This is a genomic window from Haloplanus sp. GCM10025708, from assembly GCF_042663985.1.
Classification (GTDB): Archaea; Halobacteriota; Halobacteria; order Halobacteriales; family Haloferacaceae; genus Salinirarus; species Salinirarus marinus.
The window spans coordinates 223748-278629 of record NZ_JBHSZA010000003.1 but is presented as its reverse complement, the minus strand read 5'-3'; the positions used below and the strand labels follow the sequence as shown (position 1 = coordinate 278629).

General features: G+C 59.0%; 54 protein-coding genes and 26 pseudogenes (2 of these 80 only partly in view). 39 read left to right on the top strand and 41 right to left on the bottom strand.

The genetic code is table 11. The annotated features are described in order from the left end of the window. The 9 genes and pseudogenes from ACFQJD_RS02070 to ACFQJD_RS02030 form a co-directional block, all read right to left on the bottom strand. Positions 1 to 294, bottom strand: the 5' portion of a protein-coding gene (locus ACFQJD_RS02070) for a plastocyanin/azurin family copper-binding protein (RefSeq protein ID WP_379795810.1). The gene continues 15 nt to the left of window position 1, outside the view; the window shows 294 of its 309 coding nt (coding positions 1-294); it begins with the start codon at positions 292 to 294; its stop codon lies beyond the left edge, outside the window. 162 nt (positions 295 to 456) lie between these two features. Beyond that, positions 457 to 1110, bottom strand: a complete 654-nt coding sequence (locus ACFQJD_RS02065) for a DUF1405 domain-containing protein (protein WP_379795808.1) — start codon at positions 1108 to 1110, stop codon at positions 457 to 459. Positions 1111 to 1123: 13 nt separating this feature from the next. Then, positions 1124 to 1582, bottom strand: a complete 459-nt coding sequence (locus ACFQJD_RS02060; protein WP_379795806.1) for a hypothetical protein — start codon at positions 1580 to 1582, stop codon at positions 1124 to 1126. A 2-nt stretch (positions 1583 to 1584) separates the two neighbouring features. Further along, positions 1585 to 1977, bottom strand: a complete 393-nt coding sequence (locus ACFQJD_RS02055; protein ID WP_379795804.1) for a DUF63 family protein — start codon at positions 1975 to 1977, stop codon at positions 1585 to 1587. An 85-nt stretch (positions 1978 to 2062) separates the two neighbouring features. Then, entirely contained in the window at positions 2063 to 2215 is a 153-nt protein-coding gene (locus ACFQJD_RS02050) for a DUF63 family protein (protein WP_379795802.1), read from the bottom strand. Then, the gene (locus ACFQJD_RS02045; RefSeq protein WP_379795800.1) at positions 2181 to 2534 is read right to left on the bottom strand and encodes a hypothetical protein; all 354 of its coding nucleotides are present in this window, start codon (positions 2532 to 2534) and stop codon (positions 2181 to 2183) included. Before ACFQJD_RS02045 ends, ACFQJD_RS02050 begins: the two co-directional genes overlap by 35 nt. Further along, entirely contained in the window at positions 2531 to 2734 is a 204-nt protein-coding gene (locus tag ACFQJD_RS02040; protein WP_379795798.1) for a DUF7123 family protein, read from the bottom strand. Before ACFQJD_RS02040 ends, ACFQJD_RS02045 begins: the two co-directional genes overlap by 4 nt. A gap of 40 nt (positions 2735 to 2774) precedes the next feature. After that, a complete protein-coding gene (locus ACFQJD_RS02035; protein WP_379795797.1) occupies positions 2775 to 5378 on the bottom strand; it encodes a heavy metal translocating P-type ATPase in 2604 nt (867 codons plus the stop codon). A 161-nt stretch (positions 5379 to 5539) separates the two neighbouring features. Further along, positions 5540 to 6129, bottom strand: a pseudogene (locus tag ACFQJD_RS02030) (AsnC family transcriptional regulator). Positions 6130 to 6262: 133 nt separating this feature from the next. Between ACFQJD_RS02030 and ACFQJD_RS02025 the strand changes: the two are divergent. The 5 genes and pseudogenes from ACFQJD_RS02025 to ACFQJD_RS02005 form a co-directional block, all read left to right on the top strand. Next, positions 6263 to 6460, top strand: a complete 198-nt coding sequence (locus tag ACFQJD_RS02025; protein ID WP_379795796.1) for a heavy-metal-associated domain-containing protein — start codon at positions 6263 to 6265, stop codon at positions 6458 to 6460. A 308-nt stretch (positions 6461 to 6768) separates the two neighbouring features. Further along, on the top strand, positions 6769 to 7227 hold the full coding sequence (locus ACFQJD_RS02020; protein WP_379795794.1) for a hypothetical protein: 459 nt from the start codon (positions 6769 to 6771) through the stop codon (positions 7225 to 7227). After that, complete coding sequence (locus ACFQJD_RS02015) at positions 7196 to 7903, top strand: class I SAM-dependent methyltransferase (protein WP_379795792.1); 708 nt, start codon at positions 7196 to 7198, stop codon at positions 7901 to 7903. Before ACFQJD_RS02020 ends, ACFQJD_RS02015 begins: the two co-directional genes overlap by 32 nt. Before the next feature lie 303 nt (positions 7904 to 8206). Next, positions 8207 to 9156: pseudogene (locus tag ACFQJD_RS02010) on the top strand (cation diffusion facilitator family transporter). Positions 9157 to 9168: 12 nt separating this feature from the next. Then, a pseudogene (locus ACFQJD_RS02005) lies at positions 9169 to 9335 on the top strand (zinc ribbon domain-containing protein); the annotation flags it as partial. Between the two features lie 47 nt (positions 9336 to 9382). Here the strand turns inward: ACFQJD_RS02005 and ACFQJD_RS02000 are convergent. From ACFQJD_RS02000 to ACFQJD_RS01950, 11 genes and pseudogenes are all read right to left on the bottom strand, one after another. Then, positions 9383 to 10408: an NAD(P)/FAD-dependent oxidoreductase gene (locus ACFQJD_RS02000; protein WP_379795790.1), complete on the bottom strand. Its 1026-nt coding sequence runs from the start codon at positions 10406 to 10408 to the stop codon at positions 9383 to 9385. Continuing rightward, positions 10409 to 10768 (bottom strand): thioredoxin, encoded by a 360-nt coding sequence (trxA, locus tag ACFQJD_RS01995; protein ID WP_379795788.1) that lies wholly within the window; start codon positions 10766 to 10768, stop codon positions 10409 to 10411. A 218-nt stretch (positions 10769 to 10986) separates the two neighbouring features. After that, on the bottom strand, positions 10987 to 12105 hold the full coding sequence (locus ACFQJD_RS01990) for an aminotransferase class V-fold PLP-dependent enzyme (protein WP_379795786.1): 1119 nt from the start codon (positions 12103 to 12105) through the stop codon (positions 10987 to 10989). 34 nt (positions 12106 to 12139) lie between these two features. Then, positions 12140 to 12463: pseudogene (locus tag ACFQJD_RS01985) on the bottom strand (aminotransferase class V-fold PLP-dependent enzyme); the annotation flags it as partial. 16 nt (positions 12464 to 12479) lie between these two features. Beyond that, positions 12480 to 12818: a thioredoxin family protein gene (locus ACFQJD_RS01980; protein ID WP_379795784.1), complete on the bottom strand. Its 339-nt coding sequence runs from the start codon at positions 12816 to 12818 to the stop codon at positions 12480 to 12482. A 148-nt stretch (positions 12819 to 12966) separates the two neighbouring features. After that, positions 12967 to 13561: pseudogene (locus ACFQJD_RS01975) on the bottom strand (class I SAM-dependent methyltransferase). A 2-nt stretch (positions 13562 to 13563) separates the two neighbouring features. Continuing rightward, entirely contained in the window at positions 13564 to 13788 is a 225-nt protein-coding gene (locus tag ACFQJD_RS01970) for a YgaP-like transmembrane domain (RefSeq protein WP_379795892.1), read from the bottom strand. An 88-nt stretch (positions 13789 to 13876) separates the two neighbouring features. Beyond that, positions 13877 to 15125, bottom strand: a pseudogene (locus tag ACFQJD_RS01965) (M20 family metallopeptidase). An 85-nt stretch (positions 15126 to 15210) separates the two neighbouring features. Beyond that, positions 15211 to 15633: a hypothetical protein gene (locus ACFQJD_RS01960; protein ID WP_379795782.1), complete on the bottom strand. Its 423-nt coding sequence runs from the start codon at positions 15631 to 15633 to the stop codon at positions 15211 to 15213. Positions 15634 to 15644: 11 nt separating this feature from the next. Beyond that, positions 15645 to 16058, bottom strand: coding sequence for a thioredoxin (trxA, locus tag ACFQJD_RS01955; RefSeq protein WP_379795780.1), 414 nt, complete (start codon positions 16056 to 16058; stop codon positions 15645 to 15647). Between the two features lie 83 nt (positions 16059 to 16141). After that, positions 16142 to 16561, bottom strand: coding sequence for a helix-turn-helix domain-containing protein (locus tag ACFQJD_RS01950; protein ID WP_379795778.1), 420 nt, complete (start codon positions 16559 to 16561; stop codon positions 16142 to 16144). 159 nt (positions 16562 to 16720) lie between these two features. Between ACFQJD_RS01950 and ACFQJD_RS01945 the strand changes: the two are divergent. Then, positions 16721 to 16852, top strand: a pseudogene (locus ACFQJD_RS01945) (IS6 family transposase); the annotation flags it as partial. 51 nt (positions 16853 to 16903) lie between these two features. On the opposite strand, the pseudogene ACFQJD_RS01940 reads toward ACFQJD_RS01945, so the two are convergent. Continuing rightward, positions 16904 to 18111, bottom strand: a pseudogene (locus tag ACFQJD_RS01940) (MFS transporter). Positions 18112 to 18296: 185 nt separating this feature from the next. Between ACFQJD_RS01940 and ACFQJD_RS01935 the strand changes: the two are divergent. Together ACFQJD_RS01935 and ACFQJD_RS01930 are read left to right on the top strand one after the other, a co-directional pair. Then, positions 18297 to 18860 carry a class I SAM-dependent methyltransferase gene (locus ACFQJD_RS01935; RefSeq protein ID WP_379795776.1) on the top strand — a complete coding sequence of 188 codons (564 nt, stop codon included), beginning with the start codon at positions 18297 to 18299 and terminating at the stop codon, positions 18858 to 18860. Between the two features lie 16 nt (positions 18861 to 18876). After that, a complete protein-coding gene (locus ACFQJD_RS01930) occupies positions 18877 to 19221 on the top strand; it encodes a rhodanese-like domain-containing protein (RefSeq protein WP_379795774.1) in 345 nt (114 codons plus the stop codon). Positions 19222 to 19315: 94 nt separating this feature from the next. Here the strand turns inward: ACFQJD_RS01930 and ACFQJD_RS01925 are convergent, their stop codons facing one another. The 6 genes and pseudogenes from ACFQJD_RS01925 to ACFQJD_RS01900 all read right to left on the bottom strand — a co-directional run bounded on the left by ACFQJD_RS01925 (position 19316) and on the right by ACFQJD_RS01900 (position 23152). Beyond that, positions 19316 to 19720, bottom strand: coding sequence for a helix-turn-helix domain-containing protein (locus ACFQJD_RS01925; protein ID WP_379795772.1), 405 nt, complete (start codon positions 19718 to 19720; stop codon positions 19316 to 19318). Between the two features lie 66 nt (positions 19721 to 19786). After that, positions 19787 to 20755, bottom strand: a complete 969-nt coding sequence (locus ACFQJD_RS01920) for a sulfite exporter TauE/SafE family protein (protein WP_379795770.1) — start codon at positions 20753 to 20755, stop codon at positions 19787 to 19789. Positions 20756 to 20784: 29 nt separating this feature from the next. Then, positions 20785 to 20934, bottom strand: coding sequence for a DUF7512 family protein (locus tag ACFQJD_RS01915; protein WP_379795768.1), 150 nt, complete (start codon positions 20932 to 20934; stop codon positions 20785 to 20787). Positions 20935 to 21024: 90 nt separating this feature from the next. Beyond that, positions 21025 to 21473: pseudogene (locus tag ACFQJD_RS01910) on the bottom strand (DUF6691 family protein). Continuing rightward, positions 21470 to 21969 (bottom strand): annotated as a pseudogene (locus ACFQJD_RS01905) (YeeE/YedE family protein). Before ACFQJD_RS01905 ends, ACFQJD_RS01910 begins: the two co-directional pseudogenes overlap by 4 nt. 2 nt (positions 21970 to 21971) lie before the next feature. Beyond that, a pseudogene (locus ACFQJD_RS01900) lies at positions 21972 to 23152 on the bottom strand (MBL fold metallo-hydrolase). A gap of 204 nt (positions 23153 to 23356) precedes the next feature. On the opposite strand from ACFQJD_RS01900, the gene ACFQJD_RS01895 reads away from it, so the two are divergent. The 5 genes and pseudogenes from ACFQJD_RS01895 (at position 23357) to ACFQJD_RS01875 (ending at position 25857) form a co-directional block, all read left to right on the top strand. Further along, complete coding sequence (locus ACFQJD_RS01895) at positions 23357 to 23599, top strand: sulfurtransferase TusA family protein (protein WP_379795767.1); 243 nt, start codon at positions 23357 to 23359, stop codon at positions 23597 to 23599. Positions 23600 to 23603: 4 nt separating this feature from the next. Next, complete coding sequence (locus tag ACFQJD_RS01890; protein ID WP_379795765.1) at positions 23604 to 23987, top strand: DsrE family protein; 384 nt, start codon at positions 23604 to 23606, stop codon at positions 23985 to 23987. A gap of 2 nt (positions 23988 to 23989) precedes the next feature. Beyond that, a complete protein-coding gene (locus ACFQJD_RS01885) occupies positions 23990 to 24562 on the top strand; it encodes a DsrE/DsrF/DrsH-like family protein (RefSeq protein WP_379795763.1) in 573 nt (190 codons plus the stop codon). A 142-nt stretch (positions 24563 to 24704) separates the two neighbouring features. Continuing rightward, positions 24705 to 25099, top strand: a pseudogene (locus tag ACFQJD_RS01880) (DUF302 domain-containing protein). Positions 25100 to 25146: 47 nt separating this feature from the next. Continuing rightward, positions 25147 to 25857 carry a DUF2270 domain-containing protein gene (locus ACFQJD_RS01875; RefSeq protein ID WP_379795761.1) on the top strand — a complete coding sequence of 237 codons (711 nt, stop codon included), beginning with the start codon at positions 25147 to 25149 and terminating at the stop codon, positions 25855 to 25857. 44 nt (positions 25858 to 25901) lie between these two features. Here the strand turns inward: ACFQJD_RS01875 and ACFQJD_RS01870 are convergent. Beyond that, a pseudogene (locus tag ACFQJD_RS01870) lies at positions 25902 to 26194 on the bottom strand (helix-turn-helix transcriptional regulator). Positions 26195 to 26901: 707 nt separating this feature from the next. After that, a complete protein-coding gene (locus tag ACFQJD_RS01865) occupies positions 26902 to 27273 on the bottom strand; it encodes an SHOCT domain-containing protein (protein ID WP_379795759.1) in 372 nt (123 codons plus the stop codon). Between the two features lie 333 nt (positions 27274 to 27606). On the opposite strand from ACFQJD_RS01865, the gene ACFQJD_RS01860 reads away from it, so the two are divergent. Continuing rightward, the gene (locus tag ACFQJD_RS01860; RefSeq protein WP_379795757.1) at positions 27607 to 27915 is read left to right on the top strand and encodes a hypothetical protein; all 309 of its coding nucleotides are present in this window, start codon (positions 27607 to 27609) and stop codon (positions 27913 to 27915) included. Beyond that, positions 27912 to 28598, top strand: a complete 687-nt coding sequence (locus ACFQJD_RS01855) for an NAD(P)-dependent oxidoreductase (RefSeq protein ID WP_379795755.1) — start codon at positions 27912 to 27914, stop codon at positions 28596 to 28598. Before ACFQJD_RS01860 ends, ACFQJD_RS01855 begins: the two co-directional genes overlap by 4 nt. Positions 28599 to 28971: 373 nt before the next feature. Here the strand turns inward: ACFQJD_RS01855 and ACFQJD_RS01850 are convergent. Then, positions 28972 to 30437 (bottom strand): annotated as a pseudogene (locus tag ACFQJD_RS01850) (amidohydrolase family protein). Between the two features lie 328 nt (positions 30438 to 30765). Here ACFQJD_RS01850 and ACFQJD_RS01845 point away from each other — a divergent pair. Next, positions 30766 to 32158 (top strand): annotated as a pseudogene (locus ACFQJD_RS01845) (permease). A gap of 131 nt (positions 32159 to 32289) precedes the next feature. After that, positions 32290 to 32882 (top strand): annotated as a pseudogene (locus ACFQJD_RS01840) (helix-turn-helix transcriptional regulator). 165 nt (positions 32883 to 33047) lie between these two features. On the opposite strand, the gene ACFQJD_RS01835 reads toward ACFQJD_RS01840, so the two are convergent. The 3 genes from ACFQJD_RS01835 to ACFQJD_RS01825 are packed head-to-tail and all read right to left on the bottom strand — an operon-like array spanning position 33048 to position 33818. Continuing rightward, complete coding sequence (locus ACFQJD_RS01835) at positions 33048 to 33323, bottom strand: DUF7521 family protein (protein WP_379795753.1); 276 nt, start codon at positions 33321 to 33323, stop codon at positions 33048 to 33050. Next, entirely contained in the window at positions 33320 to 33619 is a 300-nt protein-coding gene (locus ACFQJD_RS01830) for a DUF7521 family protein (RefSeq protein ID WP_379795751.1), read from the bottom strand. The genes ACFQJD_RS01835 and ACFQJD_RS01830 overlap by 4 nt, the downstream gene beginning before the upstream one ends. 7 nt (positions 33620 to 33626) lie before the next feature. Then, the gene (locus ACFQJD_RS01825; RefSeq protein WP_379795749.1) at positions 33627 to 33818 is read right to left on the bottom strand and encodes a hypothetical protein; all 192 of its coding nucleotides are present in this window, start codon (positions 33816 to 33818) and stop codon (positions 33627 to 33629) included. Between the two features lie 368 nt (positions 33819 to 34186). Between ACFQJD_RS01825 and ACFQJD_RS01820 the strand changes: the two genes are divergently transcribed. The 11 genes and pseudogenes from ACFQJD_RS01820 to ACFQJD_RS01770 all read left to right on the top strand — a co-directional run. Beyond that, positions 34187 to 34924, top strand: a complete 738-nt coding sequence (locus ACFQJD_RS01820; RefSeq protein ID WP_379795890.1) for a cupredoxin domain-containing protein — start codon at positions 34187 to 34189, stop codon at positions 34922 to 34924. Between the two features lie 78 nt (positions 34925 to 35002). Beyond that, positions 35003 to 35524: a DoxX family membrane protein gene (locus ACFQJD_RS01815; RefSeq protein WP_379795747.1), complete on the top strand. Its 522-nt coding sequence runs from the start codon at positions 35003 to 35005 to the stop codon at positions 35522 to 35524. A 7-nt stretch (positions 35525 to 35531) separates the two neighbouring features. Continuing rightward, positions 35532 to 35822: a hypothetical protein gene (locus ACFQJD_RS01810; protein WP_379795745.1), complete on the top strand. Its 291-nt coding sequence runs from the start codon at positions 35532 to 35534 to the stop codon at positions 35820 to 35822. A gap of 195 nt (positions 35823 to 36017) precedes the next feature. Further along, complete coding sequence (locus tag ACFQJD_RS01805; RefSeq protein WP_379795743.1) at positions 36018 to 36314, top strand: hypothetical protein; 297 nt, start codon at positions 36018 to 36020, stop codon at positions 36312 to 36314. A gap of 57 nt (positions 36315 to 36371) precedes the next feature. Further along, positions 36372 to 36728: an SHOCT domain-containing protein gene (locus ACFQJD_RS01800; RefSeq protein ID WP_379795741.1), complete on the top strand. Its 357-nt coding sequence runs from the start codon at positions 36372 to 36374 to the stop codon at positions 36726 to 36728. Positions 36729 to 36823: 95 nt separating this feature from the next. After that, positions 36824 to 37240, top strand: coding sequence for a DUF302 domain-containing protein (locus ACFQJD_RS01795; protein ID WP_379795739.1), 417 nt, complete (start codon positions 36824 to 36826; stop codon positions 37238 to 37240). Positions 37241 to 37246: 6 nt separating this feature from the next. After that, positions 37247 to 37600 (top strand): SHOCT domain-containing protein, encoded by a 354-nt coding sequence (locus ACFQJD_RS01790; RefSeq protein WP_379795737.1) that lies wholly within the window; start codon positions 37247 to 37249, stop codon positions 37598 to 37600. 140 nt (positions 37601 to 37740) lie between these two features. Continuing rightward, entirely contained in the window at positions 37741 to 38136 is a 396-nt protein-coding gene (locus tag ACFQJD_RS01785) for a hypothetical protein (protein WP_379795735.1), read from the top strand. A gap of 146 nt (positions 38137 to 38282) precedes the next feature. Continuing rightward, positions 38283 to 38480, top strand: a complete 198-nt coding sequence (locus ACFQJD_RS01780) for a heavy-metal-associated domain-containing protein (protein WP_379795733.1) — start codon at positions 38283 to 38285, stop codon at positions 38478 to 38480. A 146-nt stretch (positions 38481 to 38626) separates the two neighbouring features. Beyond that, positions 38627 to 40812, top strand: a pseudogene (locus ACFQJD_RS01775) (copper-translocating P-type ATPase). Positions 40813 to 40851: 39 nt separating this feature from the next. Then, a pseudogene (locus ACFQJD_RS01770) lies at positions 40852 to 41109 on the top strand (hypothetical protein); the annotation flags it as partial. Here the strand turns inward: ACFQJD_RS01770 and ACFQJD_RS01765 are convergent. Both ACFQJD_RS01765 and ACFQJD_RS01760 read right to left on the bottom strand, forming a co-directional pair. Beyond that, positions 41096 to 41338, bottom strand: a complete 243-nt coding sequence (locus tag ACFQJD_RS01765) for a hypothetical protein (protein WP_379795731.1) — start codon at positions 41336 to 41338, stop codon at positions 41096 to 41098. The pseudogene ACFQJD_RS01770 and the gene ACFQJD_RS01765 sit on opposite strands and share 14 nt — an antisense overlap. A 10-nt stretch (positions 41339 to 41348) precedes the next feature. Beyond that, positions 41349 to 41804 (bottom strand): ferritin-like domain-containing protein, encoded by a 456-nt coding sequence (locus ACFQJD_RS01760; protein WP_379795729.1) that lies wholly within the window; start codon positions 41802 to 41804, stop codon positions 41349 to 41351. A gap of 171 nt (positions 41805 to 41975) precedes the next feature. On the opposite strand from ACFQJD_RS01760, the gene ACFQJD_RS01755 reads away from it, so the two are divergent. Both ACFQJD_RS01755 and ACFQJD_RS01750 read left to right on the top strand, forming a co-directional pair. After that, on the top strand, positions 41976 to 42167 hold the full coding sequence (locus tag ACFQJD_RS01755) for a DUF1059 domain-containing protein (protein ID WP_379795727.1): 192 nt from the start codon (positions 41976 to 41978) through the stop codon (positions 42165 to 42167). A 179-nt stretch (positions 42168 to 42346) separates the two neighbouring features. Further along, positions 42347 to 42433: pseudogene (locus ACFQJD_RS01750) on the top strand (RNA-guided endonuclease TnpB family protein); the annotation flags it as partial. A 284-nt stretch (positions 42434 to 42717) separates the two neighbouring features. Here the strand turns inward: ACFQJD_RS01750 and ACFQJD_RS01745 are convergent. Beyond that, a complete protein-coding gene (locus ACFQJD_RS01745; RefSeq protein ID WP_379795725.1) occupies positions 42718 to 43137 on the bottom strand; it encodes a universal stress protein in 420 nt (139 codons plus the stop codon). 73 nt (positions 43138 to 43210) lie between these two features. Next, positions 43211 to 44077 carry a universal stress protein gene (locus ACFQJD_RS01740; RefSeq protein ID WP_379795723.1) on the bottom strand — a complete coding sequence of 289 codons (867 nt, stop codon included), beginning with the start codon at positions 44075 to 44077 and terminating at the stop codon, positions 43211 to 43213. A gap of 116 nt (positions 44078 to 44193) precedes the next feature. Between ACFQJD_RS01740 and ACFQJD_RS01735 the strand changes: the two are divergent. After that, positions 44194 to 44442 (top strand): annotated as a pseudogene (locus tag ACFQJD_RS01735) (site-specific integrase); the annotation flags it as partial. 60 nt (positions 44443 to 44502) lie between these two features. Here ACFQJD_RS01735 and ACFQJD_RS01730 read toward each other — a convergent pair. After that, entirely contained in the window at positions 44503 to 44676 is a 174-nt protein-coding gene (locus tag ACFQJD_RS01730) for a hypothetical protein (RefSeq protein ID WP_379795721.1), read from the bottom strand. 92 nt (positions 44677 to 44768) lie between these two features. Here ACFQJD_RS01730 and ACFQJD_RS01725 point away from each other — a divergent pair. Next, a pseudogene (locus ACFQJD_RS01725) lies at positions 44769 to 45644 on the top strand (formate/nitrite transporter family protein). A 190-nt stretch (positions 45645 to 45834) separates the two neighbouring features. On the opposite strand, the pseudogene ACFQJD_RS01720 reads toward ACFQJD_RS01725, so the two are convergent. Both ACFQJD_RS01720 and ACFQJD_RS01715 read right to left on the bottom strand, forming a co-directional pair. After that, a pseudogene (locus tag ACFQJD_RS01720) lies at positions 45835 to 46912 on the bottom strand (CNNM domain-containing protein). A gap of 266 nt (positions 46913 to 47178) precedes the next feature. Continuing rightward, a complete protein-coding gene (locus ACFQJD_RS01715) occupies positions 47179 to 47316 on the bottom strand; it encodes a hypothetical protein (RefSeq protein WP_379795719.1) in 138 nt (45 codons plus the stop codon). Positions 47317 to 47696: 380 nt separating this feature from the next. Between ACFQJD_RS01715 and ACFQJD_RS01710 the strand changes: the two genes are divergently transcribed. From ACFQJD_RS01710 to ACFQJD_RS01680, 7 genes and pseudogenes are all read left to right on the top strand, one after another. Continuing rightward, positions 47697 to 48371 (top strand): hypothetical protein, encoded by a 675-nt coding sequence (locus ACFQJD_RS01710; protein WP_379795717.1) that lies wholly within the window; start codon positions 47697 to 47699, stop codon positions 48369 to 48371. Positions 48372 to 48904: 533 nt separating this feature from the next. Then, positions 48905 to 48982, top strand: a pseudogene (locus tag ACFQJD_RS01705) (hypothetical protein); the annotation flags it as partial. Between the two features lies 1 nt (position 48983). Continuing rightward, the gene (locus ACFQJD_RS01700; protein WP_379795716.1) at positions 48984 to 49556 is read left to right on the top strand and encodes a helix-hairpin-helix domain-containing protein; all 573 of its coding nucleotides are present in this window, start codon (positions 48984 to 48986) and stop codon (positions 49554 to 49556) included. After that, positions 49526 to 49798 (top strand): annotated as a pseudogene (locus tag ACFQJD_RS01695) (DNA polymerase/3'-5' exonuclease PolX); the annotation flags it as partial. The gene ACFQJD_RS01700 and the pseudogene ACFQJD_RS01695, both read left to right, overlap by 31 nt. A gap of 50 nt (positions 49799 to 49848) precedes the next feature. Then, positions 49849 to 50577, top strand: coding sequence for a PHP domain-containing protein (locus ACFQJD_RS01690; RefSeq protein ID WP_379795714.1), 729 nt, complete (start codon positions 49849 to 49851; stop codon positions 50575 to 50577). A 305-nt stretch (positions 50578 to 50882) separates the two neighbouring features. After that, positions 50883 to 51611 (top strand): annotated as a pseudogene (locus tag ACFQJD_RS01685) (APC family permease); the annotation flags it as partial. After that, the gene (locus ACFQJD_RS01680; RefSeq protein ID WP_379795888.1) at positions 51605 to 52093 is read left to right on the top strand and encodes an APC family permease; all 489 of its coding nucleotides are present in this window, start codon (positions 51605 to 51607) and stop codon (positions 52091 to 52093) included. The pseudogene ACFQJD_RS01685 and the gene ACFQJD_RS01680, both read left to right, overlap by 7 nt. Before the next feature lie 797 nt (positions 52094 to 52890). Here ACFQJD_RS01680 and acnA read toward each other — a convergent pair. After that, positions 52891 to 54882, bottom strand: a pseudogene (gene acnA / locus ACFQJD_RS01675) (aconitate hydratase AcnA) (it continues 797 nt past the right edge of the window).

The window sequence follows — 54882 nt, the reverse complement described above, 5'->3', positions numbered from 1 at the left end:
ACGACCAATCATCCTGTTCTCCTCGTGGGGCAAGCAAAAATATCGGTACGTTCCTGTAATATCGAACGTGTGGCTATATGTCTCACCGCGTTCGAGAAATCCTCTCGACGACGTGCTCTGTCGGACAGCCCGTTCGGATTCGTAGCCACCGCTGGCGAAATACGCCGCCTCCTCTGGAAGCGACTCATCGTATGCTGATGCCGTATGGGGAGCAGGACTCTTGTTCTCCCAGGTAACTTGCTGGCCGGGTTCGATTGTGATCTCAACAGGATCGAACCGAAGGTCACTCGTCATCGTGACTATTGGCTCCGACGGGCCTCCCCTCCGAGGCAGCCAGCAATTCCGGATATCCCGGCGGTTAGTACACTCCCGCTCCGACGAAGCACCGTTCGTCGTGAGCAGCAATTCATTAGTCCAGCCCTCGTTTGGAGGGATCACCGCTTGGTTCGAGTTTCTTTATTCGCGTCGCAGTGCCAGAAACGTCGCGGCAAGCGTCAGCGTCACTGCCGCGGCCGCTGCGAAGTCGTGGGCTTGCCCCGAGTGATCAAGGATTCCGTTGACGAGTTCGGCCCGCAGGAACGTGTGATGGAACTCCCCAACGAGCGGCGCAAAGTAATCCACGATGTCGTTAAGCCCGTACCAGACGGTGGCGACGGCGACCGCACTGACTGAGAACTCGGCATAGCGATAGATCAGGAACGACTGCAGACTCATCGCGAGATAACTCACGACCAGGAACCAGTAGAGCCAGGGTGCGATGCCGCCCGGCCCGTTGAGAAACAGCTGGACGAACGGCGTCCAGAGCCCGAGTTTGATGTTCCCGAAAAAGGCAAGCATCTGGATCCACTCAATGTCATAGTCGAGTTTCCACGCCGCGAGACTGAGCGCGACGAACAGCGTCGCGGCGGGGCTGTCAGGGACAAACGGCCACATCACGAGCGAGGTTTGAGCAAGCTGGAAGCGGTAGTACCAGAACCCGAACGCGGTCCCCGCGAGGTTTATTATGACAATGAGCCACGCATATCGGAGTGCAAGATTCTCCAGCTGCCGGGGGAGTGGGGCAAGGTAGTTAGGCAGACGATCCGTGGTCGCTGTAGGTGTGGAAGGCATTCGTCTCGCTGAATTACATCCCAGAACTGTCGGTTCGCCGGTTCGTCATAATAACCCCACTGAGTAACATCAGGACTGCGAGCGCGACCATCCCGAGGTCCCAGCCCATTCCAGCGGTCATTGACGAACCCATGCCGCCGCTCATCCCGCCGTTCATACCGGATTCCATTCCACTGCCCATCTCCCAGTTCATACTCCCAGTAACGCCGACGAGTGCCTGATTGAGCAACATCACCAGCGAATACCCGATCATTAGCGGTCCACTCGCGTTCCCGAGCCGACTCGAGTAGGGCGTGAGCAGAGCAACTCCGTGGACGATCACGATGACGCCGAGGAGCGCCATAAGGAGCCCGCTGTTAGAGCTCATCATCCCGCTGCCGGTTGTCGCCGAGAGCAGCGAGTAAACTCCTGAGACAAGTGCGATTGCCGCGCCGTACTGCCGTGTCGTATCGCTCGTGTTCATCGTATCCATTGTTAGACCCCGAGCATCATTCGAAGCGATCCACGGACGCCCATCGGGAGTCCGATTGCTCCGATGAAGAACGTCATGAGCCACCACCAAGTGTGGTTCATCTCGTCTTTCGCGTCCGCGAGGTACCACACGATACCGCCGGTTACGAGGAGTTTGAGGACGAATGTCGATCCCGAGAATCCAGTCGCCTGATACACGAGATTCGTGATGACCAGCTTCGGGGAGTAGCCGAGGAACGTCACACCGATGAGATTCTGTGCCGCGTCCCACATCTGCCCGAAGACGGCCAACAGAAACAGCGGGTGGCGGAGGTGTGCGACGTCGACGAGGCTCGCCCCCAGTAGTAGAGCCCGGTCACGCCGATGGCAATCCCAGTCGTCGTGACTGGCACCCACAGTCGGAGTGGGCCCGATGTCGAGAGTCCGTGCCAGAGCGCCCATCCGACGGCACCGACAGCCCAGACCGATCCAACGAGACCGACTATTGACGGGATGGATCCGATATTCCGGTCGCGCGCGAGGCACCGACGCCGAGCGCGAGGACGGTGACGGCGGTGACGACGAAGTATATCGACGGCGTGATGAACCACACAGCGTAGTCACCGAGCAGTCCGATATCTTCGAGGGCGCGCATCGAACGTGACATCGAGGTAGTCGAGATATGCCCGGAGTCCTGGGAGACTGTACACGACGGCCGCGAGATAGGTCACCGTGTTCACGGTGTTGTATCCGCGGACGGCCTGTATTCCCTCGTGTGTGACTGGCTGGCCGGCAGCGTCGGCGACGACCGGACCCCAGAGATACTGCCAGACGAACCGGTCGTAGACAAGCGACGGGAACGCGAGGAGTGCGGCACCGACGAGGACGACCGGGACAAGCAGATACAGCGCCCACCATTCTTGGGTTCCGGTGTCGGGGAGGACGGTTTCGACCCGCCGCGCAACGGTACTCACGATTCGCTCACCTCGACTCGCCACGTGGTGCTTTTCGAGCGCCCCCACTGTTCGAGCGACACGTCGGTGAGGTCGTCTTGGAGCTGGCTCAGATACTGTGCGACGGCTTTCGGTGACCCATCGAGGTCGCTGGCGATATCCCGAGCCCGAAGGTACGTGGGCTCAGTATCGGCCTTCTCGACGAGATACGCGTGTACCATGCGGCGGGAAATAGATGACATGAGTCGAGGACAGTGGTGTTCAGCGGAGTTTCCCGAGCAGTTTGTAGTCGTGATCTGGGGTGTACCGCCGGAACAGCAGGCTGTTCGACAGTACCGACACGCTGGAGAACGCCATCGCGCCGGCTGCCAGCACGGGTTGCAGGAGACCGAGGGACGCGAGCGGGATCATCGCGGTGTTGTACCCGAGTGCCCACACGAGGTTCTGTTTGATCTTCTGGAGCGTCGCGTCAGAGATGCGGATCGCTTTCACAACGTCGACCGGGTCGTCGCGCATCAGCGTGACGTCCGCGGCCTCGATGGCGACGTCAGTTCCCGAGCCGATGGCCGTTCCAACATACGCGACGGCGAGCGCGGGCGCGTCGTTGACGCCGTCACCGACCATCATCGCCTGCCGCCCCTCGTCCTGGATGGACTCGACGGCGTCGGACTTGTCCTCCGGGAGGACCTCCGCGCGGACGTTCTCGGGGTCGATGCCGACCTGTTCGGCGACGGCGCGGGCGGTACGCTCGTTGTCGCCGGTGATCATCATCACGTCGACGCCGCGCTCCTGGAGCTGACTCACCGCGTCTTTCGCGCTCTCTTTGATCGTGTCGGCGTCCGCGACCACACCCACAAGTTCGCCCTCGTAGGCGACGAGCATGGCCGTCTTCCCCTCGTTCTCGAGGCGCTCCATCGTGTCCTGCGCGGGCGACGGGTCGATCCCGTTGTCACGGAGGAGCTTCCGATTCCCGACCAAGACCTCGCTGTCACCGACGGTCGCTTGAATGCCGTGGCCGGGGACGTTCTCGAAGTCGTCCGGGTCGGTCACGTCGATCCCCCGCTCTTCGGCGCCGTCGACGATGGCCCGGGCGAGCGGGTGTTCGCTCGCATGTTCGGCCGTGGCCGCGAGCCGCAAGACGTCCTCCTCACCGAGGCGTTCGCGAGCGCTCAGTCGGCCGCCATCGGCAGCGGTGTCGCCGCCATCCGTGAGAGGCTGTCCGTCACCGTCGAGAACGACGACGTCGGTCAGTTCCATCTCGCCTTTCGTGAGCGTCCCAGTCTTGTCGAAGACGACTGTGTCGACGTCCTTGGCGCGTTCGAGGATGTCACCGCCTTTGAACAGGACGCCGTTCTGCGCACCGATAGTTGTCCCAACCATCGTCGCGGCGGGCGTCGCCAGCCCCAGCGCGCAGGGACAGGCGATGAGGACGGCGGAGGCGAAGACGATAACTGCGAACTCGAAGACGGAGACGGCCCCACCGGCGACGGCTGGCCCGCCGGCGACGAGGCCCCACAGCGGGAGCCACTCGACGAAGCCAGCGAGCACCTCGGGGAACAGGAACCACACCAGCCCCCAGAAGACTGCGTTCCCGATGACCGCAGGCACGAAGTACGCGGAGATGCGGTCAGCGAGATTCTGGATGTCGGGCTGGCGGGACTGCGCCTCTTTGACCGTCTGCACGATCTGCTGGAGTGCCGTGTCCTCGCCGACCTTCGTCGCCTCGACGACGAGCACGCCGTTCTCGTTGATGGTCGAGCCGACGACCTCGTCGCCCTCGCTTTTTTCGACAGGGACGGATTCGCCGGTGACCATCGACTCGTCGACCGCCGACTGACCGTCGACAACGACACTATCGGTCGGAATCTTCTCGCCGGGTCGGACCTTCATCCGGTCGCCGACCTCGACGTCTTCCAGCGGAATCTCCTCCTCGTTGCCGTCCTCGTCGACGACGGTGGCCGTCTCGGCCTCCATCTCCAGCAGTTTGCGGAGTGCTTCGCCGGCCTGGCCCTTCGAGCGGGCTTCGAGGTAGTTCCCGAGCGTGATGAACACGAGGATGAGCGCGGCCGTGTCGAAGTACAGACCGCCCGCGATGAGCCCGGAGAGGACGGCGACGGAGTAGACGTACGCGGTGGTCGAGCCCAGCGCGATCAGCACGTCCATGTTGGCGCGCTTGTTGTTCACCAGCGCATTGTACGAGTTCTTGTAGAACGGCCAGCCGAGCACCAGCTGAACGGGCGTCGCCAGCAAGAACTCGACCCAGCCGAACTCGACACCGAAGACCGTCTCCGGGACGACCCCGCCGCCGAGGAGGTACTTCTCAAGCAAGAAGAAGAGAAGCGGAGCGGCGAGTACCGCACCAAACAGGGTCAGTCGAAGCTGTTTGCGGATCTCAGCCTGTCGCGCGGCGTCGCGCGCGTCCTCACCGGAGTCGCCGTCGTCGCCGTCCTCTCGGACGGGCGAGTAGCCTGCACTCTCGATGGCATCGTAGAGCGCATCCAGCGATGTGTCCGCGGGGTTGTACCGGACTTGGGCTTCGTCGGTGGCGAAGTTCGCCTCGGCCGCGATGACACCTGGTGTGTTTTGGGCAGTCTCATTGGTCTGTACACAGTTGGCACAGGTCATATCGGAGATGCCGATGGTCACGGTGTCAGACACCGCACCGTACCCGGCATCTTCGATGGCCTCGAATATCTCTTCGAGCGATACCTCGTCAGGGTCGTACTCGACGGAGCCCTCGTCAGTGGCGAAGTTCGCGTTCGCCTCGACGACGCCGTCGAGGGACTCGAGCGCGTCGCCAACTGTCGCCGAGCAGTTAGCACAGGTCATCCCTGTGATGTCGAGATGTGCAGTTCGCGTTCCCATTCTTGTCCTATACTACGTGGTCCTTCCTTAGTGCAGTTACTGTTCCGAGACTAGGGCTTTAGATTGGTGTAGAATTTAGATTCAAAGGTCTACTCCCCTTCCACCGCCGAAGCATGCCAATGTCGACCCCATCGACTCGGAGCGGAAACCACGACTACAGCTTAGGCCCCTTCTTCGAGACGCTGATACTGGTCTTCGAAGCGACTACGGCACGACGGACAACAGAAGTGATAGACATCATCGTCGATTCGAACGGATTCACCCTCGCTATCGACCGTATTCCCACACTCGGCACATGTGATTGCGAACTCAGTGCCGTCGAGTGAGGGCGTCCATTCGAGGTCATCGACGAGCGTCACCGAGTAGTCCGTCGACGGCGCATCTTCGAGGAGGCTATCAATCCACCGTCGAACGTTCTGCCCCTCCGCACGGCCGTAGAACCAGATTTTCCCCTCGGCAGTGACGAAGAGGTGTTCGATACCCTCCGCATCCTGGAGTCGGCTTCGAAGTGGCTCGATGGCAGATGTATCGTTTTCGAGCTGGACGAACACCGGGACACCAGCTCGCAGCTGTGCGCGGTTCACGTCGATGGTGAAGCCGTTGATAATGTCGGCTTCCTCAGCCGTTTCACGCGATCCGAGACGGCTGGCCCTGAGAGATCCACTTTCTCACCGATGCTACTGAACGAGCGCCGTGCGTCCGCTGCCAATAACGAGAGAATCTCCATGTCTGTCTCGTCTAACTCACGCATATCTACGCATAGAACCCCCGTATCACAATACTGTTTCCCAGCGTGAGATTTCGAGTGCCATTTTCTTCACCCAGGTAGACTTTGGATTCGAAGCAGAAACTGACAAAGATGTCCCTCTCGTATGTATTCGTGTATGTCGACGACCATCACCGTTGAGGGAATGACCTGCGGCCACTGTGAACAGACAGTTGAGGAAGCGCTTCGAGAGGTGAGCGGCGTGACTGATGTGACTGCCGATCGAGAAGCCGAACAGGCGAGCGTCGATGGCGCTGCTGACATCACAGCACTCGTTCAGGCCGTCGAAGACGCTGGCTACACCGCCTCCACCTGAGAACCGCCGGAACGCACGCCAACGAACACCCCGCCGTTCTCGTTCGATACTGGCCCTTCCGATGGCACCGCGCAGTATCAGGGTCTGAATATATAATGAGGGACAGCACCAATACTCACTCCATGAGCAACAATTCAGACCACGAGAACTCCGAGTACCCCTCTGCAGAAGTGCACCCCTCATATCAATCCGAAGGACCCGTCTACTGTTGTCGAATTTGCGGATTAAAAGCAGAGTCGGAACCGCGAGCATCAGCCCACGCGTCATCAGGACAGCATTCTCACTCCCCGGAGCACGAAGCACAAACGATGGTGGATGAGGTCTCCACGGAATCAGAACCCCCGGATGAACACGCCCATCTCGAGCACGAAACCGAGGACGGGTACCGCCAGGCTGAAACCGGCGGTATCGTCGAGGTGGAGTGGGGACCGAACCCGCTCATCAAGGACAGAGAGCCACTGTTCACGATTTCAGATCACTTCAAGAACGATGTCGAGAGGATTTGCGCGCCAACGACCGGCATCGTCGTCGGTGTCCACGAAAACGCGGTGGCGTGCCCGGGACACCCGCTGTGTCACTTCGCGCACGTCGACGAGGAAACCGTCGCTATCATTTGCGACGACACTGAACACGGCGTGGCCGGCGTCTACCGTGAAGGTGGGTTCCAATGGCCCGAACCTCGCTGGTACGCCCACCACGAACACGAAATCGATACAGCACACGCTGGAAACACTCATGACACCGAACGAGAGGATAGAGATGACTGATCCTGCCCATCCGATATTCGCGAAATTGTACGATCCGGTGATGAAACCGGCAGAGCGAACCGTGCTCACCGAACACCGCCGCTATCTCGTGGATAATCTCTCCGGGATGGTTCTGGACCTCGGCGCGGGGACAGGTGCGATGTTTCCGTACTTTAGAGAAGCAGCTGCTGACAGCGGAACTGTCACACTGTTCGCGATTGAGCCAGACCCACACATGCGCCGGAAAGCGCTTGAACGAGCACGCGACCTCGGCCTCGAGATCGAGATAGAAAACGCCGGTGCAGAAGCACTTCCATTCGCAGACGACTCCTTCGACATCGTCATCGCATCACTCGTGTTCTGTACCATCCCTGATTTTGACGTCGCACTCTCCGAGGTGGCCCGGGTACTGAAGCCAGGTGGCGAGTTCCGGTTTCTCGAGCACGTCCGCGGAGAGGGCGCCGTGGGTATCGCCCACGACGTACTCGCGCCCGCATGGCACACCCTTGCTGGCGGGTGTCATCTGAATCGCGAGACGGACGACATATTTCGAGATGACGATCGATTCGAACTCGTAGATTACACACGGCTGGAGGACATCCCGCGGATCGTTCCAATCGTCCGTGGGACGCTCGAACGCCGACGGGAAGATTCGGTTATTTCACGTCTCGTTGGTGCCGGGAAGACAGGGAAGTGATTACGAGGGGGCCTCTATAGATGATGGTGGGCTCTCACTATTAGTGATGGGTATACACAATTTACCTTTGTCGGTAGAGAAGATAGATTTTGACGATTGACTTAGCGTGTCACAGAACACGTTGCACGCACTGTCCATCCAATTCTTGTCAGGATTCGCGTATAAGATACAGCACGTACCTCTTATAATCCCATCAACTATATGATATTAAATCTATTCAAATATATTATTATAAATTCCATAAATAGATCCGATTAATAGCAGTGGCCTTGATAATCAAAGGACGGTTATCGCGACTCAAGAATGTCTGGAGACAGTGATGCGACTCAAGCTGACCCCACTCACGACGATCACTCTCACGATCATGGCCACGAGACATCGTCAAGTAGTCGGGAGTTAGCGCTGGTTGCCGGCCTCAACCTCTTGGGATTCTTCGGTGAACTCACTGGTGGGGTGCTGTTTGGCTCGGTGGCACTCATCAGCGATGCCGTGCATATGCTGTTCGACGCGCTAGCGTATGTGATGGCCTTTGCCGCCACCTATGTTGCCGACCGGTATGAGGGGTCGAACCAATGGTCGTACGGTCTGCACCGGCTGGAACCGATGGCTGCCTTTCTCAATGGAGTCTTACTCATCCCGATGGTCGGGTACATCCTCTGGGAGACCTACCAGCGATTCCTCAATCCGATTGCCATCGGGACCGTCCCAACACTCCTGATCGCAATTGGGGGTTAGCGATCAATGCAGGCAGTGTCTATATTCTACAAGGCGGGGAGATGAGCCTCAACGAGAAAGGAGCGTTCTATCACCTGATCGGAGACGCCGGCGGGTCGATCGCAGTTATCGTCTCCGTCCTCACGATTGAAGTCACCGGCATCCGGATAATTGACCCGGTCACGGCGGCACTTATCGCCGGCGTTGTCCTGTGGTCGGCTGGGAAAGTCCTCCGTGGCAGCGGGGCTATCTTCTTCCTGAAAACACCGTTCGAACCTGAGGGCGTCCGAACCGACATGGAGGCCGTTGATGGCGTTGACCAGGTTGAGGACTGGCATGCGTGGCAGATTTGCAGTCAAATCACTGTCGCCACCGCTCATGTCGAAACATCCGTTGAGACGATGACGGAGGCTGAAACCGTGACACAGCAGATCCATCACGTGTTGGCAGATCACGGCGTCGATCACGCGACGGTTGAACTCTGTCCTGCGTACGATGATCGGCATACCCATCTCAACTCCCATGCTCACGAAGTGTGAGAACCTTCTGCTGAATACAATTGCAAGCGCGAAGGCACGCACTTCGTGGAGATCCAACCAGGTGGCACGACCAAAGAATGCACTCAGTGTGGCGTCGCAACCGGGAAACCGCTCGGGTGCGTGAACACTCCTGTCCCGCCTGTGGTTTCGAGGCAGACAGAGACGCAAATGCGGCGTGGAAACAGGAAGCCTTTATTCAAGGAGGCGGCGAGTAGACAGGGATAGTTCACGCGGTCGCGGTAGTCGTCAACTCCGCTGCACTGCGTAGCGTCTCGAGAAACTCCTCGGCGTCGAGCGCGGCCATGCTTCCAGTTCCGGCAGACGTGATCGCCTGGCGGTACCGGGGATCAGCGACGTCACCGGCAGCGAACACGCCATCGACGGTCGTCCGGGCCGTAGGGCGGCCTGCGTCGTCCGCTTGCGTGAAGATGTAGCCATTTTCGTCTCGTTCTACGGCAGTCTCATCCAGGAACCGCGTGTTCGGCGTGTGGCCCACCGCGTAGAATACGCCGCCAACATCGACGGTCTCCCGCTCGACGTCGATCCCGGACTCGACCTTCTCCGTAGGGTAGCCATCGGGGTGGGAGACGAGCGTGGCACCGGTGACGCCCTCTTCCTGTGAGCCGTGAATGGCTTCGAGTTCCGTGTTCCAGCGGAACTGTACTTTTTCGTGATCGCGAGCACGGTCGGCCATGATCTCCGACGCTCGCAGCTCCTCGCGGCGGTGGACGACCGTCACGGAGTCGGCGAACTTCGCGAGGAACAACGCCTCCTCCATGGCGCTGTCGCCGCCGCCGACGACGAGGACGTCGTCGCCGCGGTGGAACGCGCCGTCACAGGTCGCACACGTCGACAGTCCCTGCCCCATCAGTTCGTCCTCGTTCTCGGCGCCGACCCAGCGTGCGCTCGCGCCAGTCGCGACAATCAGCGCCCGCGTGTAGAGCGTGTCGCCAGTCGACAGCGATAGCTCCAGCGGCTGGCCGTCCAGGTCCGCGTCCTCGATGCGACCGTGTTCGAACTGTGCGCCGAACTTCTCGGCCTGCTCTTTGCCGCGCTGGACGAGGTCCATGCCGCCGACGCCGTCGGGGAAGCCGAGATAGTTCTCGACGTCGGTTGTCAGCGTGAGCTGGCCGCCCGGCTCGTCACCCTCAAGCACCAGGGGGTCGAGATCGGCGCGAGCCGCATAGACCGCTGCCGAGAGGCCGGCGATTCCTGAGCCGGCGATGACGAGGCCGTGTACGTCTGTACTCATTTAGTTCGTGTAGGAGTCGACGAGCGTTCGAAGCTGCTCTTCGCTCTGGAGGCCAACGACTTCCTCGACCTGCTCACCATCGGCGAAGAGGACGAGTGTTGGGACGCCGCGGACGCCGTAGGCGCTCGCAAGTTGCTGGTTTGCGTCGACGTCGACCTTTGCGACCGTCGCGTCGGTCTCGGCGGCGATGGTCTCGACGATCGGTTCGAGCATCTGGCAGGGCCCACACCAGTCGGCGTAGAAGTCCGTCAGGACGACATCGTCTTGGCTGACAAGGGCATCAAGGTCGTCGGCACCGTCGACGTGGGTTGGTTCGTTCGCGGGATCAGTGCGACCGTCGTTTGCAGTATCAGTTGCCATCACCTGTCTCTAGGGACTGCCAGCCATTAAGACTTGTCCTATATCCACAATACTACACACTACCTATGCGACAGTCAGATGTGCTATGGAGAGGTTATGGCGGAAGTCCTCTCTAAAATCCTTTCAAACACTAGATGGCGTTCTAACTCAAGCATCTCTTGCGTTCACTATTGTGAGAATAGTACACTATAAGACGGGGGACATCTCCGACTTCGAGATCAGTTCCACTCTGGTTCGAGCGCGTCGAGTAATCTGTCGACCTCGCCTGTCGTGTTGACTGCATGGACGGACATACGGACAGCGTTCGGGCTCGGGAGTGAGCGCACGACGATGCCCTCTGTCGCCAGTCGTTCGACCGTCGATTTGGGGTCATCGACATCGATTGTGACGAGCCCCGACTCGGGCGGATCAGGACTGTAGAGCTGACCGTCTGGGATGCCGTCCACGAGCTGTCCGGTCAAGGTCTGGATTCGTTCCGCGATGCGATCGATTCCGATCTCGTCGATCGCGTCGATCGCCTCGGCCAGGGCGACGTGGGGTGCGGGGTTCGACGACCCGACCTCGAATCGTCGGGCACCGATCGCGAACTCGTAGGGATCTGCAGTTGGCGTTTCGACGCTTCGGTAGCCGACTGTGCTGGGCGTGAGAGAGTTGGCGATGTCATCGTCGACGTAGAGGAAGCCACCTCCCCAGAGTCCCAGGAGCCACTTGTGACCGGCTGCTGCGACCGCGTCAGCACCCCATTCGTCGACGTCCATCGGGAGCTGTCCGGGAACCTGGACCGCGTCGACGAGCGCAAACGCGCCGGCTTCGTGGGCGATGTCGACAAGGTCGGAAACGGGTAACCGGGTGCCATGTGTCCACGTCACTGCACTGAAGCACGCAAGCCGTGCATCCTCAACGGCTTCGGCGAAGACGTCGAGATCGACGCGACCGTTCTCCGTCTCGACGACGCGAACGTCGACGCCCTCCTGTTCCAGGCGTTGCCACGGGAGCGTTCCAGCGGGGTGTTCGAGGTCTGTTCGAACGACAGTATCACCGGGTTGCCAGTCGATCGCGTTCGCAATCGCGTTGATACCGGCAGTCGTACTCTCCGTGAGCGCGATCTCGGTGGCGTCCGCGTTGACGAAGTCCGCGACGCGATCCCGCGCTTGGTCGTAGGCATCGAACGCCACGTCGTAGGGATCGTTTTGAGTACTCGTCTTATACTCGTGTGACTGCACGAATTCGTTGGCGGCTTCAACGACGTACCGCGGGCTCGGGCCGTGCGCACCGAAGTTCAGGTAGATGTCCTCGTGCAGGGCGGGCGTGTCAGCGCGAAGTTCTGTGGGAGTCATCGGTCGTCTGTCGGGGTTAGTCACTGAATTGTGCGAGGTCTGTTCGAACGACAGTATCACCGGGTTGCCAGTCGATCGCGTTCGCAATCGCGTTGATACCGGCAGTCGTACTCTCCGTGAGCGCGATCTCGGTGGCGTCCGCGTTGACGAAGTCCGCGACGCGATCCCGCGCTTGGTCGTAGGCATCGAACGCCACGTCGTAGGGATCGTTTTGAGTACTCGTCTTATACTCGTGTGACTGCACGAATTCGTTGGCGGCTTCAACGACGTACCGCGGGCTCGGGCCGTGCGCACCGAAGTTCAGGTAGATGTCCTCGTGCAGGGCGGGCGTGTCAGCGCGAAGTTCTGTGGGAGTCATCGGTCGTCTGTCGGGGTTAGTCACTGAATTGTGCGAGCAGGTCGCGGAGTGACTGTTCGGTTTGGCCGCCGCGGAGCTGTTTCACGGGCTGGCCGTCGACGAACAGGACGAACGTAGGTGTGCTCTGGGCACCGAACTCGATTGCAGTTTCGAGATGCGATTCGATGTCAATTGTCAGAACCGTTGCATCGGTGTCTTCGGCGAGGGTATCGAGAACCGGCTTCATTCGCTGGCAGGTGCCACACCACTCCGTGTAGAATTCGACGAGAGTGGTTCCACTGTCCTCGAGGACTGTCTTGAGGTCGCCATCGCCGAGTGATCCCACGCTGTTCGTCTTTGTTGCTTGTGTTGCCATTACCAGCTTCTATGCACCGAGTGGTTAATAGTCTTGGGCTTTCTACACAATACTAATTGTGTCTACTCAGAACACTCCCGTTGAGAACGAACGGTGGAAAGCTACAGCCCAGAGATCACTCCGTTCGTGTGACTCACTGAGGGCATGTTCACGACCGTTCGAATACGAGCGCGTAATGGTACGGTGGCAGGTCGGCCTGTCGATCGAACGCAGCAGCTGACGCCGAGAGTACGGCATCTTTGGTTTCCTCTGGCGTCATCCGCAGCTCTGTCGGTGGGCCCCGGGGTTCGTTCGCCACAATCGTCGTCTCACGTGAGTAATCGTGCCAGTTGACGACGATCAGGCTCCCGTCGGCTTCGATCGCGTCCAACGCCTGCTCGACAAGTCCAGACTGGTTGTCGACCCCGTGGAACGTGTTCGCTACCACGAGTGTATCGACACGTTCGGGGAGCACTGCGGTCAGATTTCGGGCGTCACCGTGAACAGGGTTGACGTTCTCGATGTTTTGCTGGTCGGCGAGATACTCGAGTTCGTCGAGAAGCGCTTCGTTCAGGTCGATCGCGTACACTGGATAGGGCTCGACGATCTGCGCGGCCGGAAGCGCAAAGTAGCCACTCCCACAGCCAACCTCGGCGACCGACTCCCCACTCGAGACCGAGGTCTCGTAGTGTCGCTCCGGGTGTTGGCCAGAGCTTGCTCCACCAGTCCCAGTCCGGCTGGCCGGTGTTCTGGAACCGCTCCATCTCTATCTGGAACCCGACGTGTCGATGCCCAGCAGACGATACAGGAGACAGACCCGGACGAGTCCGGTTCCGACGAGGACCAGTCCCAGAAGCGTCAGGACTACGCCGACCGTTGTCCCCAGCCCCAGCAAGCCGCTGGCTGCCGACAGTCCGACGACTACGAGGCCCAACCCGACGACGATGCGAGTCCGCCTGTCTGTCGCACCAATATTGTTCTTTACACCCACAAATACACCATACACCCACCTAAGTCTTTCCGGCAACTGTCCCGGTTCCGGATCAGCCAATCCGATACAATCCCACGTCGACAGATTGTTACTGGGTTATCTGGGACTGCCACGCTGCTGGCAGCTGCGCGTAGACGACCGCGTTGTCGACGAGTACGTCGACGGGAACGTACTCATTGGGTGCGTGGACGGTGTCAGTCCCGAGCGCGAACTCGACAGTCGGGATACCCGCATTCCGGAGTGTCTTGGCGTCGCCGCCACCCGTGGCACTCCGCCGAAAGATACGCTCCCCTGTGACGGTCGCTGCCGTCGACGCGACAGCTTCGACGAGCGGACTGTCAGGGGCTTCAGCGGTGCCAATACTCCAAGAGACATCGGCTATCGTGATGCCTTCGCAGTCGGCGACACAGTCCCGAATTCCCGCGAGTACGTGGGGCGTGCGGACACCCGCTGCCAACCGCACGTCAATCTCGGCGCGAGCGGACTGCGGGACGCTGTTTATTGTGTCGCCCCCTCGATGACACCAAGATTGATCGAAGGATACTGGAACAGCTCACGAGCGACGTCTTCGCCCATCGACGGGCCATAGTATTCGACGGACTCCTCAATGATCGGCTCAACGTCGGGGTCGATCTCGAGTCGGCTGGAACCGAACCGATCGCGCAGGGTCTCGACGGCATCGTAGAGTCGGTCAATTGCGTTGACGCCGAGTACTGGCCGGGAACCATGGGCGCCCTCGCCGCTGGCTTCGAGCGTCAGCCAGATGCTGCCCCGGTCCGCGACTGTGACGGAGTGCCGTCTTTCCTCGCAGGTCGGTTCCCCGATGACGCAGGCATCCGCCTTGAGCTCTCCGTTCTCTAGTAGCGCGGGCAAGCCCGCGTCTCCGCCTACTTCCTCGTCGCTCACGAACGCAAACAGGAGGTCGACGGACGGCTCAGTGTCGGTGGCTGCGAACGCCTGAATCGTGAACAGCATTGACGCCATAGCTCCTTTCATGTCGGTTGCGCCGCGGCCGTAGACGCGTTCGTCGACGCGTTCGCCCAAAGGATCGTGTGTCCACGCTTCGGCGTCGAACGGTACCGTATCGAGGTGGCCGTTGTACAGGAGCGTGCGGTCCGACTCCCCGGAATTCGAACGATCAGGTTCGGCTTCGCCGGGTCGACTGCGAACTGCTCAACATCGACCGGAAGCGGGTCGAGGAATTGTTCGATCTCGGAGACGATTTCGCGAGTGTCTCCGGGTGGGTTGGAGGTGTCGACAGCAAGGAGATCCGTAGAGACCGTGACTAGTTCCTCACGGTGCGCTCGTATGTACTCGGAGAGTATACCCTCGCTCATACGTCGCTAATTTCCCATATATCGAAGATCACGATGCGTACACTGACGCTTCGAACCAGCCGGTGGTACGGGAACGAGAAGCCGTTCATCGCTCGGAAACCGCGTCTTCGACCGCCTGGATTACTTCGTACGGGTCGTGTACCTCGTCGTTCCGCAGTACGACGACGAGGCCTGAGGTTTCTGTGACTGGCACCACGACGGTAATGATCTCCTCGAAGACGCGAACAGTTGCGCGTAACGACTGTCCGTGGTACTCCTCGTACGCTCGAATGCCGATTCCCTCCAACTGAATGTTCTCCAGAATCGCGGTGATATCCGACGTCGTATACTGTGCGGACGCAGCGTCGTCCCGGTACTGAACACTGTACTCACCGCTCTCATAGGCGGCAATCCCAACCAGTGTCTCACCGACCGTGTCCATCAACGTCGATTCGAGTCCTCGCGCAACGGTGGCGAGTGACTGGTCACTAGCGGTCTGCCGGTCTGCTGACGAGGAGTTCTCAGCCATTGGTGGAGCGGTTACGTGTGGTTCTCGATGACGGTGCGAAGCCGGGATTCATCCTGCATCCCTACCAGCCGCTCGACTGGCTGCCCGTCTGCGAACAGGACGAGTGTGGGGACGCTTCGGACACCGTACTCGGCGGCGACCTGTTGGTTCGCATCGATATCGACCTTCGCAACGGATGCGTTCGTCTCGGCGGCGATGGTCTCGACAACCGGTTCGAGCATCTGACACGGCCCACACCAGTCCGCATAGAAATCGACGAGCACGACATCGTACCCACCGACAGTTTTGGATAGCTCAGTCTCGCCAGTAATGTGGAGTGGCTCAGACGGACTTCTTGAGACAGTGTCCTCAGAACCGCCAGTTTCAGTCCGATTTCGAAGCTCCGCTAATTTCTGTCGCCGGATCTCCTTGAGATCTTCAGCCATAGATATCCGTTCGACCCACGCCGCCTTATATTTTTGTATAATCAGCACAATACTGTGTCAGTAGCGGTCTGGGCTAACGAGAGTCAAGAACAGGACTGCAGCGGCTGCTTCTCTCGGTTGTCCGAGTCCCAACGATACCGATTTTCGAACTCCTGAATGAGCTGTCCAATGGTCGCATACCAGTCGTTGAGCAATCGTTGCATTTCGTGGGCGACCTCCTCGGGTTTCCGCGGACGATACACATAGTAGTACCCACCGTGATCGTAGTTTATCTGTTCCTGTACGATAATGTCAGCCTCGTAAAGCCTGGATACCGAGCGATATGCCGTAGATCGGTCACACTCCAGTCGGTCTGCTATGTCGTCAACGGTAAGTCCACCTTCCGTCTGTTGGAGCAGCTGAAAGGCCATCTGATCCCGCTCGTTGAGTCCGTAAACGCATCCTAGGAGGTCGAGACACCCCAAGTCGCGCTCAAGGTCCTCACGCACTGAGGTGGCCCTCATAGCGAAAAATAGGGTGACAGAGAAGATTAAAGCTGTTCCCGAACAGCACAATACCACTACTTTAGACGAGACGATACAGGTAATTCATTCTCGGATTTTCCGCCCTGGTTGCGGGCGACGCTTGACCGATACGGCCTCTGATTCCAGTATGAACCATAAAATCGGAATCACGTCGAACGCGTCTCCCGAGACGTAAAAACGCACCAATCATTCTCAAACTGTTTCAGTCACGCCGAAGCTTGGACTGTCGAAAATTGCGTGGAGGCGTTCGCCTCACGTGAAATCAGCTAGTCTAAACAGTACTCGGATTCGACGCGGTAGTCCGTGAAACGGCTGGACCGGTTACTCCGGAGCGGGCGGTTCGTGCGTCCCGAATTCGGGATGGGTTTCCTGCATCCAGATGTACACGATCGCTCCCGAGACGAACATCAGCAGCGCGATCACGTAGAATGCGGCCTCGATGTTCAGTAGTTCCATCGAGAGACCGATGAGAATCGCGCCGACGCCATAGCCGGTGTCGCGCCACATCCGGTAGACGCCCATGCCGGTCGCACGCCACGTCGGATGTGCGGCGTCCCCGGAACCGTCATCAGGTTCGGGTAGAGCAACGCCATCCCGAGACCCGACACCCCAGAGAGCACAACCCACGGGAAGTACCCGTCGACGAGAACCATCCCGAGGACGCCTGCGCCGGCGAGGAACATCCCGGCGAGGACCGGCGGTCGGCGTCCGATCCGGTCGGCGAGGCCGCCGGTCGCGATCTGGAGGAAGTACATCGCGCTGTGGACGGCGACGACGAACCCGACCGCCGCGATGCCGAGTCCCTGACTGGTGAGATACAGCGGGACGGCAAGCCAGAACAGCGTGTCGACGAACTTCTCGATGTGGCCCGCTTGGGCAGCGGCGAACAGCGTCTTGTCGCCGTAGGTCGCACGCTTCAGTACCTCGACGAACGGTAGGTTCGCGTCGAGATAGTAGGGCACGTCGAGTTCGCCGGCGAGACGGCGGGCGCCGGAGACGTGGTCGGCGTGCGCGTGCGTGTCAGCAATCCCGATGATGTCGAGGCCGTTGTCGTCCGCGACGTTCAGATACTGGTCGATGTACTGGATTGGGTCGACGACGACGGCTTCGTCGCCGTCGTGTGCGAGGTAGGACACACAGCCCGTTCCGGGGCGGACGATCTGTGTGATACCGTCGGCGCTATCCACGTCGTATTCGCGGTGGACGCGGCCCCAGGCGTTCATGCCGTCGGGGATGGATTTGGCGTCGAAGCCGTGTTCGCGGAGGAAGTCAGTAGCACGAGAGGACGTGACGCCAGCGACACAGACGACGGCGATCTCTTCATCTTCGGGAAGGTCATCGAGATTGTCTTCCAGTCCCGAATAGTCGTACTGGAGGAGTTCGTCGTAGATGGGGACGTTTGTGCTCCCCGGGATTTGCCACTCCTCGTAGTCCTCTTCGTTGCGCACGTCGAGGACGAATAGGTCCTCGGCGTCGTCTTCGGCGATGCGGCGTGCGACCTCGGACGCCTCGATATCAGTATTGCTCATTACAGACAATACTACACAGTCGGGCGGATATGAATGTGTTGGGAGCGGGTGATTGGAGGGTTCGCCTATTCCTACGATAATGCCGGTATATCGGCCCAAAATATAATTAGTGGCTTGAAACAGACCGGCTGTGGCTGATGTCTGGGTCGCCAACTATTTCATAATTCGCCCACAACTGTTTAGATATGGGTCATCACACATTCGACGCTGCCAAAGCGACGAAACTCGAGGACGCGGCGACACGGTATCGGTATCTCTCTCGAGAGGAGCTTCTCTGGGCCCTTGATCCGAATGAATCCGAGACAGTCGCTGATCTGGGTAGCGGAACCGGCTTCTACACAGATACAATCGCGCCGCACGTTGGTCAGGTCTATGCAATTGATATCCAAGAGGCGATGCACGAGTACTACCGCGACAAGGGTGTTCCGGAGAACACCGAGCTCGTGACGTCTGGTGTGGATAGTCTCCCGTTCGAGTCCGACGAACTAGATACGGCAGTCTCGACGATGACGTATCACGAGTTCGCAAGTGCACAGGCACGTTCCGAACTCGCACGCGTTCTCGCTCCTGGCGGTCGCCTCGTCATCGGCGATTGGTCAGCGGACGGCGCCGGCGAAGATGGCCCGCCGCTGGAAGAACGCTTTGCTGCCGGTGAAGTGACGTCAGCACTTCGCGATGCCGGCTTCGAGATCGAGTTCCACGCAACTCGGCCGGAGACGTTCCTTGTCGTGGGTGTCGTCGATGAGTAGTATTGGACCCTCGCGATTGGACGACCGTCGATCCGACGACGATGTTTTCGTTCTCGATATTCGCCCCGAACTGGAATACCGGGAGAACCACATTTCGGGAAGCATCAACGCACCGGTCTACCGCGACCTGCAACAAGGGCGTATCGAAGCGCTCGACTCGCATCTGGCCAGGATTCCAGACGACACGGAAGTCGTCACAGTGTGTAAGGCGGGTATCGTCGCTCGGAAAGCGACCGAGCACCTCGAAGACGCAGGCTACACAGCCACGACTCTTACCGGCGGATATACTGGGTGGCGACAGTACGAGCGAAATACAGTGCTGTATCGAATTATCTCAGTTCTCCGAAAAATCGTCCGATAGCCGGGAGAGTGAGACGCTCCGGTGGCGAGATCGGTTTGCACGCCGTCACGGACTGTTGCCGATTTATGGCGATACTCTGCTGAGGAACGCTGTGTTAACTCTCAGCGGGTGCTGCGGGTTGCGATTCGTTTCCGTACTTCTCTTCGAACTCACCGATGAGCTGCCCCATCTTCGCGTACCAGTCGTTGAGCGTCCGCTGCATCTCGTTCGTGATCTCGTCGGCGTCACGCGGATGGTAGACGTGGTAGTAGCCACCCTGCTCGTAGTTCACCTGTTCCTTCTGGATGAAGCCAGCCTGAAGCAGTCGCTGGACGCTCCGGTACGCGGTCGACCGCTCGCGGTCGACCTGTTCTGCGATTTCGTCGACGGTGAGTGGCTCCTGGCGGTCCTGAAGCAGCTGGAAGATGTCCTTGTCAATCGCCTTAAGGTCGTGGAAACACTCCAGCAGCCCCTCACACTGCATATCCCGTCGGAGCATCTCACTCATTGATTCAGCCATTACTAACAGAGTGTAGGTGATAGAGCCTCAAAAGTATTTGCATAGTCGGCACAATACTGTACCGACCTATGACGTGGTGAGACGGCACCACGTTCCGGTCCGGTCATTCCGGAGCCGGCAGACGGCGGCGAGGACGACGGCGCCACTGACGAGCAGCGCCGCCCCGAAGATGAGCACCGTGCTCAGCGTGTTGAGCAGGTCGATTCCGTAAACCGTCCCGAGTTTGTTCGACGCGACAGCGAGACTCCCCGCGAGCAGCATCGCCGCAAAGTAGCCCTTGATCTCGTCCTCGTCGACGAGGTTCGTCGCACCCGCACCGACGCGCGCGCCGAGCGCGCTCCCCACGAGCAGGAACGCGACGACGGGTAGCGCGACCGAGCCCGACTGGGCATAGGTGAACGCGCCGAACGCGCCCGAGATCGTGATCTGGAGGATGTCCGTTCCCACGGCGATTGCAGCAGGAACCCCGAGCCCGTACATCATCGCGGGCATGAGGAGGAACCCGCCGCCGACACCGAGGAAGCCCGAGAGGACGCCGATGACGAGCCCGACGGCGAAGATAATCGTCCCCGAGACACGAACGCCGCCGCGTAACGTCACCATCGGCGGGATGTGGACCGATTGGACGCGGTCCGCGAGATCGCTACTCGTCTCGGTATCGTCGTCGGACCACGCGTCTCGGAGCGTGAGCAGCCCCACAGCGGCGAGCAGGCCGACGTAGGCGACGTTGATGATGAGGTCGGCCATCCCGGTGGCTTCGAGGAAGAACACGACGCTCTTCCCGGCTTCGATGCCGATGGTCATCGCGACGGTCATGATCGCTGCGAGCTTGTAGTCGACCTGTCCGTGATCGTGGTGGCGGAGCGCGCCAATGACGCTCGTCCCGAAGACGAACGCGAGCCCGCTTCCGACGGCGACTGTCGATGGATAACCCATCACGAGTAGTGCAGGTGTGACGAGGAACGACCCGCCCATCCCGAAGAACCCGAACAGGGTTCCGATGAGTAGGCCGAATCCGACGAATACCGCGACCATCGTAAGGCTCAGACCGAGGATCGCCACGGTTAGTCACCTCCGAGGGCATCGATGACGGTCGCTCCAACCGTGTTACTGAGCAGGCCGTACGCCAAGTACAGCGCGAAGGCTTCCGCGAGGACGACCCCGACGGTGGCGACAGCCTGCGCGAAACCACTCAAGTTCTCGAGTCCGAACATCTCACGCGACCCCCATGTTCTTGTTTCTAAACCCAGTTACCGTACAATACTGTTGCCGGATGGCGGTGTCTGTGAGCTGTGATGGCATGATTAGGTTCCCTCCTCGCTGCCCGTCAGCGAGCGGACGTATCCCTGTGCGTACGCGCCGAGGAACATCCCGCCGATGGCCCAGAGGATCGGATAGTTCCCGACGCCGAAGCTCGCGTAGGCGGAGCCAGGACAGATGCCGGAGAGCCCCCAGCCGACGCCGAAGATCACGCCCCCGACGACGACGTTGCGGTCGAACTCCTTCACGCGGCGCGTGTACTCGCTCGCGGTGAGCGGCGCACGATCGAGGTAGCGCGTTGCGACGGCGAACGTGATCCCGGTGACGACGGCGGCCCCGCCCATCACGAAGACGAGTCCGAAGTCGTCGAACTGGAGGAAGTCCAGCACGACTTCGGGACGAGCCATGCCGCTGACGGCGAGGCCCAGGCCGAATATCAGCCCCCGACGTAGATGACGGGGAGGAACCACGGGCTTCGCGTCTCGTCGCTCATGGTGTCACCCCCAGTGCTTGGACGAGTTGGGCGGTGCCGATGGCGAATGCCATGAACGTCGCGACGTTGACGAGCGAGGTGTTCGAGAGGGAGCCGACGCCACAGACGCCGTGTCCGGACGTACACCCCTTCCCGAGCCGAGTGCCGACGCCGACGAGGACGCCGCCGGCGAGTAGCCGCCACCACTGGACGTCAGTCGTCCAGATTGTCGGGTCGGGCGCGAGGACGAGCCCCAGAGGGCTGCACCACTGACGATACCGAGTGTGAACACGACCCGCCAGCCGCGCGACTGGACGTATTTGAAGCGGTTGAACCGGTCGACGTCCGAGACGTACGACAGCGTGGATTCGAGGAACGTGCTCGCGCCCGCGATGATCCCGGTCGCGAGGTAGATGACTGCCGCGCCGAGGCCGACCAGCAGGCCGCCGACGAGGTACGGAAGTATCCCGCGGGGGAAGGGCGTCTCGAGCACGAGCGGTGCGAGGAGTGGGGCCATCGTTAGTTAGTCATCGCCTCTTCGCTCGCGGCGCAGTTGTTCGGGCCGAGCTCCAACTCGAAGGCTTCCTCGTCGTCGGGGGACTGCTGGCCGAGGTTCGTCGCGATAATGTCCTCATAGTTCGCCGGCTGCGGCGGTATATCCGAGACGATGAACTCGACGAACTCCGCTTCGTCCATCGTGAGCGCCTCCATCCGCTCGACCAGGTCGCCGAGTTCCGCGGTGTAGGTGCCGTCGTCGTTCGGCGTCGCCGCGTCGCTGAAGTGCGCCGGTGCGACGACCGTTTCATCTGGGAGGGATAGGATTTGTTTCTGGAGGCTCTCGTAGAGCGTGCGGGCCGCGTCCCTGGCCGCCTCGGGGTCTTCGAGGTCGGGGCGGGCGACGCTCTCTGTGAACAGGCCGTCGCCCGTGAACAGCACGTCGCCGACCTTGTATGCGGTCATCCCGGTCGTGTGTCCGGGCGTCGCGATGGTCTCGATCTCGACGTCGCCGACGGAGAGCGTGTCGCCATCCGTAACTGTCTCGTACGACAGGTCGTAGTCGACACCGCGCTCAGCGGCGGCCTCGGGGAGGACGGCCGTAGCGTCCGTCTCAGCGGCTGATCGCGGACCCCGGAGATGTGGTCAGCGTGGATGTGGGTATCGAGGGCGTACACGAGGTCTGCGCCCAGGGCTCGCGCGTCCTGTTTGTACTCGTCGGTGAATGCACGGAGCGGGTCGACGACCGCCGCTTCGCCGTCCGAGGCGACGAGGTAGGCGAGACAGCCGCTGGAGAGACGGCGGTACTGGGCGACCGTGGCGTCGACATCCACGTCGAGTTCCTGGTACTCGTAGATGCGCGCCCAGCCCTTCATGCCGCGTTCGAGGTGGTCGACGTCGTACCCGGCGTCTTCGAGGTTGTCCGCAACGAGCTCGCTCGACCCGCCTTTTCCACAGAGCGCGGTGATCCGGCGGTCATCGGGGAGTTGGTCGTGGAGATCCTCAGGAATCTCGTCGAGCAGCTCGAAGTACGGGTAGTTCACGACGTCGACGTTCTCGCCGTCGATGTGCCATTCCTCGAAGTCGCTTTCGGAGCGTGCGTCGAGGATGAACACGCTCTCGCCGGTATCGATGCGCTGTTTCAGTTCGGTGGGCGTGGTTGATGCGACCGTTTCGTCCGATTCGGGATCTTCCGCGTCGGTCATCGTCACTCCCCTCTATCTACTGCTCGCAAATAAGGCTTTGTATAGTAGTTCAACAATAGCACAACACTATATTGCTCAAAAACCACTATTAGAGGCGATTAGGGAAGATATACCTAGACTGAGAGTAGTGTATTGTGGATTGGTAGAATTACTACCGACAGTCTTTTTTAATCCCACCCAATATTGGGGAGTGAAGTCACTACCATGACACAGTACGAAGTCACTGAAACTCTCGACGTGAAAGGCGAAAACTGTCCGATGCCCGTCGTCAAGACGAAGCAAAACATCGACCAGCTCGCCGAAGGCGAGATTCTCGAAGTTCTCGCGACCGACCCCGGGAGCATGAGCGACCTCGGCGGCTGGGCGGACACGACCGACGGCGTCGAACTCGTTGACCAGCAGGAGGGCGACGACGTGTACACGCACTACGTGCGCAAGACCGAGTAACACAATGGAGAAAATCGGAATCATCGTCGACAACGACAGCCCGAAGAGCCTCGCGATGGCGATGAACCTCGGCCACACGGCGCTCGCCTCCGACACTGAGGTTCTCGTCTACTTCACCTTCGATGGACTCACCCATCTCCTCGAAGGTGAGACGGATCTCTCGGAGATTGAGCCACTGCTCGAGGAGGGGATGCCCAATCCGTACGACCTCCTCGACGCACTGGTGGCAGACGGTGGCGAGCTCGTCACTACGGTCGCGTGTACGACGACCCTCGACATGCTCGAATGGGACCAGGACGCCATCGACGAGACGGTCACGACCAAGTTCGCGGGCGCTGCCACGTTCCTCGATGAAGTCGAGAACGCCGATCAGGTGTTCACATTCTAACGATGAGTACGAATACGTCACAAGCACAAGGTGAGGACGTACCCTCCCGTGCGGAACTCGCCGCCCGCATCGACGAGTTGGAGACTGAACTCGCCGCGGCGACGGAGGACGATAGTAACCCGAAGATGTCCATCATCGCTACGAAGGGCACGCTGGACATGGCGTACCCGCCACTCATCCTCGCGAGTACGGCGGCCGCGTTCGGCTACGAGGTCACGGTCTTCCACACGTTCTGGGGACTCGACATCCTCCACGAGGAACGCTCCAAGAACCTGCAGCTGAGTTCGGTCGGCAACCCCAACATGCCGGTCCCGAATGCCGTCGCTGCGCTTCCCGGGATGGACCGCGTGACGACGAAGATGATGGAGAAGAAGATCGACGACAACGACACAGCCACCATCAAAGAACTCATTGACACGTCTCTCGACATGGGCGTAGAGTTCCAAGCCTGCCAAATGACCATCGACCTCATGGACTACGACGAGGACGACTTCTACGACGGCGTGACGACCGGCGTCGGTGCCGCCACCGCCATCCAGGACATGGCTGACGCGGACATCCAGCTTCTCATCTAATGCAAATCCGGCTCAACTGTTGGTGAACGTGGCTGGAACTCGTTTTTGGCCAGCTTCCGGTTGAGCCACCTCCCCGAGTACGGTCCGTTTCTGGTGAACCCCGGACACAATACCTAATAGCGAGGTGGCTAAATTGAGTAGTATGTCCTATACTCTGGACAAGCGTGTCGACGGTGAATTCGATGACGTCGTCGAGCGGACGACGAATGCACTGTCAGAGGAGGGGTTCGGGGTTCTCTGTGATATCGACGTCCAACAGACGCTCAAGAAGAAACTAGACGAAGACTTCCGCCAGTATCGAATTCTTGGCGCCTGCAATCCCCGCTTGCGCAGCAGGCCCTCGAAGAAGAACTCCAGTTAGGGACGCTTCTGCCCTGTAACGTCGTCGTGTACGAGACAGACGAGGGTGAAACCGGCGTGAGTGCAGTTGATCCCGAGGTTATGCTCTCCGTTGTCGACAATCCCGAGCTGGACTCGATCGCAGCAGAGGTCCGGGAGCGATTCGAACGCGTCCTCGACGAACTGCCGGACGCCTAATCGCACGACAGACGAACAGCCACTATGCACACTTTTAGCTGGTCCCAATGACTGGATCTACCGCGAAGGATGTCGACCCGACTGACCCCGAGTATCGGGATGTCGGGGAAGGATTACTGGACGAGGAGATGGGGCCCAGCTCCGCGATGGCGCACCTGTATCGCGGCGAGATTCATCGGATGAAGCACTGGCGCGAGCGCCTCGACCGGACGACAAACTGGGCGGTCATCGTCATGGCCGCGATCGTCACGTGGGCGTTTTCCAGCCCGAACAACCCGCATTACATTCTTCTCATCGGGGTGGCGACGCTCTCGGTTTTCCTTGTGATCGAGGCGCGTCGCTATCGTGGGTACGAAATCTGGCGAACTCGGGTTCGGATTCTCCAGGAGAACGTCTGGGCGTACGGACTCGACCCTTCAGCCGGCGTCGTGGATCCAGACTGGCGAGCAAAGCTCAGCGAAGATTATCGTACGCCGACCATCAAAATCAGCGCCGAAGAGGCAATCGCTCACCGCCTCCGACGCGTGTACCTGCCACTATTTGGAGTGCTGCTTGCTGCGTGGCTCGTCCGTATTACAGCATTCTCACCCGAGCCGTGGGTAGAGAGTGCAGCAATCGGCATGATTTCAGGTCCCGTGATCCTCGTGACTGTCGGACTTTTCTATCTCAGCTCGATTATCATCGCGTGTCGGCCGCGGACGTGGCATGCGAAAGGCGAACTTCGAGCCGAGAATCTCCGGGAACAGCGACGCAAGTAGTGAGTTCGTCTTGTTGACCGTTGCCTCGGACAGTCTGATGGGTACTACGCAGGAACTGATTCTTTGCTCTCCAAATACTGGTTTTCCCACTCACGTCGGGCCTCTATTTCACGCTGACCACGCTGTGTGACTGTGTATACGTTCGTCCGCTTGTCGTGTTCACCCTTCTCGAGCAGTCCTTTGTTGACGAGATCGTCGAGATTCGGATAAGGCGGCCGTGGTTGATCTCCTGCTCGTAATAGTCGTCGAGTTCGTCCTTGATTGCGAGCCCGTGAGGTTCCTCAAGCCCGACAGTTACGTACAAGATGTCCCGTTGGAACCCAGTTAGATCGTGCATCTGTCTGTTCCCTATTTTTGAGGGGTGGCATATGTTCTCTCTGGTATTCAGAGGCGAATTCGGCATGACTGGTTAGGAAGTCCACGTGCGAACTTCGAACATTTATATAGTGGACAACTCGGCTCTGCACGTTCATAAACTCCCGAAGTCCGTAATCGGCAGCATTGGCCATCAGTACCGTCTACATCGTTTTCCCACTTAAACGTTCAGAGCCGAGAGTATTAGCTAAAGACGAATGCAGACCGAGCTTTCCTTCACGAGTGCGCCTCACCAAGGATCTGAGCAAGTTCACATCCATGATTGCTGGTCTGATTGATTCTCTGACGGTCGAATCCGATTATATGATCCCGTAAGCGTATATGCGCCAACAAAGGCGTCCACGCACGCCTCGAAAAAACCCATTATTGGCTCCTTCATCATCGAGTCATAGCCCAGATACTCATCCGGTAACAGATCCTGCCACTCGTCGCCACATCCCCGTTGTGCTGTCTCCCCCAGAATCACGACAGCAATGGCCCAAAGCACACCCGTCACTATCCCAAGACCCCTCTCACAGCCATCCACTTGTCCAATATTCTGATTCGACATCGGTAGATGGTGCTCTACTACTTGTAGCTCATATTGAGCAGCGATTGATACGGAGCGGTGAGTGGTACAGATTTATAAAGTGTGGTCCGAAGCATGACTTTCTCCGTCAGCTGACGGTGTCAGGTATCGCGTTCGAGTGCTTCCCGTCGCTGTTCATATTCATCGTCAGTCAATTCGCCACGAGCGTACGCGAGTCGGAGTTCTTCGAGTGCCTGGTCTGGGTCGCTCTCACTTCCCGTAATTGCCTGGTAGAGGAGGTAGGAACCGCCGAGGAGGGCAGCTAAGAAGAGGAGCTGCATGATGATACCGGCGATAAACATCCAGGTTGGTATCGTCCCGTCTCCCCACATATGGCCGCCCCATGTGCCTCCCATCATCGGGCCAACTCCCATCATCCCGAAGCCCATGAAGAACATCGGGAAGAGGACGAACGCACCGATGATAATGAGAACAATCGTGATGAGTCGTGTATCGTCTGTTTTGTCAGGCATAGTTTTCCCTCCGTGAGATCCATCTCCAGTACCTAATACGGGTTCCCTATTCAATGCGATTGTGTCTTCCCTTCTTGTGGTCTACCTCGGAAATACTTTTGACATCCCAGCTTTGCACCGGTTCTGCGTTCGAATCCTATCTCATTCTGGGAGCCTTCGCGCTGTCACGCTGACTCATCGGGCTGGATCGTGCTAAGAGAAGGGTTCAGTAATGGGTCAAACCCCGTGCAGTGGTGCTTTTCTGTCATCATATTTTGGCGGGTAGCAGTTCGATGTAGCCGGTTTCGAATCGTATCCACAAACTCAGTGAATTACCCGCTCGTAGTATCTCATATGAGCACTCCACCCGAGCAAACCGACGTTGAGACCCTGGAATCCAGTCAGGAATCACCGCGTCTCGATCCGCTTCCATTTGCTGCGGCAGCAGCTACGGTCGCAGCTGTGATCATGCTTTTACTCGGTCTCTTCGGGGTGATCGGAGTCTACGAAGGCGGGGTTGAGATGATGGAGCAGTGGCATTTGTTCTTCACGCCGACACCCGCTGGGACTATCGCTGGAATCCTTGAAGCAGTGATCATTACAGGTGTATTCACCTACCTGTTTGCTGAGTTGTACAACCGCTTTACCGGTTCACTCTCATGAAACTCGCTGTGTTCGGGGCGACTGGTGGGACAGGACGACGGTTGATAACGCAGGCGCTCGCTGCCGATTATGACGTTCGGGCCCTCACCAGATCCCAAGCTAAACTCCCGCCAGGTGAGCAGGTCACAGCTATCGAGGGAAATGTCTTAGATCCAGAGGCAGTCTCTGAAACAGTCGAGCATACAGACGCCGTGGTTTGTCTCCTCGGGCGGACGCCGAACAACCCACCAGATGTCGTGTCGCGGGGGACTCAGAACATTATCGAGGCGATGGATGACCGGCCAGTCAGCCGATTACTCGTGCTAACGTCGATGGGTCTCGGCTCGAGCTCTGAAACCGTTCCGTGGTATGTCCGAATTGCAAACGCAACCGCTCTCCACGATCTGATAGCAGACAAGGCACGGCAAGAAGAACTGGTCATGCAAAGCGACCACGACTGGACGATCGTACGGCCCGGTGGATTGACGGACGGACCGCGAACCGGAGAATACGTCCACGGTGTCGATATTGATGCCAGTGCCCGGCCGATTTCACGGGCTGATGTCGCCGATTTTCTGCTTCAAATCGTTCAAGAGGACCTACACGTTCGAGAGACGCCGATAGTCACCAGCCAAGAGAACGCCGATCTCGGATTTTTCCTGGATCAGATTGCGACGATTGCGAAACGACTCAGAACTAACTGAGACAACAGCTGTGCGAGTCACGCGACTGATTGCGCAAAATCGAGTTGCTCCCCGGGCGAATTACCTAAAAAGGACATCACGATACTGCCACCCAGGACAATCACGACCAGAAGTGCCACTACACCCCCGATTAGGAAGCTAACGCCACGTCCATCATATCCGTAGGGAACCGGCAGGTCGGTGGTCTGATCCAACACCAGCAACACTACAGCGAGGCCGGCGACAACGAGACCAATCACCCGACCGAGTGGGGAATCACTCCGTTTACCGGGCATAGATGTACATAGCCGGCGTCTCCTTGAAGAGTGTACTGCGAGACCGGCTGCGCCGTCTATCGCGCTGAAGGGTGTGTGGACTGTTCTTTGCCACCCGCTTAGAAGGGGAACCGATCACGCGCCGATTGAATCGCAAGACGGGTCAGGAGTCGTGCAGGGCCACGCTTTGGAAGGTCCCGGACGGTCTCGATGTTGGTTGGCGGTTCGCTACCACCAACGTGTAACTCCCAGTCCGTCTCGTCCTCGAAGCGTTCGACAGCCTGATTTACTCGCTGTCGCACGTCGTCCGAGTCCATTGTCTCGGGCACACCATTCCGGAGAACGACGTCGCCGTCGACGATCACTGTCTCGACGTCGGCCGGCACCGCGTTGTTCACGACCTGTGCAGGAATATTGGTCCGTGGCGTGAACTTCGGTTTGTCGATGTCGAGGAGGATAATATCCGCGCGCTTTCCCGCTTCGATACTGCCGATCTCGTCGCCCATCCCCAGCGCGCGTGCGCCCTCGATCGTGAGCATTCGTATCAGTTCCATCGAGTCGAACTGTCCGGCCGAACGCTTGAGATTTGCCGCCAGACGGGCTTGCCGTGCTTCTCCGAACATGCTGTATGAGTCGTGCCAGTAGTGGTCGTCAATCCCTACCCCGATGTCGACGCCAGCGGCTCGAGCTCGGGAACGGGCGTCCACTGGGTCTCCCCGTCCGGATTCCAGTAACAGAAGACGGACGGGCAGTGAGCAACGGCTGCGTCCGCCTCGGCGGTTCGCTGGATGTCCTCTTCGTCGGCGAGGCGGAAGTGAACAGCGACCAGTCGGTCGTCCAGGAGTCCAACGTCGTCGAGCAGTCCCACCGAGTCCTCGCCGCCGTTCGCTCGTGCCATCGTGTTACTCGCTTCGAGTTCGAGCAAGTGCGTGTGGACGAGCAGGTCCGGATACTCTGCGGCGAGGGACGCGGTCCGTTCCCACAGCGGCCTGGTACACGACCAGTCGTCGTGCGGGCAGATCGTCGCCCTGATACGGCCGTCGTACGTGTCGTGGTGCGTTTCGACGAACTCGCGAGCACGGGCGAACTGCTGCTCGACTGGTTGGTCCCAGAAGAGGTCCGAGATCGCCGGGCCGAAAAATCCGCGGAGCCCTGCTTACCCGAATGCCTCCGCACCTGCGGCCGGCCGTGCGTCCATGGAGTTCACGGTCGTGACACCGCCCAGGAGGAAATTGAGCGCTGCGAGTTCGACGCCTGCCTCGACAAGGTACTCGAATTCGCCGTTCCCTAATCTGTTGAACAGGGCCGTCCCACTCCCAAGCATCTCCGTCAGATCGAGTTCGCTAAACGCACCGATGAGCGGTGTCATCTCCAGGTGCGTGTGGGCGTTCACCAACCCCGGCATCACCAGTTTCCCGTTCCCGTCGATAACGGTGAACGCTTCTAATTCTCCGTCTCCTGCACGTGACGGCCGGACTTCTTCGATACAGCCATCGGTGATGCATACTGTGCCGCGCTCGTACAGGCGGTTCCGCTCGTCGGCTGTGAGAACGAGTGCATCATGGATTGCCAGATCGACAGCCATCGTAAATTAGGAAGTGGATGTGACAGTTACCGTACTGGACAACCGAGCAGGCCGGCGAACACTGTTCCTCCAGGTGGTGTTCCCCTCATTTGGGATATCATCGGTCTCTACTGGTCCCATTAGCCTCTAATACGTCGGCGTGATTTAATCAGATTCCCCTTTTGAATCTGAAGTCCGATTCCGCGGAGCTTGTGGAGGTTTGCAAGGTTTTCCCCTCTTCACGATAGATCATCTATGGTCGACGGTTACGATACCATAGTACTGATACCCTCATAGGCAGCATATTCTAATCAAAATCGCAATAGATGATCCCTACAATGATACACCTATGCAGGCGACGATAATTGATGGTGTTCTCGAGTCTCTCCGTATCGGTGTCGGATTTCTCTGGACGGCAGCGTGGGCGATCATCATGGGCCTCACGATCACGAGTCTGGTCCAGGTCTACGTCTCGAAGGAGCGGATGGCACAGGTGCTGGGTGAGGGCGATCTAACTGGACTTACCAAGGCGACTGTGTTCGGAGCAGCAAGCAGTGGCTGTAGTTTCGGCGCCGTCGCCATCGGGAAGGGCCTGTTCAAGAAGGGGCGCACGCGGTGAACTTCCTCGCGTTCATGTTCGCGTCGACCAACCTCATCGTTGAACTCGGGTTGATGATCCTGATCCTGCTCGGGTGGGAATTCCTTCTCGCGGAGTTACTCGGCGGCCTCATCCTCATCGCCGTCATGGCGGTCATCGTTCACCTGACGCTCCCCGAGAACCTGTTTAACGAAGTCCGAGAAACGCTCAACGAACGTGATCACGCATCGGGCGTCACGGAAGATCCCACCTGCGGGATGGAGGGGAAAGACGAGTACACGCTCACGACCGACGGCGGTGAGACGCTCAAATTCTGCTCGGAGGGCTGTATGGAGACCTATCGCCAGGAGACGTCGAGTAGCGGCGGGTGGCGTGACGAGTTGCTGTCGTGGGGTGGCTGGTACAAGGTCGGGAATCAGTACCGCAAGGAGTGGTCGATGATCTGGAAAGACATCGTCGCCGGCTTCCTTATTTCTGGGTTCGTTATCGTCTTCGTCCCCCAGTGGGTGTGGAACACCCTGTTCATTCAGGGCGACGGCCTGCTCGTGACTGCCGAGAACGCCGTCATGGGCGTCATCATCGCCGTGCTCAGTTTCGTCGGCATATGGGCAACGTCCCGTTCGCCGTCGCGCTCTGGGGCGGTGGCGTCAGCTTCGCCGGGATCATCGCATTCGTCTACGCCGACCTCATCACGATTCCCGTGCTGAACGTCTACCGGAAGTACTACGGCTGGAAGATCATGCTGTACATCCTCGGCGTCTTTTTCGTGACGATGGCGTTCACCGGATTCCTCATGGAGTTGCTGTTCGACGCGCTGGGTATCGTTCCAGATCTGGCGGGCGGCGAGACGGCGACCGAGCAGACGTACTTCGAGCTCAATTACACGTTCTACCTCAACCTCATCGCCTTCGCGCTCTCCGGGTTCCTGCTGTACGTCTATCGGCGCGGACTCGGTGCACCCGGACAGTACCGCGACCCCGTCTGTGGGATGCGGACCGACGATAGCGAGCCATCGGCGACGCACGACGGCGAGACGTACTACTTCTGCTCGCAGACCTGCAAGGAGACGTTCGAAAAGGACCCAGATGAATTCGCCCATCAACACCCAGAGGCGGGAGCGTCTCAGGAACATGACCACCATTGAACACCGATTTGAGATATCGAATTTGTGGGGCTGCCTGCCCCGTGATTGCATTGGCCAATCAAAACTGGTACAGCAATGTCTCACGAACTCTCACGTATGAGCCAGGGTCTCGGAGGATCGAGGTGGAGAAGATGAACCGACGGCGAGCCGATACAGTAGCCGGTACCTTGGTCGCTGCCGTCCTCATCGTCGGCGGGGCACTCAGCTGGCAAGCGTACCAGCGGCAGCAGGCATTCGATCAGATGGGATCGATGATGGGCACGTCGATGGGGGCGGTTCACGGAACGAATCCGCTCTGGTACGTCTTCGGAACACTCCTCGTCTCGGCTGTCCTCGGTGGGGGTATCTCGCGGTGCGGGACGACCTCACGAGCACAGGCGCAAACGATCGCTCACTGGAGGAGATGACGGATCCGACCGACTCTGAAAGCGCAGAACCATCAGCAGTGGCTACCCAGCCAACGGGGGCCATCAATCCAGAGTCTCAGCCGCAGGCTCGCGTGTTGGACCTCTTGCCAGATGATGAACGTCGCATCCTCGAACCGATCCTTTCCTCGCCCGGCATCACACAAATCGAATTACGGGATCGCTCGGACTTTTCGAAGAGCAAGGTGAGCCAGACGGTTAGCGCCCTCGAGAAACGTGGGCTGTTGTACCGCGAGCGCCAAGGGCGAACGTATCGGATTTATCCGAGCGAGGACCTGCAACAGAATCAAGCGCACTAACCACAGGGATGGTAGTCAGGCCCGGTGGACGGTCGGAGTCGGAGTGAGATAGTTCAGCTATTCGACCAACTCGTCTTTCTCCACAGCCTTCTTGACGATGGTTGTCTCCACTTCTATCACACATTCGTCAGTTCTACACGGGCAAACCCGACTGCTGGCTGCCGACTAATCGAGAAACGAGCGGAGAAGCACACCGAGACCGATGACGAGCGCCACGGATTCAGCGATATGCACTTGCGTGAGCGTCAATCCAGTGAACTGGTAAAGGAATCCTTCGATGAGGACACCGAGCGTGATGAAGCCGAATCCGATTGTCGCGTCACGGAGGTATCGGGTTCTGTCTCGGCGGTAGGCGCGGAAGCTGATCGCTGTCGTCGCGAGACCCATCAGGAGCAAGAGGACACGAACGCCAACTAACGCGAGGTCCCAGTGAGTGGTCATGGGTCTTCCTCACCCTTCGCTTGCTGTGGGATTCGACCATACAGCGAGTAGAGAATGACAAGCATCCCGACTGCGACGATGGCTGTCTGGATCGTCCCCGACATAAAGATCGATAGGCCGATGACATCGAAGAGAACGCCCTCGATGACGGATCCGATACTGATGAACAGGAAACCGATGGCGACGTAGAGCATCGGTTCACTGCCGTACGTTCGATACCCCTTGTACGCCTGGTACGTTATCAGCAGTCCCAGGCCGACCGTGATGAGCTTCGCGATGACGAGTTCGATGTGCATGGTTTGTTCAACTCTCCCGGATGTCGCTCCAGATGCGCGAGAACCGCTGGGCGGCGTCCTCACGAACGTGGACGCTGACGTCGATGGTTCCGTCCTCGATATCGACGTCGAGGTGGTCGATGTTCGCCTCGTAGACGCTGTGATGACTCCCATCTGATTCGATCCGTGTCCGCTCGACGAGCAGGTCGCTGGCGACCATGTCCTCGACCCGGCGATAGATGGTCGAAAGGGCGACGTCACACTCCTCGCTGAGTTCTTTTGCCGACCTGGGTCGCGGCTCGTCGCCGCCAGAATTTGTCGGACGCGCTCCTGACCAAGTAGTTCCAAAAGCTCGTCGGAGCGGTCGTCAGTGGACACAGCTGTTCCTCGCAATACCAAGTACTTACTCGGAGGTGCTTAAATGAGGAACAGTTTTGCGTCGCGTGCAAAACAGGAACCTCCCCTATGTCCCCAGTCCTCCTATCTCGAACTGTAAGGTGACCGGTGCTATGAGCCATCAACGACTCACTCGACGGCGACTGCTCGAAGGAACCGCCGGTTTAGCTGTTGCTGGGCTAGCCGGCTGTACTGGCGCTCCGAGCGGGTCGGGGGAACAAGCAGCGGGGGAACCCCCACAGGGGAAGGAGAATCCGGAGGAGACGATCAACCTGGCCACGGACAAGAGGCCCACGGTCACGACACGGTGAGCGAACCCAAGGCATCCCGCGAGGTGGCGGTGAACACGGCGCGAACCGGGGGTCGACCGAGTATCACTTCGACCCCCACGTTACCTGGGTCGAGCCCGGCGGAACGGTCACGTGGCGACTCGAGAGCGGCACGCACACCGCGACCGCGTACCACCCTGGCAACGACCAACCGCGACTCGTTCCCGAGGGGACGGACGCCTGGGACAGCGGAACGATGTCAGAGGAAGGTGAGACGTTCGAACACACCTTCGAGACCGCGGGCGTCTACCACTACCTCTGTACGCCCCACGAGCAGTTCGGAATGATGGCCACCGTCATCGTCGGGGAGCCGCACCTCGAAGATCAGCGGGCACTCCAGACGATGCCGGAGAACAAACCCGAAGAAGTGCATGGGAAACTCGAGGAACTCAACACCATGGTTCGGGAGATCATGGGTGAGGGGCACGAGGAGGAAGAGGCCCACACTGAGGACGGGCACGGGCACGAGGAGGAGACCCACACCGAAGAGGAGACCCATACCGAAGACGGCCACGGGCACGAAGAAGAGACGCACACTGAAGAGGAGACTCATACCGACGACGGCCACGGGCACGAAGAAGAGACGCACACCGAAGCGTAGGAACGACGGAACTCGCGGAGGCTCGGAGCGAGACCACCCACCTACTCGGGGTGCGCTTCCACAGCAACCCTCTCACCTGTGATACAACAGCTTCAGACGACGATTCTTGGTCGAGAGTACACGCTCGAGCTCTCGGGGACGCTGACGGGCTACTGGCTCGTCTTTCTCCGGTTGCTCGTAGGCTGGTGGTTCCTCCACGAGGGGTTGAACAAGTACGTCGGTCCGGGTCGGTTCCGGGCTGGCTGGTTTCTGGAGAAGACGGGCACGGTGGTTTCGCCCGTTCTCAACGCATTCGCAGGCGGCGCGACGGAAGCGGCTATCGAACTCGTCGTCCCAGCTGGAGAGGTGTTGATCGGTCTTGGGCTGATTCTCGGTGTCCTGACCCGAACGGCCGCGTTCTTCGGCGCGTTCATGCTCTTCTTCTTCTACTTCGGGTCCGAACATTGGCGCCGCGGGCTCGTCAACGGCGAGTTGATGGGGCTCGTCCTGTTCGTGACGATCATCGTCTTCGGTGCCGGACGTGTCTGGGGCGTCGACTCGTACCTAGAGACGACCGATCTCGTGCGAAACAGGCCGTGGCTACGGTACCTGCTCGGCTGAGGGGATAATGGACACGACACCACCACACTCGGACTACGGCTGGCTCGACGACGCAGCGCTCGCCACCGGTCTCGGTCTCGTCCTCCTCGGGCTGGTGGTGATGGGCGTTTTCGAGACGCTTCTCGGAAGCGCTCACTTCACCGAACGCGTCCCCGGGCTCGGCGTCGTTGTCGTCCACACGTCCTTCACTCCTCGCCTCCGAGCGCACGTCATCGCGCTCGGCTTCCTCGTCCTCCTCGCGTGGGGACTCTCCCGCCTGAGTCGTGCGATCTTCGTATCGCTGGGAGCTCGTCCGTGAGGGGACAGGCGCACGGCTACAGCGGCCCCGTTGGGTCGCTCCACTCGGCCCAGCCGAATTCGACCTTCGTGAACGGTTGTGTTTCTGAGAAACGATTAAAACCCCCTATACACATTCTCGAACGTTCTCCTGCGTGCGTTCACACCCATCGTGATAACTCCCGAGCGGTCCTACGAGTAACCGAGGAGAAAGACAATGACCAACTTCAAACTTGGCGGCTGGCTGCTCGTGGCGCTCGCGATCGTCGGACTCGCGTTCGCCGCTCCCGTGGTCAGCGCACACGGCAACGACACAACTGCAGACGACGCGCCCGCTGACAACGCTACCGCTGATGACTGGGCGGCCTGGATGGAAGCGCAGATGACCGAACACATGGGACCTGGTAGCGTCGAATGGATGGAGTCGCACATGGGTGTGACCGTCGACGAGATGGGCCAAGACATGGCTGACAACGACTACAACGGTGGAATGTACGGGCAGGGCCACTGCTGACTGCCCTGACCGTTTCGATCGCTTCAACCGAACACCACGGTTTACCACCACAAGATAATGACGCAACTCACCATTCATCTCGGACGCACTGCTCGTCGCCTCGCGATCCTCGCTATCCCGCTGCTGGTCGCGGTGACTGGAACGGCTGCCGCCCACGGCGGCGGGAGCTATGGCGGCGGGATGATGGGCGGGAGCGGCTGGGGCCTTTTCGGCGGAGCGATGGGGCTCTGGGGACTCCTCTGGATGGGGCTCCTCATCGCCGTTCCGCTCTACCTCGTCTATGCGCTCCTCAACCGAGGATCCGGCGGGAACGAAGAGCAGTCGTTGTCGGTTCTCCGGGAGCGATACGCTCGCGGTGAGCTCTCGGACGATGAATTCGAACGGCGGCGCAAACAGCTCGAACGTACCGGATGATCGAAACGGCTACTGTTCCAGCAGAGACACCGCACTCCCTAACGATCGCTGTTGGGCACCCAACCGTTAACCCCGCGGAGGGGGTATGATATTCCATGGAATACACAATACAGACCACAGTTACTGGCGAATTCGACGACATCGTTGAGGCAACGAACGCTGCACTCACGGACGAGGGATTCGGTGTCCTCTGTGATATTGACATTCAGGCGACACTCAAGGAGAAGCTTGGCGAAGAGTTCCGTCAGTATCGCATCCTCGGTGCGTGTAATCCTCCGCTAGCATACGAAGGGTTGACCGAGGAAATCGAGCTTGGTGCGCTCTTGCCCTGTAACGTCATCGTCTATGAGACTGATGACGGCGACATCGTGGTAAGTGCGGTCGATCCGGAGCAGTTGGTCGGGATTGCTGATAACGACGCGCTTGATTCCATCGCAACCGAGGTTACGGAGCGATTTGATCGTGTTCTGGCAGCCGTTAGAGACGAGTTCGACCCCGCGTCGGAGGCCTGATCGTCGATGGCTTCATCGAATCAACTGGACACAACGACGATACTGATCCTGATCCTCGGGGCGTTCATCCTCCTTCCGTTGCTCACCATGGGGATGGGGTTCGGCGGGATGATGGGATACGGAGGAATGATGGGCCAGTACGGTAGTACCGGCGGCTGGTGGCCCGTCATCGGAATGCTTGTGCCACTCGTTTTCTTCGTTGCGCTTCTCGGCGGTGGCTATCTCCTCTTCAGACGGGTGAGCGAAACACAAACGTCCCACAATCCCGCGATGGAAGAATTACGTCTGGCGTACGCCCGTGGCGATCTCACGGACGAAGAGTTCGAAGCCCGCCAAAACAAGCTCGAACAATCAGAGTGACCATCCGCTAAGGTACACACGCAGTTACTCCTTTCTGCGCGTCGTGCCCGGTTCGAAGCTAGTACTATTCAGCCTTCCCTCGTTCTCGATAGTGTAGGACCCTAGCGAGAATTATATCCGTATCGATCGTACCATACCGTATGATTCGAACACTCGTTGGTGTCCTCGGCGCTCTCTCAGCGCTGTTCCCGGACGAAATTGTCGAGCTTTTCGAGAAACTCGCGATTGCGAATCCGAGCGAGGGAACGGTGAGCGGGTGGGTCCATCCAGCAATCCGGTCGGAGGGCGTTCTGATCGCTGTGATCTCCTTCTTCGACGGCCGGGCGTATGCGTGGCTGATGAATCTTACCGGCGTGTTCGGCGCGATCGTGCTCCTGTTTCCCGACCTGTATCGGAAATTTGCCACCGCGTTCCTGTACGAGCGTCCGGAGTCGATAGAATGGAACGAGGGATTCAGTTCGTGCATTCGGGCTATCGACGCACTATACGTCTTTTTAGCGGTGAAGACGTACAGGGAGCGCCACAACGATACCTGAGGTTGCTCGACATCGACCGCTGGAGAATCCGAGGTTTAGTTCGTTTCGGCCGCAGATACACTTTGAATTTGAAGTTTGAGCCCCCACGATACCAGTATGATCAAAAGGGAAATCCGCTAAAGAGAGGGGACCGTATGTAGTATCGTATGACGACAACCATCACTGTGGAAGGAATGTCGTGCGGTCACTGTGAGCAGACGGTCGAAGAGGCCCTCGAAGAGGTCTCCGGCGTGACTGCCGTGACCGTTGACAGGGAGAGCGAACAGGCGAGTGTCGATGGTGAGGCAGGGGTCACGGCCCTTGTAGAGGCCGTCGAAGACGCAGGGTACACCGCTCACGCCTGAGTATCGTGAGCTGCGGATAGCACGGGCCGGTTCGAGACGACGGCTAACTGTTGTCTTCGAAGTTTGTCTATGCTGGCCCTGCCATACGATTTCAGGGGCGAAGATTCAGGAAGCCGGCGAATCCACCTCTAAAGAGCATATGACCTATGGACGACCACAAAGATACAGCTGAGAATTCCCCGGGAGGGGAGGACCAGCACGAACACGGCGACCACGATGAAGCGGTCGCTGAATCTGACGAGGAAGGGGTAGAACAGGAGCTACTGGAGGACAAGGCTCACCCTGATGCGGCGAGGGGCATGGCGAGGGACATGGCGGGATGCACGAGGGCCACGAGCAGATGTTTCGGCGGCGCTTCTTCGTCTCAACACTCCTGTCGATTCCCGTTCTCCTGTACAGCGAAATGCTGCAGGGGTGGCTCGGGTTCTCTGTCCCAACGTTCCCGGGGAGCGAGTGGATCAATCCCGTCTTCGCGGTCATCGTCTTCGCGTACGGGGGTCCCGTTCCTCCGGATGGCGATACCAGAGCTGAAAGACCGGTCGCCGGGGATGATGACGCTGATCTCGATGGCGATCACCGTCGCGTTCGTCTACAGCCTCGCGAGCGTGGTGTTCCCGACGCAGTCGGCGTTCTTCTGGGAGCTCGTCACGCTGATCGATATCATGCTCCTGGGCCACTGGATCGAGATGCGATCCGTACGACGGGCCTCGAGTGCTGTGGATGAGCTGGCGAAGCTGATGCCCGATACCGCCGAGCGGATCACCGACGACGGCGAGACCGAGGAAGTCCCGGTGAGTGAGCTCTCCGAGGGCGACCTCGTACTCGTCCGGCCGGGCGCGAGCGTGCCCGCCGACGGCGTCGTCGAGGAGGGCGACTCGGACGTCAACGAGTCGATGATCACGGGCGAGTCGAAACCGGTCTCGAAAGAACCCGGCGACGAGGTCATCGGCGGCACCATCAACGGCGACGGGAGTCTCCGCGTGCGCGTCGGTGCAACGGGTGAGGAGACGACGCTCGCGGGCATCATGCGACTCGTCGAGGAAGCCCAGCAGAGCAAGTCCAAGACACAGGTGCTGGCCGACCGCGCGGCCGGCTGGCTGTTCTACGTCGCGCTCGGGGCGGCAGTCGTGACAGCAACGCGTGGACACTCGCGGTGTCGTTCAACGCAACGGTCATCGAGCGTGTCGTCACGGTGCTCGTCATTGCCTGCCCGCACGCACTCGGACTCGCGATCCCCTTGGTCGTCGCGATCAATACGTCGCTCGCCGCTCGGAACGGGATGCTGGTCCGCGACCGGATTGCAATGGAGGAGGGACGGAATCTGGACGCCATTATCTTCGACAAGACGGGAACGCTCACTGAAGGCGAGCACGGCGTCGTCGACATGGCGACCGTCGACGGCGTCGCCGAAGACGACGCGCTCGCGCTGGCCGCAGCTGTCGAGAGTGATTCCGAACACATGATTGCACGAGCCATCCGCGAGGCCGCCAAAGAACGAGATCTGACAACTCCTGACGCAACCAACTTCGAGGCGATCAAGGGCAGGGGCGTCCGAGCGAACGTCGACGGAAACGAGGTGTACGTCGGCGGCCCGAATCTGCTGACTCAACTCGATAGAGACGTCCCAGGTCACCTCCAGCGTTTCGCTGACGAAGCCGGCCAGAACGCACAGACTGTGGTGTATCTCGTCCGCGAGGGTGAGTTGATCGCCGCCTTCGCGATGGCCGACGTGATCCGCGAAGAGAGTTATCGTGTCGTCGACGCCCTGCACGACCTCGACATCGAGGTGGCGATGCTGACCGGCGACTCCCAGGACGTCGCTGACGCTGTCGCCGACGAACTGGGCATCGATACGGTCTTCGCGGAGGTCCTCCCCGAAGACAAGGACGAGAAAGTCCAGGAACTCCAGGACCAGGGGAAGCTCGTAGGGATGGTCGGCGACGGCGTCAACGACGCGCCGGCACTGACGCGGGCCGACGTCGGGATCGCCATCGGGAGCGGTACCGATGTCGCGGTCCAATCGGCCGACGTCATCCTCGTCCAGAACAACCCGATGGACGTGGTTCGGCTCGTCAAACTGAGTAAGGCGAGCTACCGAAAGATGCAGGAGAACATCGTCTGGGCGGCCGGTTACAACGTATTCGCACTGCCGCTCGCAGCGGGGGTCCTTGCGCCGATCGGAATTCTCCTGTCACCGGCCGTCGGTGCGCTCCTGATGTCGCTGAGTACGGTCATCGTCGCCGTCAACGCACAGTTGCTCCGACGGGTGGATCTGTCCATCCCCGAGCTTCCGGGAGGGACACCACCGACTGACGCTCGAACTGCAGACTGAAACCCACCCAAATCGCTTCGAGAGGGATGGACTGAGGTCATCCACGAGGGTACTACCGACTACTGGTCAAAGGGGAAAACCGATCACAAGCCCAGGGAGATCATCAACGACGGCGACGTGTACGGCCCGCTGGAAGAGATTCTTCGTGAGGAGACCATCGACGGGACGCCGCTGGAGGAGGTCATGTTCGACGAAATCCGGTACTACCGAGGCGGGAGCGAGGTCCACGTGGATAGTATGTTCGACGGCCTCGAGGTACGTCTCCCCGGCCGGACAGATCCGATTATGATGCCCGTTCACGTGGTGTCCTGCGGGCGACCGTCGTGTGGTAAACCGCCTCGGCTGGTACCACCACGTCCAGCGTCACCGTTTGTTCCTCGTCCGAATCGAGCGCGATGGCCGCTGTCGTATCCCGGAGTACCGTCCCGTCGTCGTCGAATGCCACCTCGACCACCCCTTCGGCGGGGTCGTCGAGGTTTACGACCGAGACGCGGATCTCGGCAGGATCTTCCTGCAGTGATTCCACTCGCGTCCTCTTAGTCGTCTTGATACTCCTTTTCGAAGCCCCGGAATTCGGTTCGGTGGGCTTCCTCGTCGGCGAGGATCGTCACTGCGAGGTCTTCGGTGACCGGATCGTCGGCATCCTCGGCAGCGTTTATGAGCGATCGATACGTCTCGATAGCGCCCTCTTCAGCGTCGAGAACGCCTCGGATAACCGAAAGCACGTTGGTCGAATCCTCGGGCGGTTGTAGCGAGTCCTGTCGTGGAGTGAACTCCGCCGAGCTGGGCGGTCGGGCGTCCAGTTGCTTGAGCCGGTTCCCGAGTTGCTGGGCGTGGGTCAGTTCCTCCTGGATGTCTTGCTGGAGGCTCTGCTTGATCTCTTCGGCGCGGACGCCGTCGAGGACAATTGCGTTCGTCTGGTAGTTCATCACGGTCTCCATCTCGTCGCCGTAGGCCTTCTGGAGCAGGTCGATGACGCGGTCTGAGGTCATACGAGTTATACTTCCATCCAGACGCCGATATACCCGTCGCTGATTCCTGTTCCCCCGAAACGCACTGAAAGAGCACGCGGTCCCTGATTGAAGCACTGTCAGTTCTGTCGAACCCCTCAGTAGTTGCGATACAGGAGGTCGGGGACAGTATTTGGAGGTGGATTAACGAGTGTGGGAGCGCACATCGCACACATGGCGTATCAATTCGAGTGTGCGGCCCCGGACTGCGTGTTCCTGATCCGGGCCGCGGACGAGGAGGGGGTCATCGTACAGGTCCAACGACATTCGGAAGAACAACACGAGAAATCCCCGCCGCCCAAGGACGTAATCCGCGAGCGAATGGAGACCGTCGATGTGGTGTGATGGCGATATCTGAAATCTGTCCGTTTTCGAGGCGAAGGCCCCTCCCTCAAGTCGTGAGGAACCGGAAGGCCCTCTGACCATCGAACGGCGCTTCGCGCCCGTGAGAAGAGAGCGCCGGGATTTCGGCCCGGCGGAAGCACAAGCGAGTCGGGTGGGGAGGACAGCGTGAGACTACCGCAGATGACGGCGCACCCGTAGACGTGCGCTTGAATCGCGGGACGTTGAACGTGAGTGGAGAGTACTACTTTTCCGCCTCATCCGAGGCGTGGAACGGGAGTCTACGTGAAAGCCCTCTCCTCAACGAGCGAGTGGGGCCATTGCCCCGAGCGAAGCAGGGGAGGGTAGTTTACATCGTGGCGCTCCGGGTGATCACGCCGACGATATCGGTCCTGGGAACCCCCTCCTCCTGGTTTCACTTCTCGTCTAAGAGAGTACCCCAACCGCCGGAACAGAATTGGATCGAGTTGGTACAGATAGTAGTAGTACTGACCGGTCATACACCGTTATCTGTGCCTGAGCCCGTTTTTCCGGCGGTCTCAATGAACGTCACTTACCGAGCGACGATTACAGGGACGGGCGAGTTGCGGAACACTTTCTGGGCGACGTCCCCGACGACCAGCCGATCGACCAACGAGCCGCCGTGGCTCCCGATGACGACCGCATCGAAATCGTCGGCTCTATTCAGAATCGCCCGAGCCGGGTGGCCCAGTTGAACATCGGTGGTGATTTCGACGTCGTACTCGGCAGCGAGCTCCCTGGCGTCATCGAATACCTCCTTCGAGCGCTCCTCGGCGGCCTCTTCGAGGTCTTCCTCGAGAGCAAGTGACGTGGCTTCTGTCCCCCACGGTGACGGTCCGCCCACGACGTGCAAGACGGTAATCTCCGCGTCGGGATGGTTCTCGAGGGCGTACTCGAGCGCTCGCTGGGCCATCTCCGAGTTGTCCATCGGAACGAGAATTCGTGAGAGCATGCAATAACTACGGACGTGGGGCCGAATAAAACGGCGGGTCGCTCGTTCGAGTTACTCGTCCGCAGTGAACGTGTTAGGTCTCGCGAGCGACGGTAATCACGGGGACGGGCGCAGTTCGCACGGTTTGTTTGGCGACGCTCCCGAGGATAATCCGATCAATGCCACTGCGGCCCGTCGTCCCCATGACGGTAGCGTGGATATCGTTTTGCTTGATGCTATCGAGGATGACGTCCGCAGGTGATCCCCGTTCGACGTGTCCGATAGCGTCAAGCCCGCGAGCAGTGGCGTCAGTCACGATGTCATCAACTGCTGCAGTGGCTACCTCTTCGAGTTCATCCCCCGACATCGCAGAACGAACGTCGAGGCCGAGTGACGACTCGTCCACGATCGACAGGGCATGGACAGTCGCGTCGAGGGACGCCGCCAGCGCGAGCCCGTGCTGGGCGGCGTCCGTTGCCCCGGCACTCCCATCCGTGGGAATGAGAATATTCTCGTAGGGGAACACCAGCTGCTCGTCGGGTTGCATCCGTGCCGTGAGGACCGGCACGAACGATAGGCGGACGACCTTCTCACTCACACTTCCACGGAGATCTCGCGATAGCCCCTCCCGGCCGTGGGTGGACATCACGACCAGATCGTGATCGTATCGCTTCGCGTACTCGACGATTGTTGGGGCTGGAGACCCTTGAACGACGTCAGTCTCATACTCCGCACCGAGTATGGTCAGCGTTTCCCCGGCGTCGGCGACGATATCCTCGCCCTCTTGAGCGAGTGCGTCAACCACCGTGTTTTCGACGACAGTGACGCTATCACGGGTGGTGTCAGCCACGAAGAGAACCTGGATAGTAGCGTCCATCTGGCGTGCGATTTCGCTCGTATGATGAAGGATGTCAGAACTTTCTTCGCTCCCATCGACCGGGAGAAGAATATTCTCGCACATACTCGATACGACGTGCCCCGGGGAATAGCTTCTATGGTGATCCAGTGAGACTGCTACCGGTGTTGCCACTCGGCAAAGCAGTGTTCACCCGCACTGAGCGGCCTACTACCTAATTGATTCTCCAGCGACTCTCCGAGGCTGCAGGGATCGATATCGACCATCTGAAACACAAGTACCTTGCTCCGCACGGCGGTCGACACGGGATGGGCGAGGTCCTTGTCCGGGCCTTCGGGTACACGGTCGCAGCTCGATATCTCGACAACTCAGAGGAGATGGTGCGAGAGCGGTACTCCCATATCGAGGCCGGTGAACTTGGTGATGTAGCTACTGAAGTTCTTGAAGAGATAGGTTCGATAGAATTCTGACGGCATTAATTAGCTTTCAATGAGGTTTCTAAATGCAGACAGCGTATTATCCGCCGAGATTTAGCCGCCCGTAATCGCGGCACCATACACGAGAATGCCGACGATTGGATGGACGAACAGGTAGCGGTTGGCGATAGCAATCGGGGTCACCACGAATGCGCACATCAGCACCACGTTCAGGGTCATCTGGACGGTGGCACCTCCGATAACTTTCCATTCCCTGTCTTCCAGCACGAAGCCCCGGTCGGTCGCCGTCTCGGCCCCGCTCGTTCCAATTGTCGGCCTCGTCCGGGACGACGTAGGTTATCCCGAACGCCATCAGGCTGATGAGCAGAAAGCCACCGACGATGTCGGTCACTATGCTTTTGCAGCGACGGACACAGAAAACGTATGTGACGGAATCAGGGCCGGAAAGCAAGGACACGGGTGATCCAACGCGAGTGACAGAGGTCCTCGATTCGTTGATCGAAAGCGGGTTCCACGAAATCAACCGCGAGACGAACGGATTGGTACTGTCTGGATTCTCTGCTGGGCTGGATATTGGATTCGGACCTTTATTGATGGCCGTGATACTCACCCTCTCACCGGGTGGATATGGTGATCTCGGGACGGAGTTGCTCCTTGCGAGTGTCTACTCCGTCGGATTCATGTTCGTCATCCTCGGACGGTTAGAACTGTTTACCGAACATACGACCGTGGCCGTGATGCCGGTTCTCGACGGACGAGCGTCACTCGCGGAACTCGGCCGTCTCTGGGGGCTTGATCTACGTCAGTAATCTCGCCGGTGGTGTGGCGTTCGTCGCACTCATCGTCACACTGCTGCCAGATCTGGGGTCGCCTCGCCGGAGGCCTTCGAAACCATCGCGCTCTCACTCGTTGCCAATGGTTTCACATGGCTATTCGCCGCTGGCATGCTCGCGGGGTGGCTGATGGGACTGCTCGCGTGGCTGGTTACCGCTGCGCAAGAAACGACGAGCCGTCTCATTATCATCTGGATCGTCACGGGTGTAATCGGTATCCTCCACCTCCCGCACTCAATTGCGGGTAACGTTGAGGTGCTATTCGGCGTCTTTCTCTCGCCTCTGGTATCAGTGATTGACTACGTATCGTTCCTCGCGGTAGCCACGATGGGAAACGCAGTCGGCGGGGTTGTGTTCGTTGCCCTGTTGAAATACGGCCACGTTGTCCGGGGCGGGGAGTAATGGACCGTCAAAAGTGTATTAAATCTCATCGTACAGGGCGGTGAATTTGCTGACTGCACCGACTGGTATTGAGCGAATCCCATTCTGGTGTGAGAGTCCTTCTATGACACTCTCATTTATAACCAGTTTCTGTGATTTACTCCTATCTATACCGAGCGATTCAACCAGATTATACAGGGGGAGCCGACAGTCACTGAACCGCCCGATCCATCGGATCTTCGAGTTCACCGGTGATCGCCTCGAAGGCGTCTGTCGCGGTGAGGAGACCAACGACATCGTCATCCACATCCACAGGGCGAGTTCCTGGTTTTCGGCCTGACACCGGTCGATGAAGTCACTGATAGTTATATCGGAAGCGACGGACAGCGGCGGGGTGGCCAGTTCTTCGAGCGTGGTTGCCCCCGAATCCAGCGCTTCGTAGTTGTGCAACACCGTCGGCGCGTAGACAATACCCACGAACGATTCCAGTGAGCCTTCCACCAACGGAAAGCGGACGTATGGCGTTCCGTCGATTCGGTTCATGTTCGTCTCGAAGTCGTCAGTCGTCGAGAGCGCGACGATGTCACTGCGATCAACCATAATCTCACTGACTGGCGTCTCGCCGATGTCAAGGGCGTTGATCACTTCACTCCGTCGCTCTTCGGAGATATTGAGTCGGCTGAGCGACTCACCCATTTCGCTGCGCAGTTCGGCACGAGTGGTTATGAGACTGCTTTCGCCTTCCGATTCAGTCCACGAACGAGAGATTTCGACGCCGAAGAGGCCTAGCAACGCTTTGGCAAACCAGTCCGCTGCGATGATTACCGGGTACATGAGCTTTGTCCAGGCGTACAGCGGTCCCGAACCGTATCCGGCGACAAATTTGGCACGCTCGATTCCCAGATACGTCGGTGCCTGCTCGCCGACGATGACGTGCAGGAGGTTGACCACCGCCAACGCGAGGAGCACAGACAGTGTCGTGTGCCCTCCGCCGGTGGCGCCAACTGCACCCAGCAGTGGCCCCATCACTGCTGTGACGGCCGGTTCAGCGACGACTCCCAGACCGACACTACAGATGGTAATTCCCACCTGACAGCCCGTGAGGAATATCTCCAATCGTTCCGTCATGTTCCAGGCGCGTTCGAGTCCACGTCCATGACCGAGAAACTCTCCTCCTCGAACTGCCTGACGCGGGTCATCGCGAACTCGGTCGTGACGAAAAAGCTGTTTCCCAGAAGAAGGCCGACACCACCGAACAGACGGATCCACGTTACCAGCGAGATAGCCATCAAATGACTGGTTTCCCCGACTACTGCCTAAATCTGGCGTATCTGGCGTTCGCCCGACCAGTGACGCTCGCGATCGACATTACCTACGTAGCCTACTACGAGGGCATCATACAACGATTCTCATACCCGTCCTTCGCTCACCTGGTTCGCTCAGGACAGATATTTATTAATATAAATCGCACTCAAGAAACGGCCAATCTATCAGGTGACGATAGATTTGAACGAATTGGTCTAACTCCTCACTCTCTGGTTCGTAGTACTGATTTTCATCCAGACATCATCAGGAACTGGTGACAGCCAGTTGCAGGATCGATCGGGATCTTCGCAGGCATGCTGATGCTTCTTCTCCCAGCCAGGATCGCCATCGAACTCATCACGTACCTCCTGCGGAACTGTGAATCCATGAAAAGGGGTCGATTCGTAGACACACTGAGCAGGCGGTTCGCCCCCAAATCCTCTGAATCAACCACCTTGTGAACTGTTCTATCACTACTGCAGTGATACAGAGAATGTAGTCAGCACGACAGAGATACTTCGCTCACGCCGAATCAGCTGAAGCAGCTGGCAAGTATGCGGATGTATTGCCAATGATTGTTATACCTCCTTAGACGAGTACCTAAAGACATGGACGTGATAACAGGGACTGCCGGAAGGATAGGCAGAGGCTTGAAAGGCCGGACAGAGCAGTTCAGGGACCCATCACTAATATCGATAATCTAGAGCTATAAGCTGTGAGTGAATTAGTCAGTCTTATCGGAACTTTGGTTGCTGCTACCGCCCTGCAATGGTACATCTTCTGGCCAGCCGGGTACACTCACTCGGTATTCTCCCGGGGCGAGTCTGGCTGTCAGCCGGTGGGGGTGCTGCCGTTGCCTACGTGTTTGTTCATATCCTTCCCGAACTTGGGCGGGGCCACCGTGTTGTAGGCGAATCTGCGATGATTGGCGGGATCCTCGAAAGATACGTCTACCTCGTTGCTCTAATCGGGTTTATTCTCTTCTACGGGCTCGAACACCTGGCACAGCGAGGTATCTCACGGGAAACGGCGACAATCAATACGTGGGTGTTCTGGGTACATATCGGTTCGTTTGGGGCATATAACGCGTTGATCGGCTATCTTTTGGTTCACCGTGACGTACAGAGACCCGTAGTACTGGTTCTGTTCGCCGGGGCGATGGGTCTACACTTTCTGGTAACTGACCATGGGCTTCACAAGCACTTTCAGGAGCTCTATCATGATGTCGGTCGGTGGCTTCTCTCGACAGCTGTCCTCGTCGGATGGGCGATCGGTCAAATGGTCCCGGTTTCCGAGACACAACTCCGCATACTATTCGCTCTGCTGGCTGGTGGTGTTATCCTCAATGTCATGAAGGAAGAACTGCCTGAACACTACGATAACCGATTCAAACCGTTCTTAGCCGGTGCTACCGGTTATACGCTGCTCTTACTGAGTATCTGACTGTGCCGCTTCAGCCGTGAATCGCTGAATCACAGGATGTGACGTCTATTGATTAATTCTAGCAGTTCAGACCCGAGGTGGCACTATGGTAGAGACCGGAAGACACTGCACATTCGATCGCACTGCTGTCGTGCGATCGATAGGTAAATACTTTCGAAATTTAGAACAGTTGTCACTCCCACCGGTGGAATGGGGATGGGGAACTTGCGTATCCAGAGAAATAGCGGCTTTATTTAGAGAACGTTCTATGACTGGATTACTCTTCAGCCTGTTCTAATTGGTCGATACGCTCGTTCAACCTGTCGATAGCTGCCGCCAGTTCAGCGATCTCCGCATCAGCAGGTCGTTCATTCGATTGGGCTTGTCCGTTCGGGTGCTGGTTTCCGTGACGATACATCTGACACCAGGGACAGTGGCAGTAAGGTGGCATATAGTGGAGTTTGGTTTCGCTCGCCTATAACGAAGGGAGCAGATTTTCAACTCGATTACTTACGCGCTGCCGAAGATGCTAGCACACAGGAGGACGAAACGGGATGAAGAACCAGGAAATCGCCATCATGCTCCGGGAGATCGCAGATTTCCTCGAAATCCAGGAGGTGGAGTACAAGCCACGTGCCTATCGGACGGCCGCACGGAATATCGAGTCGCTCTCGGAAGACATCGAAGACATACACGCTGGGGGAACTCGACGAGATCGAGGGCGTCGGGGAGTCGATCGGCGAGAAGATTGCGGAGTATCTCGAGACCGGGGAGCTGGAGTACTACGAGGACCTCAATGCGGACCTTCCCGTGGATATCGAGGCGATAACAAGCGTCGAGGGCGTCGGTCCAAAGACGGCCAAGAAACTGTACCTCGAACTCGGTATCAAGACGCTCGACGATCTCGAGAGCGCGGCCGAGAAGGAGAGATCGCCGACCTTGAGGGATTCGGTGAGAGGTCACAGCAGAACATCCTCGACCACATCGAACGAGCGAAAGAAAGCCAAGAGCGGATGCTTCTCGGCCGGGCCTTCCCGATCGCACAGGACATCGAAACCCGACTTCACGACGACGATGCGTTCGACCAGGTGGACATCGTCGGTTCGTTCCGACGGCGTCGACCGACCGTCGGCGACATTGATATCCTGGCGACCGCATCCGATCCGAAGACAGCGATGGAGCGCTTCTGCACGCACGGCGACGTGAAGGAGGTCCTGTCTCGAGGCGAGACGAAGTCGTCGGTCGTCGTCTCGGGCGACCTACAGATGGACCTTCGGATCGTCGACGGGACAGAATATGGCTCTGCCCTCGTCTATTTCACAGGTTCTAAAGACCACAATATTACTCTCCGGAATTGGGCGATTGACCGCGACTGGAAGCTCAACGAATACGGTCTCTTCGACGTCAGTGGGGTCGACGCTGAGGAGGACAGCCAACGTGCCGGCGAGCGTCTCGCCAGTGAAACCGAGGCGGATGTCTACGACACACTGGACCTCGCGTGGATCCCCCAGAACTCCGCGAGGATACCGGGGAAATCGACGCAGCGGCTGCAGGAGAACTCCCCGACCTGGTTGAAATCGACGACGTTCGCGGCGACTTACAACTGCACACCGACTACTCCGATGGATCCCACAGCGTCCGCGAAATGGCCGAAGCTGCGGCCGAACGGGAGCTGGAGTACGTCCTCGTCACCGACCACGGGCCACACGCGCCGATTCCGAGCACCCTGGACGAGGAGACGTTCGAGGAACAGGTGGCAGATGTCGAAGCGGTCGATGAAGACCTGAACATCACGGTCCTCCAAGGGATCGAGGCCGAGATCACCGAAGACGGACTGGAGATTCCCGAGTCCTGGTACGACCGCTGTGATCTGATCGTCGCGGGGATGCACAGCACCCCGTCCGATCCCACCGAACAGATCGTGGATGCGCTCGCGGAATTTCCGATCGATATCTTCGCTCATCCATCCAATCGGTTGATCAACGAGCGAGAACCGCTGGATGTCGATACGGAGACCGTGATGGAAACGGCCGCCGAGGAGAACGTGGCGGTCGAGATCAACGCTCAACCCCAGCGGCTCGATCTCGATTGGGCGTCGGTGAAAGAGTATCGCGATACGGTTTCGTACGTCGTCAGTACGGACGCTCATACAACGGGCGAACTGGATTTCATGCACCTGGGGTCGCGCAGGCCCGTCGCGGGTGGTGTGAAGCGAGCAAGGTGCTGAATACGCATTCGCTCGACGATTTGCTGGCATTTTTTGAGTGATACTCCAAATCAGGACGGCAGATACGATTTGGCGTTCGCGCTTCGAGAAAAGCGTCGGCGCCTCAAACCGAGTAGATATTGGCCCGGTCCACCGCTCCTTACAGACAATCCCCGTCGGTCAAAGAACAGTCATAGAGGACTACTAACTGGCACTTCCGCAACGAGAAGTGTCCGGTGACGTCACTCCTGCACAGTAACCGACCTTGCTACGCATCAAGCGCCCGAACAGTGTGTTTTTATGTCGACTCCGAGACGAACCGAGTGATGCCGGAGTTACGCCGCGAACTCGGCCTCCTCGAAGCCGTCGTCTACGGCGTTGGCCTGATTCTCGGCGCCGGTATTTACGCGATTCTCGGCGAGGCGACCGGCGTGACCGGCGGCTCGATCGTGATCTCGTTTCTGCTGGCCGCCCTGATCGCGTCATTGACGGGCTTGAGCTATGCCGAACTCGCTTCGCTCTTCCCCAAAGCAGAAGGTGATTACATCTACGTTCGTGAGGCGTTCGACCGAGAACTCGTCTCAGATGTGACGGCACTCGGCCGGCTATTCATGGGCGTCATCTCGTCCGCAGCGGTGGCATTAGCCTTCTCGGGCTATCTCTCTTCCTTCGTCGACGTGCCGTCGATCCCGATCGCCGTTCTTCTCATCGTCGTCATGACCGGCGTCAACTACTGGGGGATCGAACTATCCACCAAAATAAACATCCTCTTTACCGGCATCGAGGTCGCCGGCTTGGTGATAATCATCTGGATCGCGGGTGGCTCCTGGGGTAACGCCGATATCCTCCACGCCCCGAACGGCGCGTTCGGCGTCATCCACGCGGGGTTTCTGATCTTCTTCGCCTATCTCGGCTTCGGATCGATCGTCAACCTCTCCGAAGAGACGGAGGATGCGACCGTGACGATCCCGCGTGCGATCCTCCTCTCTATCGGTATTACGACGTTCCTGTACGTACTGGTTGGATTATCGGCGGTTGCGCTAGTTGACTGGCGCGTCCTGGCCGTTCGGCGTCGCCGCTGGCAGAGGTTGCCCGGGTCGGTTGGGGACCACTTGGGTCGACAGTACTCGGCGCAATCGCTCTCTTCTCGACCACAAACACTGTCCTCATTCTCCAGATTTCGACCTCGCGCCTGTTCTACGGCGTGTCGAAATCGGAGTACCAGGTGTTTCCCGAGGTCTTCTCTCGCGTTCACTCAACCCGGCAAACGCCCCACTATGCCGTGGTGGTAGTCGGACTCATCACGATTCCCTTCGTTTTTCTCGGCGATATCGGAATCGTGGCCGGATTGGCCAATCTCATGTTGTTGATCGTCTTCGTGCTGGTGAATGCCGCGTTGTTGAAACTCCGGTATTCTCGGCCAGATTTAGAACGCGGGTTTCGAACGCCGCTTAACGTCGGCCAACTGTCGGTCACAGCGGTTGCAGGGCTTCTTTCGTCTCTCGGGCTGATCGCGTTCTACGTACTTACGTGGTAGCGTGACTCTCGATTCGAACGGCCACTCCGGAGACCCCGTCTTCTACGGGAAACAGCAGTGCTTGGTGGTCACGAACGCAGGTGACGCTCCCCATCACCGCCCAGGATTGGGGTGAATCGGCCGAATCACGAGAGTAGCGGTTCGAGGAGTGTGATGCCGCACATGATCCAACACGAGTGCGAATAGTGGCTCGATTCTCAGGGTTGGGGGAGGTCCAGTAGCCAAACCCACGACGGACGCTACGTACTCGCTTGGAATGTCTGTCGGCGACGATAAGGGCACTACTCTGAAGTCTACTAATGCAGTGAATTTTGACCATTCAAGCAGACGTCATCGAACCCATCTCACAGATTAAGAACGGTGCTTCCGTAGTGGCTGCTCCCACCCACCTGATTTTTAGAAATAGTCGATGACGACGATCCTGGCATGAGGTCTGCCGGGAGTACTCACATCTGTCTAGTTCGGATCTCCGTGCCACATACAGCGCGTGTATCGATCACGAAACCGACTCAACACCGATGATTTCGCATCCTGCTCTGCCGTTGTTGCTATTGGTCACCTTGCTCTCCCAGGCATCTGTGGAGGCCATTTCCTCAACTATTGACGATCCAAACCCCGGTACCTTCTGGCGAGATCGAATATGCGTTCTCGAACACATAACCACGTTCCTCCACGAGGATTCGCCACGCCGTCAACTACGAAATAAAATCTCTTGCCGTCTCGGAGCCTTGGTGAGTTCGAACGACAGAATCGACAACCCGAGGGCATTCATTCGTTGAGGAGTCTCTCGGAATGAGTTACGAATTGGTCAGAAGCTGTCGAAGCACGTAATGCAGGATACCGCCATGCTCGATGTATCGAACCCCGGCGGGTGTCCCCACCTGGGCCGTCACCGGGAACTCGACCGACGACCCGTCTGATCGCTCCGCAGTCACCGTCAGTTCGGCCATCGGTTCCAGTCCGTCGTCCAACCCGTAGATCGTGTAGACTTCTGACCCGTCTAATCCGAGCGACTCCCAGGAGTCGCCGTCCTGGAACTGCAACGGTAGTACACCCATCCCGACAAGATTGTCCCGGTAAATGCGCTCGTAGCTCTCGGCGATAGTCGCGCGAACGCCAAGGAGGTCGGTCCCCTTCGCCGCCCAGCCACGACTCGACCCAGTCCCGAACTCCTCGCCCGCCATCACAACGAGGGGAGTTCCCGCTTCGCGGTAGCGCTGGCTGGCCTCGAACACGGTCGTCTGCTCGTCCGTCGGATGATGAATCGTGTAGCCGCCTTCGACATCGTCGAGCATCTGATTCTCGATGCGCACGTTGGCGAACGTGCCCCGCATCATCACCTCGTGGTTGCCCCGACGAGCACCGTACGTGTTGAACTCGTGGGGCTCAACGCCGTGATCCATCAGCCACTGACCGGCCGGTAGGTCCGAGCCGAACGGTCCCGCAGGGCTGATGTGGTCGGTCGTGACCGTATCACCCAGCGTCAACAGACCTCGTGCATCCTCGACGTTGGAGACTCCCGGTTTCTCTAGCGGAAAGTCCCTGAAGAACGGCGGCTCCCGGATGTACGTCGAATCCTCGTCCCACTCGTACACCTCGCCTGTCGGTGCATCCAGCGCGTCCCACCGTTCGTCGCCCTCGAACACTTCGGCGTACTTCTCCTCGAACATCGACGGATCGACGAAGTCGTGGACCGCCTCGTGAATCTCGTCGCTGTCCGGCCACAGATCCGCGAGATAGACCGGGTTGCCGTTCTCGTCGTACCCGAGCGGGTCGTGCTCCAGGTCGATATCCATCCGGCCAGCGAGCCCGTACGCGACCACGAGCGGCGGACTGGCGAGGTAGTTCGCGCGCACTTTCGGATGGATGCGCGCCTCGAAGTTCCGGTTCCCGGAGAGCACGCTCGTCGTCCACAGATCGTGCTCGTCGATGGCTGTCTCAATGGGCTCCGGGAGCGGGCCCGCATTCCCGATACAGGTCGTACACCCGTAGCCAACGACGTTGTAGCCCAGGTCTTCGAGGTATGGCAGCAGGCCCGATGCTTCGAGGTACTGGGTCACGACGCGACTGCCGGGCGCGAGGCTCGTCTTGACGTAGTCCGGGACATCGAGCCCGCGCTCGACGGCGTTTTTCGCCAGCAGCCCAGCCGCCAGCATCACGGATGGATTCGACGTGTTCGTACAGCTGGTGATGGCACTGACGACGACGCTCCCGTGGCCGATCTCAACCTCGGTGCCGTCGAGATCCACAGTAGCGCGCTTAGTGAGGGGTCCGAGGTCGGGGCTCCCCGGTTGGTGTCCACGACCGCCTCGCCGCCGTCGGTCTGCCCCATCGACTGGTCGCTCTCGTCGAGCCACCGGGCCAGCGCTTCCTCGTCGGCGTCGTCGAGGTCCTCCTCGAACTCGCCGTGGAGCAGCTTCCGGAAGTGACTCCGCATGTCGCCCATCTCGACGCGTGACTGGGGCTTCTTGGGACCGGCGAGACTCGGCGTCACGGTCGAGAGGTTCAGTTCGACCGTCTCGGTGTACTCGGGATTCTGCTCGCCGAATAGTCCCTGGGCGCCCAGGTACTCCCGGACGAGTTCGATGTGGTCTTCGTCGCGTCCCGTCAGTTCGAGGTAGTCAAGAGTGGCCTCATCAACGGGGAACATGCTGATGGTCGAGCCCTGTTCGGGCGCCATGTTTGCGATGGTCGCCCGGTCGGGGACGGTCAGCGTCTCTACCGCGGGCCCATAGAACTCGACGAATCGATCGACGACACCGACATCCCGGAGCAATTCGGTTACATGG

Bases quoted from the DNA above. Each gene is read 5' to 3' on its own strand.
- ACFQJD_RS01875 (WP_379795761.1), top strand. From the start codon at position 25,147: ATGACTGGATCTACCGCGAAGGATGTCGACCCGACTGACCCCGAGTAT.
- ACFQJD_RS01885 (WP_379795763.1), top strand. From the start codon at position 23,990: ATGAGTACGAATACGTCACAAGCACAAGGTGAGGACGTACCCTCCCGT.
- ACFQJD_RS01790 (WP_379795737.1), top strand. From the start codon at position 37,247: ATGGCTTCATCGAATCAACTGGACACAACGACGATACTGATCCTGATC.
- ACFQJD_RS01715 (WP_379795719.1), bottom strand. From the start codon at position 47,316: ATGGATTCACAGTTCCGCAGGAGGTACGTGATGAGTTCGATGGCGATC.
- ACFQJD_RS01860 (WP_379795757.1), top strand. From the start codon at position 27,607: ATGAGCACTCCACCCGAGCAAACCGACGTTGAGACCCTGGAATCCAGT.
- ACFQJD_RS01785 (WP_379795735.1), top strand. From the start codon at position 37,741: ATGATTCGAACACTCGTTGGTGTCCTCGGCGCTCTCTCAGCGCTGTTC.
- ACFQJD_RS01805 (WP_379795743.1), top strand. From the start codon at position 36,018: ATGACCAACTTCAAACTTGGCGGCTGGCTGCTCGTGGCGCTCGCGATC.
- ACFQJD_RS01835 (WP_379795753.1), bottom strand. From the start codon at position 33,323: ATGACCACTCACTGGGACCTCGCGTTAGTTGGCGTTCGTGTCCTCTTG.
- ACFQJD_RS01740 (WP_379795723.1), bottom strand. From the start codon at position 44,077: ATGTGCGAGAATATTCTTCTCCCGGTCGATGGGAGCGAAGAAAGTTCT.
- ACFQJD_RS01990 (WP_379795786.1), bottom strand. From the start codon at position 12,105: ATGACTCCCACAGAACTTCGCGCTGACACGCCCGCCCTGCACGAGGAC.
- ACFQJD_RS02000 (WP_379795790.1), bottom strand. From the start codon at position 10,408: ATGAGTACAGACGTACACGGCCTCGTCATCGCCGGCTCAGGAATCGCC.
- ACFQJD_RS01890 (WP_379795765.1), top strand. From the start codon at position 23,604: ATGGAGAAAATCGGAATCATCGTCGACAACGACAGCCCGAAGAGCCTC.
- ACFQJD_RS02020 (WP_379795794.1), top strand. From the start codon at position 6,769: ATGGTGGATGAGGTCTCCACGGAATCAGAACCCCCGGATGAACACGCC.
- ACFQJD_RS01800 (WP_379795741.1), top strand. From the start codon at position 36,372: ATGACGCAACTCACCATTCATCTCGGACGCACTGCTCGTCGCCTCGCG.
- ACFQJD_RS01935 (WP_379795776.1), top strand. From the start codon at position 18,297: ATGGGTCATCACACATTCGACGCTGCCAAAGCGACGAAACTCGAGGAC.
- ACFQJD_RS01895 (WP_379795767.1), top strand. From the start codon at position 23,357: ATGACACAGTACGAAGTCACTGAAACTCTCGACGTGAAAGGCGAAAAC.
- ACFQJD_RS01760 (WP_379795729.1), bottom strand. From the start codon at position 41,804: ATGACCTCAGACCGCGTCATCGACCTGCTCCAGAAGGCCTACGGCGAC.
- ACFQJD_RS01830 (WP_379795751.1), bottom strand. From the start codon at position 33,619: ATGCACATCGAACTCGTCATCGCGAAGCTCATCACGGTCGGCCTGGGA.
- ACFQJD_RS01745 (WP_379795725.1), bottom strand. From the start codon at position 43,137: ATGCTCTCACGAATTCTCGTTCCGATGGACAACTCGGAGATGGCCCAG.
- ACFQJD_RS01865 (WP_379795759.1), bottom strand. From the start codon at position 27,273: ATGCCTGACAAAACAGACGATACACGACTCATCACGATTGTTCTCATT.
- ACFQJD_RS01980 (WP_379795784.1), bottom strand. From the start codon at position 12,818: ATGGCAACACAAGCAACAAAGACGAACAGCGTGGGATCACTCGGCGAT.
- ACFQJD_RS01810 (WP_379795745.1), top strand. From the start codon at position 35,532: ATGGACACGACACCACCACACTCGGACTACGGCTGGCTCGACGACGCA.
- trxA (WP_379795780.1), bottom strand. From the start codon at position 16,058: ATGGCTGAAGATCTCAAGGAGATCCGGCGACAGAAATTAGCGGAGCTT.
- ACFQJD_RS02060 (WP_379795806.1), bottom strand. From the start codon at position 1,582: ATGGATACGATGAACACGAGCGATACGACACGGCAGTACGGCGCGGCA.
- ACFQJD_RS01825 (WP_379795749.1), bottom strand. From the start codon at position 33,818: ATGGTCGCCAGCGACCTGCTCGTCGAGCGGACACGGATCGAATCAGAT.
- ACFQJD_RS02050 (WP_379795802.1), bottom strand. From the start codon at position 2,215: ATGCGCGCCCTCGAAGATATCGGACTGCTCGGTGACTACGCTGTGTGG.
- ACFQJD_RS01915 (WP_379795768.1), bottom strand. From the start codon at position 20,934: ATGTTCGGACTCGAGAACTTGAGTGGTTTCGCGCAGGCTGTCGCCACC.
- ACFQJD_RS01780 (WP_379795733.1), top strand. From the start codon at position 38,283: ATGACGACAACCATCACTGTGGAAGGAATGTCGTGCGGTCACTGTGAG.
- ACFQJD_RS02015 (WP_379795792.1), top strand. From the start codon at position 7,196: ATGACACCGAACGAGAGGATAGAGATGACTGATCCTGCCCATCCGATA.
- ACFQJD_RS01960 (WP_379795782.1), bottom strand. From the start codon at position 15,633: ATGGCTGAGAACTCCTCGTCAGCAGACCGGCAGACCGCTAGTGACCAG.
- trxA (WP_379795788.1), bottom strand. From the start codon at position 10,768: ATGGCAACTGATACTGCAAACGACGGTCGCACTGATCCCGCGAACGAA.
- ACFQJD_RS01795 (WP_379795739.1), top strand. From the start codon at position 36,824: ATGGAATACACAATACAGACCACAGTTACTGGCGAATTCGACGACATC.
- ACFQJD_RS01855 (WP_379795755.1), top strand. From the start codon at position 27,912: ATGAAACTCGCTGTGTTCGGGGCGACTGGTGGGACAGGACGACGGTTG.
- ACFQJD_RS02065 (WP_379795808.1), bottom strand. From the start codon at position 1,110: ATGCCTTCCACACCTACAGCGACCACGGATCGTCTGCCTAACTACCTT.
- ACFQJD_RS01920 (WP_379795770.1), bottom strand. From the start codon at position 20,755: ATGGTCGCGGTATTCGTCGGATTCGGCCTACTCATCGGAACCCTGTTC.
- ACFQJD_RS01925 (WP_379795772.1), bottom strand. From the start codon at position 19,720: ATGGCTGAATCAATGAGTGAGATGCTCCGACGGGATATGCAGTGTGAG.
- ACFQJD_RS02035 (WP_379795797.1), bottom strand. From the start codon at position 5,378: ATGGGAACGCGAACTGCACATCTCGACATCACAGGGATGACCTGTGCT.
- ACFQJD_RS02025 (WP_379795796.1), top strand. From the start codon at position 6,263: ATGTCGACGACCATCACCGTTGAGGGAATGACCTGCGGCCACTGTGAA.
- ACFQJD_RS01710 (WP_379795717.1), top strand. From the start codon at position 47,697: ATGGTACATCTTCTGGCCAGCCGGGTACACTCACTCGGTATTCTCCCG.
- ACFQJD_RS01950 (WP_379795778.1), bottom strand. From the start codon at position 16,561: ATGAGGGCCACCTCAGTGCGTGAGGACCTTGAGCGCGACTTGGGGTGT.
- ACFQJD_RS02040 (WP_379795798.1), bottom strand. From the start codon at position 2,734: ATGGTACACGCGTATCTCGTCGAGAAGGCCGATACTGAGCCCACGTAC.